The organism is Cutibacterium sp. LaCa_89 (assembly GCF_058177555.1).
Genome location: NZ_CP190889.1, coordinates 516,134 through 572,189 on the forward strand (window position 1 = coordinate 516,134; position 56,056 = coordinate 572,189).

General features: G+C 64.7%; 54 protein-coding genes, 3 tRNA genes and 2 riboswitches (1 of these 59 only partly in view). Of the genes, 35 read left to right on the top strand and 22 right to left on the bottom strand.

Features of this window, described 5'->3' with window-relative positions:
• Window positions 1–231 precede the first annotated feature (231 nt).
• Window positions 232–407: riboswitch (cobalamin riboswitch) on the top strand.
• 88 nt (window positions 408–495) lie between these two features.
• From ACP8LP_RS02300 to ACP8LP_RS02310, 3 genes are read left to right on the top strand one after another with little or no spacing between them, the layout of a single operon-like run.
• Window positions 496–1,515 (top strand): FecCD family ABC transporter permease, encoded by a 1,020-nt coding sequence (locus tag ACP8LP_RS02300; RefSeq protein ID WP_462575187.1) that lies wholly within the window; start codon window positions 496–498, stop codon window positions 1,513–1,515.
• Window positions 1,512–2,303: an ABC transporter ATP-binding protein gene (locus tag ACP8LP_RS02305; RefSeq protein ID WP_069101819.1), complete on the top strand. Its 792-nt coding sequence runs from the start codon at window positions 1,512–1,514 to the stop codon at window positions 2,301–2,303. Before ACP8LP_RS02300 ends, ACP8LP_RS02305 begins: the two co-directional genes overlap by 4 nt.
• A 1-nt stretch (window position 2,304) precedes the next feature.
• A complete protein-coding gene (locus ACP8LP_RS02310; RefSeq protein WP_462575179.1) occupies window positions 2,305–3,378 on the top strand; it encodes an ABC transporter substrate-binding protein in 1,074 nt (357 codons plus the stop codon).
• 204 nt (window positions 3,379–3,582) lie between these two features.
• Here ACP8LP_RS02310 and ACP8LP_RS02315 read toward each other — a convergent pair whose 3' ends face one another.
• Entirely contained in the window at window positions 3,583–4,236 is a 654-nt protein-coding gene (locus ACP8LP_RS02315; protein ID WP_334355084.1) for a precorrin-8X methylmutase, read from the bottom strand.
• A 301-nt stretch (window positions 4,237–4,537) separates the two neighbouring features.
• Here ACP8LP_RS02315 and ACP8LP_RS02320 point away from each other — a divergent pair, with 301 nt between their 5' ends.
• The 4 genes from ACP8LP_RS02320 to ACP8LP_RS02335 are packed head-to-tail and all read left to right on the top strand — an operon-like array spanning window position 4,538 to window position 7,323.
• Window positions 4,538–5,221, top strand: coding sequence for an energy-coupling factor ABC transporter permease (locus ACP8LP_RS02320; RefSeq protein WP_334355083.1), 684 nt, complete (start codon window positions 4,538–4,540; stop codon window positions 5,219–5,221).
• Window positions 5,214–5,651, top strand: a complete 438-nt coding sequence (locus ACP8LP_RS02325) for an energy-coupling factor ABC transporter substrate-binding protein (RefSeq protein ID WP_069101815.1) — start codon at window positions 5,214–5,216, stop codon at window positions 5,649–5,651. The genes ACP8LP_RS02320 and ACP8LP_RS02325 overlap by 8 nt, the downstream gene beginning before the upstream one ends.
• The gene (cbiQ, locus tag ACP8LP_RS02330) at window positions 5,648–6,493 is read left to right on the top strand and encodes a cobalt ECF transporter T component CbiQ (RefSeq protein WP_279186945.1); all 846 of its coding nucleotides are present in this window, start codon (window positions 5,648–5,650) and stop codon (window positions 6,491–6,493) included. Before ACP8LP_RS02325 ends, cbiQ begins: the two co-directional genes overlap by 4 nt.
• A complete protein-coding gene (locus ACP8LP_RS02335) occupies window positions 6,490–7,323 on the top strand; it encodes an energy-coupling factor ABC transporter ATP-binding protein (RefSeq protein WP_065674341.1) in 834 nt (277 codons plus the stop codon). Before cbiQ ends, ACP8LP_RS02335 begins: the two co-directional genes overlap by 4 nt.
• 216 nt (window positions 7,324–7,539) lie before the next feature.
• Here ACP8LP_RS02335 and cbiT read toward each other — a convergent pair whose 3' ends face one another.
• Window positions 7,540–8,136 carry a precorrin-6Y C5,15-methyltransferase (decarboxylating) subunit CbiT gene (gene cbiT / locus ACP8LP_RS02340; protein WP_202724899.1) on the bottom strand — a complete coding sequence of 199 codons (597 nt, stop codon included), beginning with the start codon at window positions 8,134–8,136 and terminating at the stop codon, window positions 7,540–7,542.
• Window positions 8,137–8,159: 23 nt separating this feature from the next.
• A riboswitch (cobalamin riboswitch) is annotated at window positions 8,160–8,296 on the top strand.
• Window positions 8,297–8,336: 40 nt separating this feature from the next.
• On the opposite strand from cbiT, the gene cobO reads away from it, so the two are divergent.
• The 3 genes from cobO to cobA are packed head-to-tail and all read left to right on the top strand — an operon-like array spanning window position 8,337 to window position 12,159.
• Window positions 8,337–8,951 (top strand): cob(I)yrinic acid a,c-diamide adenosyltransferase, encoded by a 615-nt coding sequence (cobO, locus tag ACP8LP_RS02345; RefSeq protein ID WP_036979703.1) that lies wholly within the window; start codon window positions 8,337–8,339, stop codon window positions 8,949–8,951.
• Complete coding sequence (gene cobBC, locus ACP8LP_RS02350) at window positions 8,951–11,383, top strand: bifunctional hydrogenobyrinic acid a,c-diamide synthase/histidinol phosphate aminotransferase CobBC (RefSeq protein ID WP_484483262.1); 2,433 nt, start codon at window positions 8,951–8,953, stop codon at window positions 11,381–11,383. Before cobO ends, cobBC begins: the two co-directional genes overlap by 1 nt.
• Window positions 11,383–12,159 carry a uroporphyrinogen-III C-methyltransferase gene (gene cobA / locus ACP8LP_RS02355; RefSeq protein ID WP_004810745.1) on the top strand — a complete coding sequence of 259 codons (777 nt, stop codon included), beginning with the start codon at window positions 11,383–11,385 and terminating at the stop codon, window positions 12,157–12,159. The genes cobBC and cobA overlap by 1 nt, the downstream gene beginning before the upstream one ends.
• On the opposite strand, the gene ACP8LP_RS02360 is transcribed toward cobA, so the two are convergent.
• Complete coding sequence (locus ACP8LP_RS02360) at window positions 12,153–12,905, bottom strand: cobalt-precorrin-6A reductase (protein ID WP_004810746.1); 753 nt, start codon at window positions 12,903–12,905, stop codon at window positions 12,153–12,155. The two genes, cobA and ACP8LP_RS02360, sit on opposite strands and share 7 nt — an antisense overlap.
• Before the next feature lie 225 nt (window positions 12,906–13,130).
• Between ACP8LP_RS02360 and cobT the strand changes: the two genes are divergently transcribed.
• The 4 genes from cobT to ACP8LP_RS02380 all read left to right on the top strand — a co-directional run bounded on the left by cobT (window position 13,131) and on the right by ACP8LP_RS02380 (window position 16,553).
• Window positions 13,131–14,801: a nicotinate-nucleotide--dimethylbenzimidazole phosphoribosyltransferase gene (gene cobT / locus ACP8LP_RS02365; protein WP_279186940.1), complete on the top strand. Its 1,671-nt coding sequence runs from the start codon at window positions 13,131–13,133 to the stop codon at window positions 14,799–14,801.
• Window positions 14,798–15,637: an adenosylcobinamide-GDP ribazoletransferase gene (locus ACP8LP_RS02370; protein WP_279186939.1), complete on the top strand. Its 840-nt coding sequence runs from the start codon at window positions 14,798–14,800 to the stop codon at window positions 15,635–15,637. Before cobT ends, ACP8LP_RS02370 begins: the two co-directional genes overlap by 4 nt.
• A complete protein-coding gene (locus ACP8LP_RS02375; RefSeq protein ID WP_016667039.1) occupies window positions 15,634–16,398 on the top strand; it encodes a helical backbone metal receptor in 765 nt (254 codons plus the stop codon). Before ACP8LP_RS02370 ends, ACP8LP_RS02375 begins: the two co-directional genes overlap by 4 nt.
• Window positions 16,399–16,477: 79 nt before the next feature.
• Window positions 16,478–16,553 (top strand) — tRNA-Thr (locus ACP8LP_RS02380).
• An 858-nt stretch (window positions 16,554–17,411) separates the two neighbouring features.
• Here ACP8LP_RS02380 and ACP8LP_RS02385 read toward each other — a convergent pair.
• The 3 genes from ACP8LP_RS02385 to ACP8LP_RS02395 are packed head-to-tail and all read right to left on the bottom strand — an operon-like array spanning window position 17,412 to window position 19,435.
• Window positions 17,412–17,894 (bottom strand): S-ribosylhomocysteine lyase, encoded by a 483-nt coding sequence (locus ACP8LP_RS02385; protein WP_179856551.1) that lies wholly within the window; start codon window positions 17,892–17,894, stop codon window positions 17,412–17,414.
• Between the two features lie 26 nt (window positions 17,895–17,920).
• Window positions 17,921–19,102 (bottom strand): mannose-6-phosphate isomerase, class I, encoded by a 1,182-nt coding sequence (gene manA, locus ACP8LP_RS02390; RefSeq protein WP_462575178.1) that lies wholly within the window; start codon window positions 19,100–19,102, stop codon window positions 17,921–17,923.
• Between the two features lie 48 nt (window positions 19,103–19,150).
• Window positions 19,151–19,435 (bottom strand): DUF3263 domain-containing protein, encoded by a 285-nt coding sequence (locus ACP8LP_RS02395; protein ID WP_016667042.1) that lies wholly within the window; start codon window positions 19,433–19,435, stop codon window positions 19,151–19,153.
• Between the two features lie 335 nt (window positions 19,436–19,770).
• On the opposite strand from ACP8LP_RS02395, the gene groL reads away from it, so the two are divergent.
• The 3 genes from groL (at window position 19,771) to ACP8LP_RS02410 (ending at window position 23,076) form a co-directional block, all read left to right on the top strand.
• Window positions 19,771–21,402 carry a chaperonin GroEL gene (gene groL, locus ACP8LP_RS02400; protein ID WP_016667043.1) on the top strand — a complete coding sequence of 544 codons (1,632 nt, stop codon included), beginning with the start codon at window positions 19,771–19,773 and terminating at the stop codon, window positions 21,400–21,402.
• A gap of 192 nt (window positions 21,403–21,594) precedes the next feature.
• On the top strand, window positions 21,595–22,386 hold the full coding sequence (locus tag ACP8LP_RS02405; protein WP_036976468.1) for a CPBP family intramembrane glutamic endopeptidase: 792 nt from the start codon (window positions 21,595–21,597) through the stop codon (window positions 22,384–22,386).
• A 3-nt stretch (window positions 22,387–22,389) separates the two neighbouring features.
• Window positions 22,390–23,076, top strand: a complete 687-nt coding sequence (locus tag ACP8LP_RS02410; RefSeq protein WP_016667045.1) for a copper homeostasis protein CutC — start codon at window positions 22,390–22,392, stop codon at window positions 23,074–23,076.
• A 26-nt stretch (window positions 23,077–23,102) separates the two neighbouring features.
• Here ACP8LP_RS02410 and ACP8LP_RS02415 read toward each other — a convergent pair whose 3' ends face one another.
• From ACP8LP_RS02415 to ACP8LP_RS02430, 4 genes are all read right to left on the bottom strand, one after another.
• A complete protein-coding gene (locus ACP8LP_RS02415) occupies window positions 23,103–24,113 on the bottom strand; it encodes a serine hydrolase (protein ID WP_016667046.1) in 1,011 nt (336 codons plus the stop codon).
• Window positions 24,114–24,157: 44 nt separating this feature from the next.
• Window positions 24,158–25,816: a DNA repair helicase XPB gene (locus ACP8LP_RS02420; protein ID WP_462575177.1), complete on the bottom strand. Its 1,659-nt coding sequence runs from the start codon at window positions 25,814–25,816 to the stop codon at window positions 24,158–24,160.
• Window positions 25,817–25,878: 62 nt separating this feature from the next.
• On the bottom strand, window positions 25,879–28,008 hold the full coding sequence (locus ACP8LP_RS02425; RefSeq protein WP_016667048.1) for a helicase-associated domain-containing protein: 2,130 nt from the start codon (window positions 28,006–28,008) through the stop codon (window positions 25,879–25,881).
• Window positions 28,005–28,766, bottom strand: a complete 762-nt coding sequence (locus ACP8LP_RS02430) for a hypothetical protein (protein WP_016667049.1) — start codon at window positions 28,764–28,766, stop codon at window positions 28,005–28,007. The genes ACP8LP_RS02425 and ACP8LP_RS02430 overlap by 4 nt, the downstream gene beginning before the upstream one ends.
• Window positions 28,767–28,931: 165 nt before the next feature.
• On the opposite strand from ACP8LP_RS02430, the gene nagB reads away from it, so the two are divergent.
• The 3 genes from nagB (at window position 28,932) to ACP8LP_RS02445 (ending at window position 31,042) form a co-directional block, all read left to right on the top strand.
• Window positions 28,932–29,717: a glucosamine-6-phosphate deaminase gene (gene nagB / locus ACP8LP_RS02435; protein WP_462575174.1), complete on the top strand. Its 786-nt coding sequence runs from the start codon at window positions 28,932–28,934 to the stop codon at window positions 29,715–29,717.
• A 141-nt stretch (window positions 29,718–29,858) separates the two neighbouring features.
• Window positions 29,859–30,242 (top strand): cold-shock protein, encoded by a 384-nt coding sequence (locus ACP8LP_RS02440; RefSeq protein ID WP_015583202.1) that lies wholly within the window; start codon window positions 29,859–29,861, stop codon window positions 30,240–30,242.
• Window positions 30,242–31,042, top strand: a complete 801-nt coding sequence (locus ACP8LP_RS02445) for a DUF3027 domain-containing protein (protein ID WP_016667051.1) — start codon at window positions 30,242–30,244, stop codon at window positions 31,040–31,042. The genes ACP8LP_RS02440 and ACP8LP_RS02445 overlap by 1 nt, the downstream gene beginning before the upstream one ends.
• A 22-nt stretch (window positions 31,043–31,064) precedes the next feature.
• On the opposite strand, the gene ACP8LP_RS02450 is transcribed toward ACP8LP_RS02445, so the two are convergent.
• On the bottom strand, window positions 31,065–31,343 hold the full coding sequence (locus ACP8LP_RS02450) for a DUF2530 domain-containing protein (protein WP_065673243.1): 279 nt from the start codon (window positions 31,341–31,343) through the stop codon (window positions 31,065–31,067).
• A gap of 93 nt (window positions 31,344–31,436) precedes the next feature.
• Between ACP8LP_RS02450 and ACP8LP_RS02455 the strand changes: the two genes are divergently transcribed.
• Window positions 31,437–32,870, top strand: a complete 1,434-nt coding sequence (locus ACP8LP_RS02455) for an NCS2 family permease (protein WP_334338606.1) — start codon at window positions 31,437–31,439, stop codon at window positions 32,868–32,870.
• Here ACP8LP_RS02455 and ACP8LP_RS02460 read toward each other — a convergent pair.
• Window positions 32,845–33,555, bottom strand: a complete 711-nt coding sequence (locus tag ACP8LP_RS02460; protein WP_016667054.1) for a hypothetical protein — start codon at window positions 33,553–33,555, stop codon at window positions 32,845–32,847. The two genes, ACP8LP_RS02455 and ACP8LP_RS02460, sit on opposite strands and share 26 nt — an antisense overlap.
• Before the next feature lie 303 nt (window positions 33,556–33,858).
• Between ACP8LP_RS02460 and ACP8LP_RS02465 the strand changes: the two genes are divergently transcribed.
• Complete coding sequence (locus tag ACP8LP_RS02465; protein WP_065673280.1) at window positions 33,859–34,698, top strand: hypothetical protein; 840 nt, start codon at window positions 33,859–33,861, stop codon at window positions 34,696–34,698.
• On the opposite strand, the gene serC is transcribed toward ACP8LP_RS02465, so the two are convergent.
• A complete protein-coding gene (gene serC, locus ACP8LP_RS02470) occupies window positions 34,695–35,879 on the bottom strand; it encodes a phosphoserine transaminase (protein ID WP_016667056.1) in 1,185 nt (394 codons plus the stop codon). The genes ACP8LP_RS02465 and serC overlap by 4 nt on opposite strands.
• Window positions 35,880–35,909: 30 nt before the next feature.
• Here serC and ACP8LP_RS02475 point away from each other — a divergent pair, with 30 nt between their 5' ends.
• From ACP8LP_RS02475 to ACP8LP_RS02495, 5 genes are all read left to right on the top strand, one after another.
• Window positions 35,910–37,040 (top strand): N-acetylglucosamine-6-phosphate deacetylase, encoded by a 1,131-nt coding sequence (locus tag ACP8LP_RS02475; protein ID WP_016667057.1) that lies wholly within the window; start codon window positions 35,910–35,912, stop codon window positions 37,038–37,040.
• A gap of 127 nt (window positions 37,041–37,167) precedes the next feature.
• Window positions 37,168–37,890: a metal-dependent transcriptional regulator gene (locus ACP8LP_RS02480; protein ID WP_051128968.1), complete on the top strand. Its 723-nt coding sequence runs from the start codon at window positions 37,168–37,170 to the stop codon at window positions 37,888–37,890.
• 20 nt (window positions 37,891–37,910) lie between these two features.
• A complete protein-coding gene (locus ACP8LP_RS02485; RefSeq protein ID WP_016667059.1) occupies window positions 37,911–38,990 on the top strand; it encodes a hypothetical protein in 1,080 nt (359 codons plus the stop codon).
• Between the two features lie 141 nt (window positions 38,991–39,131).
• Window positions 39,132–39,515 (top strand): thioredoxin, encoded by a 384-nt coding sequence (gene trxA / locus ACP8LP_RS02490; RefSeq protein WP_171048615.1) that lies wholly within the window; start codon window positions 39,132–39,134, stop codon window positions 39,513–39,515.
• A 175-nt stretch (window positions 39,516–39,690) separates the two neighbouring features.
• Complete coding sequence (locus tag ACP8LP_RS02495; protein WP_202711742.1) at window positions 39,691–41,307, top strand: MFS transporter; 1,617 nt, start codon at window positions 39,691–39,693, stop codon at window positions 41,305–41,307.
• Window positions 41,308–41,310: 3 nt separating this feature from the next.
• Here the strand turns inward: ACP8LP_RS02495 and ACP8LP_RS02500 are convergent.
• A tRNA-Arg gene (locus ACP8LP_RS02500) sits at window positions 41,311–41,383 on the bottom strand.
• A gap of 164 nt (window positions 41,384–41,547) precedes the next feature.
• On the opposite strand from ACP8LP_RS02500, the gene ACP8LP_RS02505 reads away from it, so the two are divergent.
• From ACP8LP_RS02505 to ACP8LP_RS02515, 3 genes are read left to right on the top strand one after another with little or no spacing between them, the layout of a single operon-like run.
• Entirely contained in the window at window positions 41,548–44,139 is a 2,592-nt protein-coding gene (locus ACP8LP_RS02505) for a sugar-binding protein (protein WP_284959303.1), read from the top strand.
• Between the two features lie 35 nt (window positions 44,140–44,174).
• On the top strand, window positions 44,175–45,569 hold the full coding sequence (locus ACP8LP_RS02510; RefSeq protein WP_063279547.1) for a UTP--glucose-1-phosphate uridylyltransferase: 1,395 nt from the start codon (window positions 44,175–44,177) through the stop codon (window positions 45,567–45,569).
• Entirely contained in the window at window positions 45,566–45,937 is a 372-nt protein-coding gene (locus ACP8LP_RS02515) for a hypothetical protein (RefSeq protein ID WP_063279546.1), read from the top strand. Before ACP8LP_RS02510 ends, ACP8LP_RS02515 begins: the two co-directional genes overlap by 4 nt.
• 6 nt (window positions 45,938–45,943) lie before the next feature.
• Here the strand turns inward: ACP8LP_RS02515 and mscL are convergent, their stop codons facing one another.
• From mscL to ACP8LP_RS02535, 4 genes are all read right to left on the bottom strand, one after another.
• Window positions 45,944–46,312 (bottom strand): large conductance mechanosensitive channel protein MscL, encoded by a 369-nt coding sequence (mscL, locus tag ACP8LP_RS02520; protein ID WP_016667066.1) that lies wholly within the window; start codon window positions 46,310–46,312, stop codon window positions 45,944–45,946.
• 113 nt (window positions 46,313–46,425) lie between these two features.
• A complete protein-coding gene (locus tag ACP8LP_RS02525) occupies window positions 46,426–47,010 on the bottom strand; it encodes an SAF domain-containing protein (RefSeq protein WP_315968722.1) in 585 nt (194 codons plus the stop codon).
• A 175-nt stretch (window positions 47,011–47,185) separates the two neighbouring features.
• Window positions 47,186–47,482 (bottom strand): FmdB family zinc ribbon protein, encoded by a 297-nt coding sequence (locus tag ACP8LP_RS02530; RefSeq protein ID WP_016667068.1) that lies wholly within the window; start codon window positions 47,480–47,482, stop codon window positions 47,186–47,188.
• A gap of 83 nt (window positions 47,483–47,565) precedes the next feature.
• Window positions 47,566–48,186 carry a 5-formyltetrahydrofolate cyclo-ligase gene (locus ACP8LP_RS02535; protein WP_081302627.1) on the bottom strand — a complete coding sequence of 207 codons (621 nt, stop codon included), beginning with the start codon at window positions 48,184–48,186 and terminating at the stop codon, window positions 47,566–47,568.
• A gap of 70 nt (window positions 48,187–48,256) precedes the next feature.
• Here ACP8LP_RS02535 and ACP8LP_RS02540 point away from each other — a divergent pair, with 70 nt between their 5' ends.
• From ACP8LP_RS02540 to ACP8LP_RS02560, 5 genes are all read left to right on the top strand, one after another.
• The gene (locus tag ACP8LP_RS02540; RefSeq protein ID WP_016667070.1) at window positions 48,257–49,564 is read left to right on the top strand and encodes a molybdopterin molybdotransferase MoeA; all 1,308 of its coding nucleotides are present in this window, start codon (window positions 48,257–48,259) and stop codon (window positions 49,562–49,564) included.
• A gap of 67 nt (window positions 49,565–49,631) precedes the next feature.
• A complete protein-coding gene (locus ACP8LP_RS02545; RefSeq protein WP_187117063.1) occupies window positions 49,632–50,276 on the top strand; it encodes a GNAT family N-acetyltransferase in 645 nt (214 codons plus the stop codon).
• A gap of 81 nt (window positions 50,277–50,357) precedes the next feature.
• Window positions 50,358–51,155, top strand: coding sequence for a hypothetical protein (locus ACP8LP_RS02550; protein WP_187117025.1), 798 nt, complete (start codon window positions 50,358–50,360; stop codon window positions 51,153–51,155).
• Window positions 51,156–51,190: 35 nt separating this feature from the next.
• The gene (locus ACP8LP_RS02555; protein WP_334355034.1) at window positions 51,191–52,222 is read left to right on the top strand and encodes a TlpA family protein disulfide reductase; all 1,032 of its coding nucleotides are present in this window, start codon (window positions 51,191–51,193) and stop codon (window positions 52,220–52,222) included.
• Window positions 52,223–52,273: 51 nt separating this feature from the next.
• Window positions 52,274–52,349 (top strand) — tRNA-Ala (locus tag ACP8LP_RS02560).
• Window positions 52,350–52,412: 63 nt separating this feature from the next.
• On the opposite strand, the gene ACP8LP_RS02565 is transcribed toward ACP8LP_RS02560, so the two are convergent.
• The 4 genes in view from ACP8LP_RS02565 to ACP8LP_RS02580 are tightly spaced (at most 4 nt apart) and all read right to left on the bottom strand, a layout consistent with a single transcriptional unit that may run on beyond the window.
• Entirely contained in the window at window positions 52,413–53,501 is a 1,089-nt protein-coding gene (locus tag ACP8LP_RS02565; protein ID WP_016667074.1) for a tyrosine-type recombinase/integrase, read from the bottom strand.
• The gene (locus ACP8LP_RS02570; protein ID WP_016667075.1) at window positions 53,498–53,725 is read right to left on the bottom strand and encodes a helix-turn-helix transcriptional regulator; all 228 of its coding nucleotides are present in this window, start codon (window positions 53,723–53,725) and stop codon (window positions 53,498–53,500) included. Before ACP8LP_RS02570 ends, ACP8LP_RS02565 begins: the two co-directional genes overlap by 4 nt.
• A 4-nt stretch (window positions 53,726–53,729) precedes the next feature.
• A complete protein-coding gene (locus tag ACP8LP_RS02575; RefSeq protein WP_016667076.1) occupies window positions 53,730–55,268 on the bottom strand; it encodes a replication initiator in 1,539 nt (512 codons plus the stop codon).
• Window positions 55,265–56,056, bottom strand: the 3' portion of a protein-coding gene (locus ACP8LP_RS02580; RefSeq protein ID WP_016667077.1) for an FtsK/SpoIIIE domain-containing protein. Its footprint extends 912 nt past the window's final position; 792 of the gene's 1,704 nt are visible here — the last part of the coding sequence; the start codon falls outside the window, past its right edge; it ends in the stop codon at window positions 55,265–55,267. Before ACP8LP_RS02580 ends, ACP8LP_RS02575 begins: the two co-directional genes overlap by 4 nt.

Genomic DNA, 56,056 nt, shown 5'->3' on the forward strand with positions numbered 1-56,056 from the left:
GTCGGTGGCGGTGTTGTGGTCCGTTCGTCTCTGTGGCAGATGTGTCAGGAGTCGTGGTGTCTGTCACCTGGTGTGGCACGAGGTACCTTGCCGAACTGAATTACCACGTGGGTGCGAAGTACCCCGTCGATTGCGCTCGGTGGGTTCCGAGGCGTGTGCCGCACGCGATCCGGCATGTCTGTGACAAGGGGCTGGCGGACGGCACGTCGCGAAGTGCGTGTCACAGGTGCTAGCCTGTCTCGCATACATGGTGCGGCCCCGATGAGGCCGCAGTGAATCCGGTGAGAATCCTGGACTGTTGCGCAGCGGTGACGGTGACGACGTCGGCAAGACCACTGGGAGTGATCCTGGGAAGGGCCGACCGAGAGTGATCCGAAGTCCGAAGACCCCATGTATGACTTGTGTCGTTCGGGCCTCGCATCAAGGTCCTCGCACCCAGAAGGAACAGCTATGCCTTCCTCGAGACGGTCGGCCGAGCGTGACCGTCGGTTGCCGGTGGCACCCCTGGTGATCATCCTCGTCGTGCTCATCGTCGTCAGCGCCGTCGTCTCGCTGACCATTGGTTCGGAACCATTGCCAATGCGTGGCGTTCTTGACACGGTTGGTGCCAGGATCACTGGTGAGCCGGGCCCCGACCCGACGATCGATGTCATCGTCTGGGACCTGCGTGCCCCCAGGGCACTGCTGGCGATCATCGTCGGAGCCGGACTCGCCCTGGCCGGAAGCGGTATGCAGACCCTGGTGCGCAACCCGCTTGCCGACCCCTACCTGCTGGGTGTCTCGGCCGGTGCGAGTGTGGGGGCCACCGCGGTCATCGCCCTGGGGATGTTTGCCTCCTGGGGCCCTCACCGGCTCACCATCGGAGCCTTGGTGGGGGCATTGGGCGCCGCCGTTCTGGTGTACCTCATCTCCATGGCCCAGGGCGGCATGACGCCGCTGCGGCTGGTGCTCTCGGGCGTCGTGCTCTCTGCGGCATTCTCGGCACTGGCGAGTTTCCTCGTCTTCCGCAGCTCGGACCCGCGCGCGGCGCAGTCGGTGCTGTACTGGATGCTGGGATCGGTGTCCGGTGCCACTTGGGACAGTTTGTGGGTGGCAGCCATCGTCACCGCTCTGTCCGTGGTGCTCATGATCGCCTTCTCGGGTTGGCTCGATGCCCTGGCGGCTGGCACCGACGTCGCTCGATCCCTCGGCATCCCCGACACCAGGGTGCGTAAGGCGTTGTTCGTCGGCAACTCGGTACTCGTCGGGGTGCTCGTGGCGGTCTCGGGCGGCATCGGATTCGTCGGACTCGTCATTCCCCACATGTCACGGCTGCTCGTGGGAGCCAGTCACCGGTCGATGCTGCCCGTCGCCGCCGCCATCGGCAGTCTCTTCCTGCTGTGGGTGGACGTCGGCGCCCGCGTCATCGCGGCACCACAGGAGGTGCCTCTCGGCGTCGTCACCGGGTTCATCGGCGCTCCCATCTTCCTGTACCTCATGGGGCGCAGCCAGTACCGATTCTCGAGTGAGTCATGACACGTCTCGAAGTTTGCAACGTCCAGTGCCGCATCAACGACCGCATCATCGTCGACGACGTCAGTTTCACCGCCGAGCCGGGGGAGCTCACCGCCATCGTCGGCGTCAACGGAGTCGGCAAGTCGACTCTGCTGCGATCCATCGCCGGGGTGCGTCAGTTCAATTCCGGAGACGTCCTGCTCGACGGCACCTCCGTCACCGACTACACCCCCATGAAACGTGCTCGGCTCATGGCCTTCGTCGGGCAGGAGGAGTCGCCATCGCCAGACCTCCTGCTGGGTGAGATGGTTGCGCTGGGACGTACTCCGCATCGCAAGCCGTGGCAGGTGGGGCAGCGTTCCGAGCGAAGGATCATCCGGGATTCCCTGGCCTTGGTCGGACTTGACCACCTCATCGATCGTCGCTGCGACCACCTGTCCGGCGGTGAACGGCGTCGCGCCGTCATCGCCCGTGGCCTGGCCCAGGGTGCAGACCTCATCATGCTCGACGAGCCGACCAATCACCTCGACGTGCGCCACCAACTCATGCTGCTGGACACGCTGCGCGCCAGCGGTCGGACGGTGGTCGCCACCATCCACGATCTGGGCATGGCCGCAGCCCACTTCGACCACGTCGTCGTCCTGGCGGATGGCGGAGTGCTCTCTGCAGGTCCGGCCCGTGAGGCGCTCAGCCCATCGAACGTCGCGACGGCATTCCACGTCGTCGCACACCATGTCACCACCCCCGATGGCAGCCAGGAGCTCGTGTGCACTGCGCCGCTGCCTGAACTCATCAGAGAGGAAAACTGAAATGTCCACCAAATTCCTACCCGTCGTCATGGCCGCCTGTCTGGCCGTGGGACTCACCGCCTGCGGCAGTGGGTCCACTCCCAAGAGCGGCGACTCCGCCAAGGACTCCGGCGAAGTCACCGTGACCAACTGCGGTAAGAAGGTCACCTACCCCAGGAATGCCGAACGCCTCTACGTCAATGACGGCAGCATCATCGCCATGACGCTGAGCGCCGGGGCACGCAAACAGATCGCCGCAGTGAGCTCGATGGGCCGGGACAAGGAGATCCTCACTGCCAAGTACGGAACCGACACCATCAACAGTCTGCACGAGGGCGTCAAGGGTTACATGACGCTCGAGTCGATCATCGCCAACAAGCCCGACGTCGTCGTCGCCGGCTGGGACTACGGATTCTCCGAGGCGAACAATCTCACCCCCGACAATCTGCACGGCAAGGGCATCAACAGCTATCTGCTCACCGAGTCCTGTCGACAGAAGGACGGCCAGAGCGCCCGCGGCGTCATGGATCCTTGGAATGCGGTGCGTACCGACATCACCAATCTCGCCATCCTCACTGGGCACGAGGACACCGGCAAGAAGGCCGTGAAGGACATGGATGATCGTCTTGGTGCCCTTCAGAAGGCTCCGAAGGCCAAGAAGACCCCGACGGTGCTGCTCTTCGACTCCGCCAAGGACACCGTCTTCACCAGCGGAAGGAAGGGCGGCCCACAAGCCATCATCAACGCGGCGGGTGCGCAGAACGGCGCCCATGACGTCAATGACACCTGGGTGCGCATCGGCTGGGAGAAGGTGGCGAAGATGAACCCGGACGCCATCGCCTTCGTCGACTACGACGCTCAGCCTTACAGCGAGAAGATCAAGATCTTGGAATCGAATCCGGCGACCAAGAACCTGGATGCGGTGAAGAAGAAGCGCTACCTCAACCTTCCCTACGCCATGTGGACCTCTGGTCCGCTCAACATCGATGCCGCCGAGCACCTGAGGGTCAGCCTGGAGAAGTGGGGGTTGGAACCCCAGTCGTCGATCAAACCCCAGCTGAAGATTCCGGCCTCCGTGCCCGGGCACGAGGGCTGAGAGGTAGCTGCGCCGCTTCGGTACCCCTTGGCTTCACAGGTGCGGTGTCTGTGACGTTGACGTGGTTGTCGTTGACCATGACGACGGCGAGCAGGGGTGCAGATCTCCGGACAGGCGAGCTACGGAGCCTGGCTGGGATGGTGAGATGCGGCTGCTGGGCGACGCCGGTTTCAGCCCCACTGCGATGCTCTGGTGAGGGGCTTCTCAGCGATGGTTGTTGGTCAGCTCGTCGGTCGATGCAATGGCGTTGACGGCGGCCACTGCGATCGCTGAGCCGCCACGTCGTCCCAACAAGGTGAGGTATTCCAAGTCCAGGGGCGAGTCGACAAGGGCTTGCTTGGACTCGGCTGCACCGACGAACCCGACAGGGATGCCGACGACGGCTGCCGGGCAGGCACCCGTCTCCTCGCACACCTCGAGCACCCGGTACAAGGCGGTGGGGGCGTTGCCGATGGCGACGATGGCCCCGTCGAGCTTGCCCTCCTCGGCCCACAGGTCCACCGCGGCGCAGGTTTTCGTCATGTTCTTGGCCTTGGCGATGTCGGCCAAGCGGGGATCCTTGATGTAACAGATCGTCTCGTTGTCACGGGGCAGACGGGACCGGATGATTCCGGTGGCCGTCATGGAGGAGTCGCACAGGATCGGGGCACCGTTACCCAAGGCCTTGCGGGCGGCCTTGACCACACCTGGTGTGAAAGCGATGTCGTCAGCGATGGCGGGATCCGCAGCAGCGTGAATCATCCGGACGACGACTCCCTCGACGTCGGTGGGGAAGCGATCCAAATTCGCCTCGGAACGAATGATGCGGAAGGACTCGCGGTAGATGTCGGATCCGTTGTTGACGTACTCGTGGGTCACGGCTGTGCTCCTATCGATGACAAGGGGTGATGACGACTTATCGGGATGTTCCCACACTACGCAATCAGCCACACGGGCATGCTACCTTGGTTAGGCAACCCTTTGATGCAACCCTGCAGTGGCTGTGTTTGACTGGCCATTGAACAACTCAAGAATGTCCTGATGACGTGATTGAAGCCGGGAAACGCCGGCACGGACGCGCCACTGTGGACGATCCCATGTGGATCGGAAGTCAGATCTGTCGCGCACATCAGGCCTTTCCAGGACGGGACGCGAATCCCGAGAAAGGAGATGACACCTCATGCATATCGCTGAGGGGGTTCTCTCACCAGCTGAGTGTGCAGTCTGGTATGCAGCTGCTGCTCCGTTCGTTATTCACGGCGGCTACCGAGTCGTCAAGGAGGTCAAGGAGCACCCCGAGAACAAGCTCCTGCTTGCCACTGCCGGCGCCTTCACCTTCGTCCTCTCCGCCATCAAGCTCCCCAGCGTCACGGGCTCGTCCTCCCACCCCACGGGAACCGGCGTCGGGGCAGCCCTCTTCAGACCACCGGTCATGGCGTTCCTGGGGATGATCGTGTTGATCTTCCAGGCCTTGCTGCTGGCTCACGGTGGCATGTCCACACTGGGGGCCAATACCTTCTCGATGGGCATTGCCGGACCGTGGGCCGGTTACGCCTTCTACAAGCTCACCAAGAAACTCCACGGGCCCGACGCGTTGGCAGTCTTCCTCTGTATGGTCTTCGCCGACTTCGTCACCTACGTCGTGACCAGCTTCCAGCTCGCCTTTGCCTTCCCGGATCCCACCGGTGGCTTCTGGGGGGCTGTTGGCAAGTTCCTCGGCATCTTCGCCGTGACCCAGATTCCGCTGGCCATCGCTGAGGGCTTCATCGGAATCCTGCTGTTCCGTTTCCTTGCCAAGGTCGCCGCCCCGCAGCTTCAGCAGCTCGGCGTCCTCGCTCGTACCCCGGAGGTGGCAAATGCCTGAGAACACTGCAGTCCCGACCCGTGCCGATCGTTCCCTGACCGGCAACAGCAAGTGGGTGACTCCGGTTATCGTCGTCCTGTTGATCGCCCTGTTCGTGCTGAGCATGGTCCTCGGCGCCAAGAAGGTGTCCGGAGACGAGGAGGAGGGCTTCGGCGGAACTGACGACGCAGCTGCCACCGCGGCTGAGGAGGCTGGCGCCAAGGAGTGGATCAAGCCGATCTTCGAGCCGAACTCGGGTGAGGTCGAGTCCGGTCTGTTCGCCATGCAGGCTGCCCTGGGTGCCGGCATTGCCGGGTACGCGTTGGGCCGCATGTCCGGCAAGAAGAAGGGTCGTGAGGAGGCCGAGCACGCCTCTGACCTGCACAGTGTCGACGACGTGCCCGAGGCCGCCGTCACCTCGTCGGAAGCCACTGCGACTGCCAAGTCATGACAATCACCTCTCTCGACGACGCCGCCTGGGATTCCCCCTGGCGGCGTCGTCCGGTTGGTGAGAAGGTCGCCCTATCAGCATCCTTGCTCCTGACCGCTCTGTGTACCCCGTCGATGGAGTCATCGTCGTGGGTGAGCCCGGTGGTCGGCTCCGGCATCTGGCCCGGGGCGCTACTCGCCGGGATCATCAGCGTCATCGTCATCCTCGGCCCGGCGCGCATCCGGGGGCGAGTGCTGTGGCAAGCCATGGCCGCCCCGATCGTCTTCCTGGTGGTCGGCGGGATCTCGGTCCTCATCAGCCTTGGGTCGTCCCCCATCGGGACAGTCTGGTGGCATGCCGGGGTGTTCAGCATCGGGCCGGTCACCACCGCCCAGGCGATGTCACTGATTGAACATGGCGTCTGCGGCACCCTCACCCTCATGGTGCTGGCCGTCACCACCCCCATGGTCGATCTGCTCACGTGGTTGCGGAAGTTCCACATCCCTGACCCGTTGCTCGAGATCGCCTCCCTGACCTACCGGCTCATCTTCGTGCTGCTCGACACCGTCGTGACGGCCGGTGAAGCTCAGCACGCCCGCCTCGGCGACGCCCCGGAAGGGAAATTTGGCGGGCTTAACCGGCGCATGAGCAACACCGCAGCGCTGCTCGGATCGGTCGGAATTCGAGCCTGGACGAGGGCCAACCGCCTCAACGACGGCCTGGTCAACCGCGGATTCGAGTCCGCACTGGTGACCCTGCCCGTCAAACGCGTCGGATCAGCGCGGTTCAAGATCATCGTCGTCATCGTCATCGCCGCAGTCTGGGCGATCAGCTGGTCGACGACCGGAAGGATTTTCAGATGAGTGACGAAGCCCTGTTGTCGACCGAGCACCTGTACGCCACTCACCCTGGCCGGCCCATGGTGCTCACCGACGTCAACGTGTCCTTCCGCGCTGGAGTTCGGGTGGCGATTCTGGGAGCAAACGGATCGGGCAAGACGACGCTGATGCGTTGCTTGTCGGGCTCCCTCAAGCCCGTCAAGGGCAAGGTCAAGAGAGGTGACACCGTGCTCGGTCACGGGCGCACCCAGCTTCGTGAGCACCGTCGGGCGGTTCAGCTCGTCCTTCAGGACCCCGACGACCAACTCTTCAGCGCTGACGTGAGCCAGGACGTCTCCTTCGGCCCGATGAACATGGGGCTGGACGTGGCGGAGGTGCGCGACCGCGTCGCCGAGGCCCTGCAGCTACTCGGGGCCAGCCATCTTGCCGAGCGTGCCACGCACCAGCTGTCCTACGGCGAACGCAAGAGGATTGCTGTCGCCGGTGCCGTCGCCATGCGCCCGGATCTGCTTCTCCTTGACGAGCCCACCGCCGGACTCGACCCGGTCGGCGTCACCAAGATGCTGGAGGCTTTGGACCGTCTGCGCGACCACGGTACGACCGTGGCGATGGCTACCCATGACGTCGACCTGGCCCTGGCCTGGGCTGACGAGGCGCTCATCGTTGTCGACGGGGGAGTGCAGCAGGGGCCGATCGACGAGTTACTCGCAAATGTGACCATGGTGGAGAGGGCCCATCTACACCTGCCTTGGCCCCTCGAACTGGTCCGGCGTCTTGGGATGGATGAGCGTCCCCGAACGATGAGCGAGGTCGTCGCGATCCTGTCACACCTGGCGCCGAGCAGTCCGTGTTGACGTCATCGTTGTGACATCAGCGGCACAAGGCACTCTTGATGGGGCGGCCACAGTGCGGCGGTTCGATGGTCATCATGAACAGGTCAGCGCTGTCGGTTTCGGCAGTGCCACACCATGTGCGTTTCGCTGCCGAGCAGACCTGGGCTGCCTGCCTGCTGGCCTCCCAGATCAGCTGAGTCCAGGATCAGACAACTGTGCACACTGGGTGGCTCGTCGTCACTCAGTGTGCTGCCAGGTCCACGCCACGACGGTGCGGGCCGGTTTCCAGCCCCGCAGCCGGCCGATGCTGTCGGCGGTCTCGACGCCGAACCTCATGAGGTCACCGCCCAGATCCCGGTGCAAGGACTCCACGAGCATCTCGGCCTCCATCGTCACCCCATGGACGACGAGCCGTCCCCCGATGGGCAGACGTGGTCGACACTGGGTGACGAGGGTTTCCGTCGCACCGCCGCCGATGAAGATGGCATCCGGGTCGGGCAGTCCCTCCGGCAGCCCCTTGGCGAGGTCGGCGTCGATGACCTCGAACTGGCCGGGCAGAGTGAGTTCTGCGGCATTCGTGCGGGCATTGGCGGCCCGTTCTGCCTTGCGCTCCACCCCGATGGCTCGGCAGGTCGGATCGGTGCGACACCACTCGACACCGATCGACCCGGCGCCGGTGCCGAGGTCCCACAGCAGCTGGCCCGGCATGGGTCGCAACGCTGCCAGAGCGACGGCCCTCACCGGATGTTTGGTGATGAGGCCGTCATGGGCGAAGTGCGTCTCGTCGAGGCCAGGCGTGCGTCCGAGGAGGGTGGCGTCAGGATCATGGGTCATGAGGGAAGCTTAGGGCAGTGCCGGGTGAGGACAACCCGACCCGTGTGACACAATCGACGATGGCCCTCGGGGAGGAATCCGGTGTGAATCCGGAGCGGTCCCGCCACTGTGAGCGCCTCAGCGCGAGCCAGGTCGATCCTGCGGGTCAGGTCACGGAAATCCCGTGACCCGACGGGCGCGGACCCGCAAGGAGGTCGTTCATGCCGCACGCGCGCAGTGGCGCCACACCAGACGACGGGCTGTCCACCAGACAGCGACGATTACGGCCAGTTCTTGCTGTGAACACCGGCGAGGGCAAGGGCAAGACGACAGCGGCGATGGGTACCGCCCTGCGCGCCTGGAACCAAGGGTGGAAAGTCGGCGTCTTCCAGTTCGTGAAGTCCGGACGATGGCATGTCGGCGAGCAGGACGCCCTGCAAGCTCTCGGGAAACTCCACGAGGAGACCGGTGCCGGCGGTCCCGTCACATGGGAGGTCATGGGGACTGGATGGTCCTGGGCACGCTCCTTCGATGCCGCCGATGACCCCGAGGCCGCTGCCCGCGAGGGGTGGCGACACGTGTCGGAACTCCTGGCCAGCGAGGCGCTTGATTTCTACCTTCTTGACGAGTTCACCTACCCGCTGGACTGGGGATGGCTCGATGTCGACGAGGTCGTCGACACACTGGTCAACCGCCCCGGCACCCAGCACGTCGTCATCACTGGCCGTCGCGCCCCGGCAGCCCTCGTCGAGGCCGCAGACCTCGTCACCGAGATGACCAAGGTCAAGCACCCCTTCGACGCCGGTCAGCGTGGTCAGGCGGGAATCGAATGGTGATGCGCATTCCACGAATCCTCATCGCCGCCCCGGCGTCGGGAGGCGGTAAGACGACCGTCGCGACAGGTCTCATGGCAGCCCTGCGTGCCACCGGCCGGACGGTGGCGCCGTTCAAGGTCGGGCCGGATTACATCGATCCCGGTTACCACTCGATGGCCAGTGGTCGTCCGGGCCGCAACCTGGACTCCGTCATGTGTGGTGACGAGCTCATGGCCCCGCTGCTGGCCCATGGTTTCGTCACCCCCGATGCGGCGGACATTGCGGTCATCGAGGGAGTGATGGGCCTCTTCGACGGCCAGCTCGGGACCGGACGCGGGTCCAGCGCCGAGATCGCCACCTCGACCCAGACCCCGGTGGTCGTGGTCGTCGACACCGCTCATGCGTCCCTCACCCACGCCGCAGTGGTGGCAGGTCTGGCGACGTTTGATCCGAATGTCACGATCGCCGGTGTGATCCTCAACCGGGTCGCCTCTCCTCGTCATGGTGCCGAGGTCGTGCGCGGACTCGACCGACTCGGCATCCCGGTGCTGGGGCGGATTCCGCGCACCGAGTCGATCTTCGTGCCGTCTCGCCACCTGGGCCTGGTCCCGGCGGGGGAGTGGGAGCACTCCGCCTCCAAGGTCGCCGGCCTGGGTGACCTCATCGCCGAACACGTCGATCTCGACGCCGTTATGGACCTGGCCGATTCCGCACCCGACCTCGACGTCGAGCCTTGGGATCCGCGAGCCGCTCTGCAATCAGCTGGCTGGCAAGGCCATTCCTTCGACGAGCCGCCGGTGGTCGGAATCTTCGCGGGGCGAGCCTTCACCTTCCGTTACCCCGAGACCACCGAGATGTTGCGGGCGGCCGGGTTCCCGGTCGTCGACGTCGATCCCCTCACCGATCGACGTCTTCCGGACGGCATCCAGGGCCTGTACCTGGGCGGTGGATTCCCGGAGATGCACGCCACGGATTTGGAGGACAACACCGAGCTCGCGGCAGATGTCCGCGCCCATGCCGAGGCCGGGATGCCGATCGTCGCGGAGTGCGCCGGGCTTCTCTACCTCTGCCGTCACCTCGACGGGCGCGACATGGCCGGCGTCCTTCCGATGGACGCGGCGATGGCGACGAGGCTGACGATGGGGTACCGGGTCGCCACCCGCAACTCTATCAGCGTCGTCGGCCACGAATTCCACCGCACCACGACGACGCCATTGGCTGACGTCGACCCGGCTTGGCACATCGCCATGCCCGACGGCACCGATCGTGCCGAGGGAGCTCTGGGAGACCCTGCTTCTCTGGGGCGTCCCACCGTTCAGGCCTCCTACCTGCACCTGCACTGGGCCGGTCACCCCTCCCAGGCGGCGTGGTTTGCCCGTGAGGTGGCGAGGTTCCACGAGGGGAGAGGGGCCCAGGAGGGCGAGCCTGACCTCAATCACCACGGGGACAGCGACATTGCCGACGGTCTAGTCGACCTGGCCGTCAACGTCCGCGTCCTCGAGCCACCGCAGTGGCTTCGCGACGCAATCACCTCCACCGAGCACGACTGGGCGCGTTACCCTGACGCCGCCCCGGCCCGGGACGCCCTGGCCACCATGCACGGTGTGGGAACCGACATGGTTCTGCCCACCTCCGGAGCAGCCGAGGCCTTCCCCCTCATTGCGACCACGCAGCCGCACCACGCTGCGGTCATCCATCCTCAGTTCACCGAGCCGGAGGCAGCTCTGAGATCAGCCGGGATTGACGTCGACCGAGTCATCCTCAATGCCTCCGACGGGTTCGCACTGGATCTGGCCCTCGTCCCGGAGGATGCCGACCTCGTCATCGTCGGTAACCCCACGAACCCCACCGGTCGGCTGCACCCGGCGTCCGACCTGCTGACCCTGCGCCGCCCTGGTCGGATCCTCGTCGTCGACGAAGCCTTCATGGACGCCACTGACGAGTCCCAGTCCCTCATCGGCAACGACATGGACGACCTGCTGGTGCTGCGTTCCCTGACGAAGACCTACGGCCTGGCCGGAATCCGTGCCGGATACGTCGTCGGGGATCCGCGACTCCTCTCACGTCTGGCGGCTCACCAGACCCCATGGTCGGTGTCCACCCCGGCCGTCGCGGCCATGGTCTCCTGCACCTCCGAGGAAGCGTCTCGGTTCCGCAACCAGCTGCGTGACGAGATTCCCGCGGCCCGCGCCGACCTCGTCGGACGCCTTCGAGAACTCGGTCTGACCATCGTCGATTCCGAGGCTCCCTTCGTGCTCGTCGACACCTCGTCAATCAGCGGCGAATCGGTGCGTCTTCCTCTGGCTGATCGCGGGTTTGCCGTGAGGCGCGGGGAGACCTTCCCCGGTCTCGGTCCCAGCTGGATCAGACTCGCCGTCCGTGACACGAAGACACATGCTGAGCTCGCCCGAGCTATCTCCGATCTGACAGCACACCAACCCAAGGAAAACTGATGTCCTACTCCCCAGAACTCGTTCCCGGCACTGTCACCCTCGTCGGAGGTGGCCCCGGTGATCCCGGGCTGCTGACCGTTGCAGGGCTGGAGGCAGTGCGTCAGGCCGACGTCATCCTCCACGACCGTCTCGCTCCGGTCGTCGTCATGGACGAGAATCCGGACGCCGAGAAGATCCCGGTCGGCAAGGTGCCGCGCGGGCCCTACGTCCCGCAGGAGCGAACCAACGAGCTGCTCATCGAGCATGCCAGGGCCGGGCGCAAGGTGGTGCGCCTCAAGGGTGGCGACTCCTTCGTCTTCGGACGTGGTGGCGAGGAGTGGCAGGCCTGCGCCGCAGCCGGCGTCCCGGTGCGCGTCATTCCCGGAGTCACCTCCTGCGTGGCCGGCCCCGAGCTCATGGGAGTCCCACTGACCCACCGTCACCTGGTCCAGGGATTCACCGTCGTCTCGGGGCACGTCGCCCCCGGCGACACCCGGTCCGAACTCGACTGGGCACAGATCGCCAAGACTGGCACCACTCTCGTCATCCTCATGGGCGTGGCGCACATCGGTGACATCGCTGCACGCCTCATGGAAGGTGGACTTGCCGGTGACACCCCCGTCGCCGTCGTCGCGGACGCCTCACTGTTCACCCAGCGATCCCTGACGACGACCCTGGAGAAGGCTGCCGAGGACATGGTCGAAGCGGGCATCAAGCCGCCGGCCATCACCGTTGTCGGAGACGTCGCGGGCCTGGACCTCGACGAGACCCAGGTCCACGAACCGTCTGATCACTGAGATTTCACCGTCGCGAGGTGGGCGTTGATCCACTGCACCGCCTCGTCGACCTCGCTGAGCTCGTCCCCCCAACCAGGGGCCGGGCCGCGTGACACCATGACGATCTGGACGCCGGTCTCGGCTGCCAGACGGAGTTTGGGGTCCAGCTCGGTGCCCCCGGAGTCCTTCGAGACGACGGTCGCCACACCCCCGGAGAAGATCTCGCGCTCCCGGGCCATGGTGAAAGGGCCACGCTCCTGCAGCACCGTCCAGCCCTCGGGAAGCTCCTCCTCGGGGGCGTCAACGCAGCGCACGATGACCCGACGCGGGCCAAGGCGCAGGTAATGGCTGATGGGTTGGCGTCCCACCGTCAGCAGGACGACGTCAGGCAGGTCCGCAAGGGCTCGTGCGGCGGCGTCGTGATCGTCCACCCAGTGCCAGGTTGCGGCTTCGGGTTGGGTGCGCCAGCTCGGCGGTGCGAGCCGGGCCAGCGGCAGGTTGAGATCGAGACACGCCTGTGCGGCGTGGCCGTGCATGGTCGCGGCGAAGGGGTGTGAGGCGTCCACCATGACCTTGACCTCGTTGGCGGTGAGGAAGTCCTTGAGACCGTCGACACCGCCGAACCCGCCCAGTCTCGTCGGTCCTGGGACGGGTCGTGGGGACTTCGTGCGTCCCGCCAGGGATGTGCACAGGTCGATCCCGTCATCGACCAGTCGAGTGGCCAGCTGCCGGGCCTTTGTCGTGCCGCCAAGAATGAGGACGTCCATGACTCCATCAAAGCAGGCTGTGGGACAATGATCCTCGACCGCGGTGGAACACCGGTGTGAATCCGGGACGGTCCCGCCACTGTGACGCCATCGAGGCGAAGTCAGACCAGAACCGCGCACACCTGCCCCGACCGGGGTGGGACCACATTGCGACGCACGTGCGTGGCGTCCGGGACTGCGAGGACACAGGCCCGGGGGATGCGGCGGCGTCCCCGACGATGGAGCATGATGGCCCGACTGTCTGAATCCGTGTCCGCTGAGAGCCTGCTTGCCCGTACAATGCGCGGCATTCGAGGAGCTGACGCCAAGGCCCTGGAGGCTGCCCGAGCCCGTCAGCAGGTGCTCACCAAGCCCGAGGGTTCGCTCGGGCTGTTGGAGGATCTCTCGATCCGGCTGGCGGGAATGTACGGACAGGTACCGGTCCCTGTCCCGAGCCACCCGGTCGTCGGGCTGTTCGCAGGCGACCACGGGGTGTGGGCCCAGGGAGTCTCCCCGGATCCTCAGGAGATCACCACCCAGCAGATGGCCAACATGGCGGCCGGCGGGGCAGCGATCAGCGTGTTGTCGCGGCAGATGGGTGCGCAGCTGTGGATCACCGACGTCGGTGCCCTCCACGAGGTCGACGCGCCCATTCGCCAGCGTTGCGTGCGACGAGGCACCGATGACATCTCCCAGGGCCCGGCCATGAGTGCTGACGAGGCCGTCCAGGCCCTTGAAGTCGGTATCGAGACCGGCCTGGAGGCTGTCGAGGGGGGAGCAGACATCCTCGTCACTGGCGAGATGGGCATCGCGAATACGACGCCGGCCTCGGCACTCATCAGCGTCTTCACCGGGTGCTCTCCTGCTGAGGTGACGGGTAAGGGCGCTGGGTCGGACGACCGTCGTCACCAGCACAAGATCGGTGTCGTGTCCCGCGCACTCCAGGTCAACCGGCCCGACGCCGACCACCCGGTTGAGGCATTGGCGAAGGTGGGAGGTTTCGAGCACGCCGCCATGGCGGGGTACATCCTGGCCGCGGCCTCCCGGCGTGTCCCGGTGCTCATCGACGGGGTTATCGCCTGCTCGGCAGCTCTGACGGCCACCGCGATCTGCCCGGAGGTACGCGACTTCGTCATCACCAGCCATGCCGGCGCCGAGCCGGGAATCACCGCGTCCACCAGCGCACTCGGTCTTCCGGCCCTGCTGGATCTGGGGATGCGGCTGGGGGAGGGGTCGGGGGCCATCCTCACCCTGCCAATCGTTCAGGCCAGCGCCCACATCCTCAACGAGATGGCCACCTTCGAGGACGCCGACGTCACCGACATCAAGGTGACTGGGGAGACCGATCTTCCCGATGCTCTCGATACGAGCGCTCCCCCTTGTCGAGTCCTGGTTCTGGGGGGTGCGCGATCCGGGAAGTCGACCTTCGCTGAGTCGAGGTTGCCCCGTGACTCCAAGGTCACCTACGTCGCCACCTCCGAGCGGAATCCCGACGATGCCGAGTGGGAGGAACGAGTCCGACTACACCAGGCCCGGCGCCCGGCGACCTGGAAGACCGTCGAGACCAAGGACATCGCGTCCGTGCTGCTGGCTGACGACGACTCCCCGGTACTCGTGGACTGCCTCGGGGTGTGGATCACGCGGGTCCTCGACGAGGTCGGAGCATGGGTTGCTGATCCCGGGGACGAGTCGTGGCAGAGGTCCTTGAGAAATCGCGTCGATGAACTGACCGACGCCATCCGTCGTACTCGGCGCGACGTCACCTTCGTCTCGAATGAGGTGGGGATGGGCGTCGTGCCTGACACCCCGGCGGGACGGCTTTTCCGCGACGAGCTGGGGCGCCTCAATGCGGCTGTCGGGGATGCCTGTGACGAGGTGTGGATGTGCGTGGCTGGAATCCCGAAGAGGTGGGCATGAGCGACGAACAACATGCAGATCTTGGGAAGCTGGGACCCCTGCGTGGAGTGGCCGAGGCCCTGTCCCTCTTCACGATCCTGCCTGGGCCATACCTGAACGACATCGATCGTTCGCTGGCTCGGCGGGCCATCACGGCTTTCCCCTGGCTGGGACTGTGCCTGGGAGTGGTGGCCGGCGGAATCGTTGCCCTGGTGCTCGGGTTGGGGGCTGGGTCGTGGTTGGCCGGGGTGCTCGCCGTGTGTTGGCTGGCGGGAGCGACCGGAGGCTTCCACCTCGACGGAGTCGCCGATACTGCTGACGGTCTGGGCTCGCGAGCAGCGCCTGACAAGGCCCTCGAGATCATGAAGAAGTCCGACATCGGTCCGATGGGTGTCATCAGCATCGTCCTGGTACTGATCGTGGACGCGGCTGCCGTGGTGAGCCTGGCCGGAACGACCGTTTCGGGGGCATGGTGGCGTGTGGCGATGGTGGTTGCGCTCGGGCCGGCCATCGGTCGAGCTGCCATTCTCTTCGCCACGATGACCGGCGTGCCCTGCGCTCGTCCGGGTGGATTCGGGTCCCTCGTCGCCGGGGTGACGACTCCTGAATCAGCCTCGATCAACCTGACGGTTCTGGGAGCTGTCATGGCCTTGGCGGGTTTTGTCGCCGGAGGCTGGCGGTGGTGCCTGGTCGCCCTGTTTTGCGCCGCATTGGCCCTGCTCATAGCGTGGGCCTGGATTCATCACCTGGTGAGGCGTCTGTCCGGGATGACGGGGGACACCTTTGGAAGCATCAATGAGGTGACGCAGATGAGTTTCTGGGTGCTGTCCGCCCTGGCCGTGGCGGTGGTGTCATGATCGACGATCTTGGTGCCGACGTGCCGGTGAGCGGACGAGTGCAGCGGGTGGTGAGCCTGGTGCCGTCAATCACCGAGGCGATTGCGGCGACGTGTCCGCAGACTCTGGTGGGATGCACGGATTACTGCATTCGGCCTGCCAACCTGGACGAGGCTGTCGGCCACGAGGTGGCGCGAATCAGGGGGACGAAGAATCCTGATCGGGCAGCTATCACCGATCTGGAACCAGATCTGGTCGTCGCCAATCAGGAGGAGAACCGCGAGCACGACGTCACCTTGTTGCGGGACGCCGGTGTGCCGGTGTGGGTAACACGGATCGACACGGTATCCGAGGCGATCTCCAGCCTGACGAGGCTTCTCGTGGAGGGGTTCGGCGTCGAGAGACCGCAGTGGCTGTGCGATGCCGATGAGGAGTGGAACCAGCCCTGGACTGACGAGGTGCGCAGTGCCGTCGTCGCGGTGTGGCGGGATCCGTGGATCTGCGTCGGACAGGACACCTACATTGCCGACGTGTTGAGGCACGTCGGCGTGGAGTTGATCGATGTGCCGGGGGAGTCCCGTTATCCCCACGCCGAACTGGCCGACCTCATCTCGGCCCGTCCAGACCGCGTCATCTTGCCCGACGAGCCCTACCATTTCGGCCCTGACGATGTATCGGCTTTCCCTGACCTCGACGTCCGTCTCGTCGACGGCCAGAAGCTGGCCTGGTACGGCCCGTCCATGGTCGGTGCCCGTCGATACCTCTGCGAGATGCTGTCCTGACGACACAGCCGGTGTGCTAGCTGGTCACACCATGCTGGCAACATGTGCCACAATGTCCCACGTCGCCGTGAGGCGGCATGCCTCTGTAGCTCAGTTGGTAGAGCGCCGCTCTTGTAAAGCGATGGTCGCGGGTTCGAATCCTGTCAGAGGCTCCACTGGCCCCTAGCCAGCTCTTAAGGAAAACTGTCATCGCTGAGATCCAGAGCTGTTCGCAAAACGCCCGCACGAGGGAAAGTCTGGGTTCACGCCTCGTAGCCGCCTTGCTTGCTGCAGGTGGTAAGTGTGCCAGTACTTTTGCGTAGTTCAGCTGCCGCACCGCTTCCTCCCGGGTATCCCTCGGGAAAAGTGATTCGGGGACCTATATCCCGGAGTGCCGTACCTCTCCGTTGCGAAGAGGTTTCTACGGTACTGATGTAGATCGGTGTTCCGAATGGGGAACTACATGGAATAAGTATGAGATTGATAACTCGTGGGAAATAGTGACATCGTCTGGATCGACAGCAATGAAACAAGAGGGTTCATCGAGAGTCTTCCTTGCACAGGCGAGCAAGTGTGGCTGTCAACGATTGAGCTGCCATCTGGATAGATAGTAAAGGGTATGTCAAGTGATCTAAAAAATAACCATCTCCTTTGTGGAAAGCAGGAGTGCAGGCGTCGGAAACATGTTTTTAGATGTACGTCAGTGATGGGCTCACCAAAGCTATCAATGGTCGCTTCGAACATGATCCATAGCTTGGCTCTTGGGTTTTGGTAATGCTGCCAACTACAATACCCGCACGCAGATGGATTCAGACCCCCAACTACGCCTTCGATTGTGAAGAGTCCGTATCTTGATCATTGGGGAGGGGTTGTTGAAGCCCCATTCTCTAAGGGATTTTCTCCATTCCCAGTGCCGACACCATTCACCCTGTGGGGTGCTCCGATGCCGATCGGAGCACCCCCTTGTCCGGGCGTATGACGGCATGTTCCCTGTGATTTGCACTCTGGACGATGAATCGACATCGCAGGAGCGCTCAGGCCATCACCTGTTCCCATTCGTCACGGTGGTCCAGCATCCGTCGGACGGCGTCTTGAGCCGCCTCGAGCGAGTGGCTGGCTCCCCATCCGCACTGAACTTCATTGGCGGCTGGAGTGGCATCGAGTGTGAGAATGTCACGCAACGTTGTTTCGACCAGCTCGCAGGTGGCCGGTACGTCCGGTTCGCCGACCATGATGAGGTAGAACCCGGTCTGGCATCCCATCGGTCCGAAGTCGATGACGGACTCTGAATGGTTACGCACGCACTCGGCGAAGGAGTGCTCGATCGAGTGGATCGCAGGCATCTCCAGATGATCCTTGTTGGGCTGGCAGAACCTCACGTCGTACTTGGTGAGGGTGTCGCCGGCGGGCAGGTGTTTGACGTCCGCCACGCGGACAAACGGTGCCGCTACCTTGGTGTGGTCCAGGTTGAAACTTTCGACGTTCATCTTGTGTGCCATGAGTCCATCCTCTCGCAAGCTCTTGAATTCCACACGGGGCAGCGTCACACCCCGGCAGCAGCGAGGAACCCGTCGCAGTTCCCGTCCACCTGTACCTGTTCGCCAGCAGGAATCCAGACGGCCTGTCCACGCACGATCTCGTCAGTGCCCTGGGGGCTTGAGCACACCGCATAGCCACCGGTGATGAGCAGGATTCGGGCTAAGTCGTTGGCCGGCAGGATGGCTGGACGGGTGGTGTCGAGGTCGAGTTCCCATAGTCGGAACTGTTCATCGGTGCCCGGGAAGACCCGCATACCTGGATCTACCTCTTCGGCCGTCATGACCCATGGTTCCTGCGTCTGGAAGTCCACGATCTCTATCAGGGAATCGACGTCGATGTGTTTGTCGGTGAGTCCACCACGCACGACGTTGTTGGAATCAGCCATGATCTCGATTCCCGTTCCTGACAAGTAGGAATGCATGAGACCGGGCGGAACGGCTAATGCCTCTCCGGGCCTGAGATGAATGCGGTTGAGCATCAGTGCTGCCAGGATCGATGGGTCTCCGGGGAAGTACTCGTCGAGCTCGACAGCGGTGCGCGCGAACTCACCCAGCGGGGTGTCCTCGCCAACATGGTTGACGGCCCCGGACACCACCTCGGTGACGATCTGCCGGCGCAGGTCATCTCCGGCGAGGCAGTCGAGGAAGGTCTCGGCCAGTGCCGCCGGGCCGGAACGCTCGGTCAACGATCCCAACACCGGATCCACCGGAATACGAATGTCCAGCCCGTCGAAGAGTTGACGGGTCTCATGCGGATCCCGGAACCCGCACAGTCCCTCGAAGTCGCTCATGGCGACGAGGATTTCTGGCTTGGGCCAGTCATCGACGAAGGTGCGCTGGGAATCGGTGACGTCAACGCCAGCCTGGTTCTCGCGTACGAATCCATTTCGCGCCATACGGGCGTCAGGGTGGGCCTGGAGGCTCAGTGGGCGGCGAGCCGAGAGGATCTTGAGCAGGAAAGGAAGCCTGGATCCGAAGGCATCACGGCTGCGCTCACCCAGCTCCTCGGGGTGAGCGTCGAGGTATTCGGTGAGGGGAGCACCGTCAAGGGTCGATGGCGAGGTTTCGTGGGCCCCGAGCCAGTACTCGGCCCAGGGCTGGCCGTCGGCTTCCCTTCCCAAGATGTCAGGGATCGCGTCATAGGAGCCCCAGGAGTACGTCCGGACCGTACCGGTCAGGCGTTTCATAGTGTACCTCTCGTCAATGGCGTCGCATCGTTGACAACGCCGCGTGTGTCATCCGAGCAGCTGCGCGCTGCGGGCCTTGCGCTTTTGACTGCGGACTCGTTGCAGCCTCCCGACGAGGGCGGGCGCATATCGCGCGGCCGACTCATCGTCGATCAGCTCGTTGAGTCGTAAGTGATAGCGGGGGGACGACATGTTGAGCCTCTCGCGGATGACGGTCTCCTTGTCAACACCCGGGTTCCCGGTCTGCCAGGACTCCTCGAGATCCAGAATCGCGCGGTCCGATGCACTGAGATCGCTGGACGTCGCGGTTTCGGGGGCGGGAGAATCTGACACAAGGCCAGTCTAGGGCGCGCATCACAATCACCACCCGGTGACGCGACGCAATCTGCCTGACGCCATCGTCGGCAGCACAATCAGTCACTTTCCGCTCATCAACTCTTTGCACTCACTGGGTGCGAGTGCTAAACATGTCACTGGCACTCGACAAGCGAGAGTGCTACTGCCCGAATCGGTGTTGCGAGTGCCGACGAGGGTGGTCATCCCGGTGATGAGATCACCAGATCGTCCGTCGCGGGCATCACGGGGAAATACAACGCGGGGTCGCTCCCGCCACACCATCTGACGTCCACGGGCTGCCAGGCCCACCGGAGCGGAGGAATTCCCCAAACATGGCAAAGCTCATCGAATTCAACATCGAGGCCCGCCGCGGGCTCGAGGCGGGTATGAACACCCTCGCCGACGCGGTCAAGGTCACCCTCGGCCCCAAGGGTCGCAACGTCGTTCTCGAGAAGTCGTGGGGCGCCCCCACCATCACCAACGACGGTGTCTCCATCGCCAAGGAGATCGAGCTCGACGATCCGTACGAGAAGATCGGCGCTGAGCTCGTCAAGGAGGTCGCCAAGAAGACCGACGACGTCGCTGGCGACGGCACCACCACCGCCACCGTTCTCGCCCAGGCCATGGTCCGTGAGGGCCTGCGCAATGTTACCGCCGGCGCCAACCCGATGGGCCTGAAGAAGGGCATCGAGACCGCCGTCGAGGCCATCAGTGCTCGTCTGTCCGAGATGGCCATCGACATCGAGACCAAGGACCAGATCGCCTCCACCGCCTCCATCTCGGCTGCCGACACCACTGTCGGTGAGATCATCGCCGAGGCCATGGACAAGGTCGGCAAGGAAGGCGTCATCACCGTCGAGGAGTCCAACACCTTCGGCCTGGAGCTCGAGCTCACCGAGGGCATGCGCTTCGACAAGGGCTACATCTCGCCCTACTTCGTCACCGACACCGAGCGCATGGAGGCTGTCCTCGAGGACCCCTACATCCTCATCGTCAACTCCAAGATCTCCTCGCTGAAGGATCTCCTGCCGATCCTCGAGAAGGTCATGCAGTCCGGCAAGCCGCTCTTTGTCATCGCCGAGGATGTTGAGGGAGAGGCCTTGGCTGGCCTCATCGTCAACAAGATCCGCGGCACCTTCAAGTCTGTCGCCGTCAAGGCCCCGGGCTTCGGCGACCGTCGCAAGGCCATGCTCAACGACATCGCCATCCTCACCGGTGGTCAGGTCATCTCCGAGGAGGTCGGCCTGTCCCTCGACGCCGTCACCCTCGACCTGCTGGGCCACGCCCGCCAGGTTGTCGTCACCAAGGACGAGGCCACCATCGTTGACGGTGCCGGCGACTCCGAGCAGATCGCTGGACGCGTTGCCCAGATCCGCAAGGAGATCGAGAACTCCGACTCCGACTACGACCGCGAGAAGTTGCAGGAGCGTCTCGCCAAGCTCGCCGGCGGTGTCGCCGTCATCAAGGTGGGTGCTGCCACCGAGGTCGAGCTCAAGGAGCGCAAGCACCGTATCGAGGACGCCGTGCGTAACGCCAAGGCTGCCGTCGAGGAGGGCATCATCCCTGGTGGTGGTGTCGCCCTCATCCAGGCTTCCAAGGCCGCCACGATCGAGGGGCTGGAGGGTGATGAGCTCACCGGCGCCCAGATCGTCCGGACCGCCTGCTCCGCCCCCCTCAAGCAGATCGCCATCAACGCTGGTCTCGAGGGTGGAGTTGTGGCTGAGAAGGTCGCCGGTCTGCCCGCCGGAGAGGGCCTCAACGCTGCCACTGGCGAGTACGTCGACATGGTCAAGACCGGCATCATCGATCCGGCCAAGGTGACCCGTTCGGCCCTGCAGAACGCCGCTTCCATCGCGGCTCTGTTCCTCACCACCGAGGCCGTCATTGCTGACAAGCCTGAGCCTGTGAAGGCCCCGGCTGGCGGCGATATGGATGGCATGGGTGGCATGGGCGGAATGATGTGATCTAGCTCATTCGATCCACAATGGGGCGTCCCCGCGGGGACGCCCCATTGTTGTGTCTGATGGCACTACTGACGAGTGTCGGTAATCGACTAGTCTCGGATGGTGCCCCCGACACCCACATACTGTCGTCCCGTCGATCGTTTCCTGGCCGGAGCCGGCACCTTCCATCCGCTGTTGTCATTGTTGGCAGCAATGACCATCCTCGGGGTGGGACAGGGGGGTTTCGCGCTTGTGCTCACGGCCTTGGCAGGTGGTCATCCAGACGCTCAGACTTCGACGATCCTGCTTCTGGCGTCATTCTCAGGGGTCTGGTTGCTGCTGTGGTTGTGGATGAGGTTCGTCGAGCAGCGGCCGATGGTGTGCCTGGGTTTGCGCGGGCTCGCCCGGGACATCTGGATCGGCGTGGCAATCGCAGTGGTGGTTCTGGCAGTTGACGTCGCTGGCATGACAGCCAGCGGCCAGGTCCGGATGGCGTGGGCCCGTCCTGATGCCATGACGGCGGTGCTCGTAGCCGCCTTGCTCCTGTTGTTCGTGGTTCAGGGGTGTGCCGAGGAAGTTGTGCTGCGTGGCTACCTCATGCAGTCGGTCGCAGCGAAGTGGGGGGTTCCTGCTGGCCTTGCCATCCAAGCTGTGGTCTTCGCTGTCCTCCACGGAGCGAACCCGGGGATGACGTGGATTGCACTGGTCAACGTTGCGGGATACGGCCTCATGCTGGGTCTATTGGTGGTGTGGCGAGGAAATCTGCTCGCCGCTATGGGATTTCACAGCGTGTGGAACTGGTTGCAGGGAGTGGTATTGGGATTCGACGTCTCCGGACTGGGCTTCAGAAACACCCTGATGACGGCTGACAAGACGGTCGGATCCCATTTCTGGCTCACCGGAGGAACCTTCGGGGCGGAAGGATCCATTATCAGTACCGGCGTCCTCGTCATCCTCATCACTGGACTTGTCGTGACGATTCGGCGCGACTGGCGCAAGAATTAGGCCATGGCATTGCTCGAGGTCATCTGTCTGCACGAGAACGACGCCAAGCGGGCAGCACAGGGAGGTGCCGATCGCATCGAATTGGTCGGCACGATGGACGACGACGGTCTTGCGCCCAGCCCAGAAGTGCTGGCACGCACCCTCAGCGCCGTTGACATCCCGGTGCGTCCCATGCTGCGCCTTGACGGTGGATTTCGCGCTGACCCGCACAGACGTGACGAGATGCTCCACCTGGTCAGCACCTATCGTGACCTCGGTGCTGACGGGCCGGTGCTGGGATTCCTCGACGAGGCTACCGGGGTTGACGTCGGGACCGTCACCGAGCTGACGGCGGGCTGGCCGGGCTGGACCTTCCACCGAGCCATCGACAACAGCCTGGAACCCGACAAGGCATGGGTACAGCTGCTGGGTCTGCCGGGGCTCGATCAGGTTCTCACTGCGGGATCACCGCGGGGGATCGATCACGGTCTCGACGACCTCATCGCCCGAGCCGAGGCCACCCCGCGTGTGGCCGAGCTCATCATGGCTGGTGGCGGTCTTCGGCCCGAGCACGTCCCGTGGCTGTATCGGGCCGGTGTCAAGGCCTTCCACATCGGCGGCCCGGCTCGGCCTCAGGGGTCGTGGAAGGCGTGGGTGGACGTCGATCTGGTGAGGTCATGGCGCGATCTCCTCGATCGTCTCGACGGATGACCGCGACTCGATGAGTCGGGGAGAACTCAGAACGCCTGAATCCACACGTCCCGGGTTCCGGGTGCGCGGAAGGGGATGTGACCGTGGTCGTCCCCGACAGCCTGAGGCGCCGGGGCGGCGGTCTGAGTCGGCCGAGCTGACGGTGGCGGCGGAGGAGTCGTCACGCTGCGAGGCTGGTGACGGGCAATGATCCGAGCCATCCCCTCGATGGTCTCGACGAGGTCCTCCATGGGAGCCGTGGTTGAATGGGTCAGTCCAACTGCGGTGTAACCCTTGGTTCCGGTGGAAGCCACGGAATTGACGTGCCAACCGTCATCACGTGGCAGCCATCCGTTCTTGACGTAGGGCGATCGCATCCCCGCCGTCATACCCCAGTCTTGGTCCTCAGCAACGCTGGACATGAGCTCCCTGGCATAGGCCCGCATGGACTCGGGAATGATCTTGTTGGGGCAGAAGATGTGGTCAGCGAGCACGACCTGGTCGGCGGCCGTCGTCGAGGTCAATCCCCAGTGGTCATCGGGGTCGAAGGTGGTGTGAGTGGCACCCATGCGGTGCATCGCCCTGCGAACCCCGTCAGCCCTACCAACCCTGTTCCACAGGGCAGTCGCGGCGTCGTTGCTGGAGTTCTCGATCATGGGGACCAGAAGGTTCTTCTCGGCTCCGGAAAGCTGACGTTTCTCACCCGCAGCCTGAATCATGACCGTCTCCATGATTGCCAGCTTGATGATAGATGCCGTGATGTAGTGCGTGGCCCCGTGATTGAGAACGTGGATGTTGCGTTGTCCATGCACCCTCATGGCGACCGACTGCTCGCCATCGCGGGTGTTGAGGTATTTCTTGAGCTCGTTCTGGTACGGGAACGTGACGTAGGGTCCGGGAGCAGCCGGATTGGCGACCCTCGTCGGAGCGGGCCTGCGCGGCTCGGGGTGATCTGGTCGGTTCGCGGCCTGGACTGCCGGTAAGCCGATGGCCGTCCCAGTAGCTATGAGCAAACCGCCTAACGCAGTGCGCCTGGAGAATAGCGCCTTCCCAGACAATTACGTCCCCCTTCTTCCACGGCCCATTTCGTTCACATCCATTTTCACGCTGTCCGGTCCAGGGCGTCCAAATCGTCCGCATCGACGATGCGATACGAGTACCCCTGTTCGGCGAGGAAACGTTGACGGTGACTGGCGAAATCGGCATCGACGGTGTCTCGGGAGACGACCGCGTAGAACCTGGCCACGAGCCCGTCCTTGGGTCGCAGCAGACGGCCCAGACGCTGGGCTTCCTCCTGTCGGGACCCGAATGCCCCCGACACTTGAATGGCGACCTCGGCACTCGGCAGGTCGATGGAGAAGTTCGCAACCTTGGAGACCACGAGTAGGTCGGTAAGCCCTCCGCGGAAATCCTGGTAAATCTTCTGACGCTTGGTTGGAGTGGTGGATCCGGTGATGATCGGACACCTCAATTCCGCGGCCAGCTCCTCCAGCTGGTCGACGTACTGGCCGATGACCAGGGTGGGCTGGCCACGATGGCGGGCTACCAGGTCCGCAACCACCCGGTTCTTGATCGGCAGGGTCGCGGCCATCCGGTAACGGACGTCCGGTTCTGCCATGGCGCAGGTCATCCGGTCGGACTCGGGCAGGCTCACCCGCACCTCGACACAGTCGGCAGGAGCGATCCAGCCCTGGGCCTCGATCTCCTTCCAGGGAGCGTCGTAGCGCTTGGGCCCGATGAGGGTGAAGACGTCGTCCTCGTGGCCGTCCTCGCGCACCAGAGTGGCCGTCAACCCCAACCGACGGCGTGCCTGTAGGTCGGCCGTCATGCGGAAGACCGGAGCCGGAAGCAGGTGAACCTCGTCATAGATGACAAGCCCCCAGTCACGGGCCTCGAAAAGCTCCAAGTTGGGGTGCACACCCTTACGCTTGGTCGTGATGACCTGATAGGTGGCGATGGTGACGGGCCGCACCTGCTTGCGTGAACCGGAGTACTCACCGATCTCGTCGGGGGTCAAGGTGGTGCGACGGACGAGCTCCTCCTTCCACTGCCGAGCCGAGACGGTGTTGGTGACGAGGATGAGTGTCGTGCAGCGGGCCAGGCTCATGGCAGTCGCCCCGACAACGGTCTTGCCGGCGCCGCAAGGCAACACGACAACTCCGGATCCACCGTCCCAGAAGTTTTGGGCAGCCATCCGCTGATACGGACGAAGACTCCAGCCGTCCTCGGTCAGATCGATGTCATGGCGCTCGCCGTCGACGTATCCCGCAAGGTCCTCTGCGGGCCATCCCAACTTGAGCAGAGCCTGCTTGAGGGTGCCGCGCTGGGAAGGGTGGACCACTGCCGTCTCATCATCGATCTGGTCGCCGACGAGGCCACGGACCGATTTGGATCGCAGTACCTCGGTGAGCACGGCCTTGTCCGTCGACACCAGGACGAGTCCGAGGGTGGGGTGCTTCTCGATGCGCAGACGACCGTAACGAGACATCGTCTCGGTGACGTCGATGAGGAGTTCGGATGCCACCGGATAACGGGAGTACCTCATGAGGGTGTCGACGACCTGTTCGGCGTCGTGACCAGCGGCCATCGCATTCCACAGACCCAGTGGGGTCAGTCGGTAGGTGTGGATGTGTTCGGGAGCCCGTTCCAGCTCCGCAAACGGGGAGATGGCATGACGGCACTCGTCCGCCAGAGGGTGATCCACCTCCAGCAACAGGGTGCGATCGGACTGGACAATGAGGGGGCCGGGTAGAGAAGTCATCACTTCCAGTATCGTCCCTGATCCCGGATTTGTTCCTACTTCGAGGGGTCGATGGGACGTCGTCAGGCCGGTTGGCAGGCGGTGATCCGGGACACCGGGACGACCGCCGCCCCGCCACCACCACGGATGACGCATCGCACCGCCCCCGTCGCGACCGCCATGATCCGCACCGTCTGGCGCACCGCAGTGCCATCGTCGATGACTCGCTCGATCCGCATCCACGCACCCTCCTGCTGGGCTTGGTGCAGCTGGGCGAGAAGCTGACGGCGATCCGAGAACCCACGGCCCTTGTTGTTGAGCAGTGCCGTGGCAAGGGCCTCCGGATCGGCCTGCGGAGCCGAAGACGTGAGGGCGTCGACCTTGGCGCGTGGGGGAGGAGGAGTCGAGAAGACGTCGCCGTGGGAATCGCGGGCTACGGGGGACATTCCCAACTGGCGCAGGCCTGCCAGCACCTGATCAGGTTCTGCCTGGGCCACCAGCACCTGCGGTCCAACTCGACGCAGTCCTAGATCAGTCGCCAGGGAACTGCGCAGAATGGCCTCGACGGCAGCCGGGTCGTCGACCTCCAGCAGGGCACCAGCTGCGGCCACCGACACCCGACCATGATCACGAACGACGTCGTCGAGGAGGACCAGCAGACCTTGGGGAACATCGCTGAGGGAGTGATCCGTCCACCACTGACGCACACGGTCCCCAGTCCACCCGGCGTCCAGGGCACGACGCAGACTGGTCCGGGTGAATCGCCGTACACCGGCAATCCCGGTGGACTCCCGATCGGCCAGCAGGGCCAGGTCGGCGGCGGTGTCGGGGGTCAGCGGGCCGGGGGCGATGGCGGTGAGATCGGACTGCAGGATCACCTCGTCAGTGCGTTCCGGCATGTCAGCGCAGGTGAGGGAATCGACGAGATCGGTGCGTGCTCCCAGAGCGATCAGCCCCAGCACCCGGCACTCGTCGAGGACAGCCTCGACCAAGGAGTCATCGACTGTGGTGCCCGGCTGACGCCACCGGATGCGGTCGGCGACGAGGCCGGCCTCAACGGGAGTGCCGGGTTCAGCTGTGCTCAGTTCCTCGTGGACGAGGCGTCGCCACGCGCGGGCAGTTGCCGGCGACGAGGCATCCAAGGTGTTGCCCAGGCTTCCGGGAAGCTGCGGGATGCGTCTCCAGGCATCGCGCAAGCTCACCCACTGGCCCCACAACGAATCAGTGCGCCAGCGATCCGCGAGCGAGGTGGGCAGCCAGCCGCGCCCGTCGGCACCGATGAACCCGCCAGCCGCCGCGACGGCGAGGTGCACCCAGCCATCGTCCCCCGTGGCCACCCGCGACAGCACGGTGCGGGCGTCCCGCTTGGCCATGCCGCCACTGGCCAGCAGGGCACAGTCATGACGCTCCACCCCCTCCAGCAGGGCGGACATCGCGCTGACGGCTTCCAGCGCCGTCCCGAGGCCGGCACGATTGACCAGGGTGGTCTGACGCGGCTCGGGCCATGCCGGTGGGGTGGGGCTGGGCTGTTCGGCAAGGAGACGATTCCCGCGCAGGGGCAGGGCCACCTCACGGGGCAGGACGACGGTGTCGTCGCCGAGGGGACGCAACAGGCGGTGGGCCAGCGCCATCTCGACGGGAGTCGTCGCAGTCTCGGGCGTCACCGTGCGTCGAGCATTGGGGAGGTGTCCGGTGGGGGACCACACCAGACGCTCCAGCACGGCGTGCGCCTTGGGGCCCGCGGCAGCCAGTCTCTCGGCCACTTCCTCAGAACTCATGGGCATGACGGACACCGGTGCCAACCCGGCCGGGTATCCGGGCAGGTGAGTGGTGACGACCTGAATGACGTGCAGGTGGCCGGAATCTTCCAGGACGAGAACCATGTCGAGCAGATCGGAGACGCCGTCCGCGACATCGGCACGAATCGTGTCGGGCTTGGGCGGCCATCCCTGGCAGATGGCGTCAGTCAGTTCATCCAGCGTGAGGTCTCCCAGTGCCGCCAGGGCGGTCAGCAGGCTCAGTCGCCACCGATCAAGGCTGGAAATGGCGGCATTGATGGAGGCGTGGGTGCCAGCCCGCGAAGAGACCTCAGCGAGGTCGCGTGGGGTGGGATTCGCCAGGTCGGGACGCAGGGTCAGAAGCCGAGAGAGCCTCTGGGCGTCCAGACCCCGAATCGTGGAGGCAAGGGTCGTCGGTTCATCAACCGCACTCATCGACGTGGCCTCGGATCCCGAGGCGTCAGCTGACGATCAATGAGGAGGAGCCCGAGTGCGAGCATCACGACGCATCCCAGGCGAGACATCCATGCGAACTGGGCCGGCACGGTTCGTACCGGCGACTCGATCGCGCCACCGATGATGATGACGACCGTCACAGCGGTGAGAGCCTTGCTGAGGCGTCCAGCGGCGAATGGGTGACGCCATGCCAACCACCATGCGAGGAGCAGTGCCGGTATCGACAGTGGGGACCACACGCATCCCAGTGCGAGCACGACGATCCACGGCCATCCCAACGCTCGACACAGGTCCATGATGGACCGGCTGCCGGCGGTGGCGGGCATGCGCGGATCAAGTCGCCGGGGCATCCGGACGGTCTTGAGACGCGGCGGGGGAACCGTCGAGACGGGGTCTCCCGCCGGAGCTGCCCAGGTCGAGGAGCCACTGGCCAACCGGCTTGTGCGGATGGGTTCATGCGGATCTCGATGCTCAACACGGGGGCCGGTCAGTCCTGCCTGGGTGGAGAACGGGTCATGGGGTTCGCGGTGGCCTCGACGACGCGGTATCAACTCGGCCAGCGGGCGGTAGTCCCCACCCTGGTAACCACGGGGAGCGACTGATGGCTTCCCGGCAGCCGGGTTGGCAGGAAGGCTCGGGGTCTCGAGAGGAGTGACCCGAGGAGCTTGGAAGGCACTCGGAGCAGGACGGGAGCCGACGACGTCTACGGGCGCTCTCCTGACGGTGTTCTGTGCCATGTCTCCATGGTAGGGGGTAGATCTGACCAAGCGGTGCGCTCAGTGTGTGCGGGTCAACGCTCACAGGAGATGATTGTGATCGCTCAGAAACGCTCACTTGGCCATAATCTCAACCTAGACACGAAGCGACGCGCGGCGTGGCCGCGCATGTGAGGGAGGGCCCACATGGAGGTCATCATCTGCCCCGACGAGCAGGCCGTCGGACGGATTGCCGCCGAGCGCATTGCCAGGGTTCTGGCCCAGGCGAAGACACCGGTGCTGGGAGTGGCCACCGGGTCGACCCCGCTGACGACCTACTCCTCGTTGGCTGTTCTCGCTCAGGAGGGCAAGGCTGATTTCACCGGTCTGCGTGCCTTCGCCCTGGACGAGTACGTCGGTCTTCCCGCCGACGACGATCGCTCCTACGCCGCCACCATTCGACACACCGTCACCGAGCAGCTCGGTCTGGACCCGGCCGAGGTGCACACTCCGGACGGCATGGCGGACGACCTCGAAGCGGCATGCGCGGATTATGAGAAGGCGATCCAGGAGGCCGACGGCGTCGACGTCCAGATCCTCGGTATCGGGGCCAACGGTCACATCGGATTTAACGAGCCAACCAGCTCGCTGTCCTCGCGGACTCGTGTCAAGACCCTCGCTGAGCGGACCAAGGCCGACAATGCTCGCTTCTTCGAGGAGGGCGAGAAGGTTCCCAGTCACTGCGTTACCCAGGGGCTCGGGACGATCATGGACGCCCGCAATGTCGTGCTGCTGGCCGTCGGGGCCAACAAGGCCGATGCCCTCGCCGGAGCCGTCGAGGGCCCGGTCTCGGCGATGTGCCCGGCCTCGGTGCTGCAGTTCCACCCCCATGTTCTCGTGATCGCCGACGAGGCCGCGGCCTCCAAGCTGGCGATGGCCGACTACTTCCGATGGACTGACGGCCAGCGGGGTGATCTCCCCGGCGTCATGTGAGACCCGTCGGTGTGACGCTCCCGGCCCGTCGGAAACCTTCCCGTCGGGCTGTGGAAAGATCGCGGGTGGTGGACCGTCGACAAGGCTGTAGCCTTGTATGGCGGTCCATTGACCGTCATGACCAGAAGGAGTGAGCCAGAGATGCCAACCGGAAAGGTGCGTTTCTACGACGCCACCAAGGGGTTCGGTTTCCTGACGAAGGACGGTGGCGGCGACGTGTACGTCAACGCTTCCGCCTTGCCCGCAGGGGTGAATACCCTGAAACCCGGTCAGAAGGTTGACTTCGGGGTTGTTGAGGGACGTCGAGGAGAGCAGGCCCTGTCCCTGCAGATCGTCGAGACCCCGGCCTCGCTGTCCAAGGCGAGCCGCAAGAAGCCGCAGGAGATGGCGGTGATCTGCGAGGACCTCATCAAGATGCTCGACAAGATGGGCAATGGCTACCGGCACGGACGTCATCCCGATCCGCGCACCGCCGGCGCGGTGGCCAAGATGCTTCGTGCTGTTGCCGACGAGTTGGAGCTGTGATGACACAGGTGACGTCGAGATCGCGCGCTGCGGCCCGGGCCGTCAGGGTTGACGCGACGATCGCGAAGGCTGTTGACCAGGCCCGGGAAGCGGCCGAGCGTCGCGCGGGTGACTTCGGGGTCGGTGAGCACGTCGGGACGATCGTCGAGGACGAGCGCGTCCTGACCCATCTCTTCGAATGCCCGCATCCGGGATACCGGGGATGGCGGTGGGCCGTCACGATGTCGCGTGCCCTGCGCGGACGCAACGTCACCGTCAATGAGGTCGTTCTCATTCCGGGCGACGACTCCCTGCTGGCCCCCGAGTGGGTGCCTTGGCGCGACCGAGTGCGTGCCGGGGACATCACCGCCGGCACCCTCATGCCCACCGCTGACAATGATCCGCGCCTGGAGCCTGGTTATACCGGTGGTGAGCTTGCCGCCGACGAGGATCCGGCTGAGTGGGCTACCACCCGAGCTGTGGCGTCTGAGCTGGGGCTGGGCCGTGAGCGTTTGCTGTCGCGGGAGGGCCGCGACTCCACCGCTGAGCGTTGGCTCGCCGGTGAGGGTGGCCCTGACAACGCCATGAGTCGTCATGCTCCTGCCAGCTGCGTCACCTGTGGCTACTTCGTGCGCTTGCAGCACTCCCTGGGACGGGTCTTCGGGGTGTGTTCCAACGAGTTCTCGCCCTCTGACGGCTCAGTGGTCCACGTCGATCATGGCTGTGGCGGTCACTCCGACGTCGTCGAGAAGCATCGCGGTATCGAGCTGCCCGAGCCGGTCTTCGACACCATCTCGATTGACGACTCGTTGTTCGACTGAGTTGTGAGCCCCAGAGAGGGGCTCAGTGGCGGGATCGTCGCCAGCAGTATGCCGTGCCGACGATCCCCAGGGCAGTACCCGTCAGGCAGATCCAGAGCCAGTCGCGGTAGCCGTTCACGGTGAGGCGGTCGAGCATGATCCAGCAGACGATGGACGCCACCGCGAAGGCAATGGTTCCCACGATGCCGACCGTCACCCCGTTCTCATCGACAGGGGCGACATTGGCCTGGGTTAGCAGGTGTTCACGCTGGTTGGCCACGGTTCCATCGTAATGCCCTGCAACATGGCCGTGACATGTCATCCCTAGAATGCCCCCGTGCCCAGCAACACCTCATCAGCAAGATTCGACAATTGGTTTCATCTCACGGAACGAGGATCGACGAGATCGCGCGAGATCCGCGGCGGCCTCGTCACCTTCTTCACGATGGCCTACATCCTGGCCCTGAACCCTCTCATCATCGGTACCGCGGCGGACAAGAACGGCAAGCTCCTCAACGGGGCTCCGAAGTTCCTCGACGCCGCCGGCACCACCCTCAACACGGCTGCCATTGACGACAACAAGATGATGGTCATGGCCGTCACCGCTTTCGTGGCTGCGATCATGACGATTGCCATGGGTATCTGGGGACGATTCCCGATGGGTATCGCGACCGGCCTTGGCATCAACTCCCTGCTTGCCTACGTCGTTGCCCCGACGATGACCTGGTCCCAGGCGATGGGCCTGGTGGTGTGGGAAGGCGTCCTCATCCTCGTCTTCGTCCTCACCGGCGTCCGAGAAATGATCTTCCGGGCCGTCCCGAACTCTCTACGCTCGGCGATCAGCGTCGGAATTGGCCTGTTCATCGCCTTCGTTGGTTTCGTGGACTCGGGCGTCATCCGTCGCGGCTCCGGCACCCCCGTCACCTTGGGCGTCGGCGGCAGCCTGGAGGGTTGGCCGATCTTCCTGTGCCTGTTCGGATTCCTCCTTCTCGTCGTGCTGCACCAGCGTCACGTCAAGGGATCCATGCTCATCGCGATCATTGGTACCTCCCTGCTCGGAGTCGTCATTGAGGCCATCGCTCACCTGGGACCGCAGGGCGAGAAGAATCCCACCGGCTGGGCCCTCAACGTCCCACGGCTGCCCGGGGCGGATGACTTCCGCCTGCCAGACCTAAGCCTGCTGGGTCACGTCGACCTGTTCGGTGGCTTCCTGGTTGACGGTCACTTCCACGTCGGAGTGTTCCTGGGGACCCTTTTGGTCGTCTTCTCCCTCATGCTCGCCGACTTCTTCGACACCATGGGAACGGTTGTCGCCATCGGTGACCATGCCGGCATCCTCGACGAGACCGGCAACCCCGAGCACCTCAAGGGGATCCTCGTCGTCGATGCCCTGGCTGCCGTCGCTGGTGGTCTCGGGTCGGCCTCCTCGGCCACCGGTTACGTCGAATCGGCCGCTGGCGTGGGGGAGGGGGCGCGAACGGGTATCGCCTCCATCGTCACCGGTATCGGATTCCTGCTGGCGATGTTCCTGTCCCCGATTGTGTCGATCATTCCCTCGGAGGCAGCCGCGCCGGTGTTGGTCTTCGTTGGATTCCTCATGATGGCCCAGGTCACCCACATCGACTGGAAAGACGTCGAGGAAGGTCTTCCGGCCTTCCTGGGCATGGTGCTCATGCCGTTCGCCTACTCGATCACGACGGGCATCGGCGCTGGCCTCATCATGTTCTGTATCACCAAGACCATCGCTGGCAAGGCACGCAAGATCCATCCGCTGTTGTGGGTGGTTGCGGCCCTTTTCGTGGTCTACTTCGTCCAGTCCCTGCTCATGAGACTGTTTGGCCAGATGTGAGGCTGGTGGGTTGAATCCCACCGACGGTGTCCGGTTGCCAGACCACCAAGAGGTCTGGTGCCGGGCGCCCCAGGTCGCCGGCGAGGTCCATCCATCCCGGATATGAGTTGAGGAATTCCAGGATGGCGTCACCCTCGCCTCGCCGCTCGGCCGGTATCTTGTCGACGACATCAGCCAACCCAAGCCGAGTCGTCAGTACCTGCCCGGTGCGCGCATAACCGATCCTCATGCCAGGTGCCGGTCGCAGCGGAATCTGCGGTTCCCCTACCATGAGCCGCTTGATGGCACAGGTACTGGACAAGCCGACAGCCGCGAGGTCGAAATCAAGCTCATCGAGCCGCGCCACCGGCATCGGGATCTCGGTCCATCCCCACGACAGGTGGGTCAACCACTCATTGACGAGTCGCCAGCACCGTCCCAGGCGATCAGGCTCGATGAATCGGCCACGAACCAAGTCCTCGACATCATTGGGAGTTGGCCATCCCACAGGCAGCATCGGTCCCTCGACATTGGGCTTGTGGAGCGGGTGGAACGGGCTGCGCCGACCTGATCGACGATGGTGGTGGACGGGTACGCTGAATGTGGCCTCGGTCCACTTGCGCAGTTTCGCCGAGAGGCCCTCGTCAGCCCCAAACATGTCGCGAACTTCGTCGATCGCGATGGCGTTGAGCCTCAACCCACCCATGGCTACAGATTATTGGCCATGAGGTCGACATAAGGTGTAATCCATGAATCCACGCTCTAGGCAACACATCATCCGCGGGGTTCTCATCATCCTCGTACTGATCGTCGTGGTGGGATCCCTGCTGTGACAGGTCGATCCGACATGGCAGGATGTTTTTTCGTGACCCGACGATCCTGGCCCCGACGTTCCCGCAGCGCGAGTGCGCTGGTGGCCCTGGGATGCGCCTGGGGATTGTCGGCTGGCCCTGCTGCCGCCGTCGATCTCACCATCACGACGGACAAGAAGCTTGGCACCCCGGTTGGCATGGCTGCCGACCTCGACAATGACTGCTACTGGGTCACCGATGGTTCTCCGTCGACGGTCCACTCCCTGCTTGCCCTCGACAAGACGGGCAAGGAAGTCCATCGGGTGAGGTGGGAGCCGGCCTTCCACGACGTGGAGGCGATGGCGTGGGCCAATGGCGTGCTCTACGTCGCCGACATCGGTGACGAGAAAACCAGGCGCCGCGGCATCCGCGTGATGTCTCCCACCTCGACGGCAGCCAGTCAATCCACCTACTACGAGTGGATGTTCACGTACCCCGACGGCGCTCACGACGCCAAGGCCATGGCAGTCAGCCCCAAGGGGAGCTTCTACATCGTCACTGACGGTCCCCACCCAGCGATCTACCGTAGTGGCCCGCAGGTCAGTCGCACGGAGTCCAACCCGCTCGAAAAGGTGGCGGACGCCCCCGCCGGAGTCAAAGACGCCACCTTCCTGCCAGACGGGTCACGGCTGGCCGTGCTGACCGACCATGAGGTTCGGGTCGTTGACGCCTACTCCTGGAAGACGGTCGCCAATGCGGCGTTCTCGGGCGGGCAGACCATCACCACAGACACCACTCAGAAGACCCTGGAGATCGCGACCTCCGGCAACAAGGTGCGGGGAATCGACTTCCCGACGACGCTGACCTCGATCTCGCCGACCCCCTCGTCGACTCCGAGTGCCAAGGCAGGGGCCACCCAGGCCAGTGGCAAGCCCACCTCCAAGGCGCGCTCGGGCACCTTTATCGCGGTGTTGGGAGCGGTCGCGGTGGCGCTGTGTGCCGGCGTTGTGACCTTCGTGTACGACCGCTCCCAGGACATCACCTGGCGACACCGTTAGTCGTGGTGCTCCAGTAGCCAATCCAGGCAGGCCGTCAACGCCTCGATGTCGCCGGGTTCGATCGAGCTGAAGGTGGCCACTCTGATCTGATTGCGGCCCAGCTTGCGATACGGCTCGATGTCGAGGATCCCGTTCTCGCGGGCGCGGGCACACAGCTGGGTGGCGTCGACGGACTCGTCGATGTCGATCGTCACCACCACCGGGCTGCGTAGCGCCGGATCGGTGACGAAGGGGGTTGTCAACGGGTTGTCCTCAGCCCAGCGGTAGAGGATCCCTGAGGTCGACGCGGTGCGGGATGCCGCCCACGTCATGCCGCCGTTGTCCAGCAGCCAGCGGCACTGCGCCTCCAACATGACGAGGGTGGCCAGCGCGGGAGTGTTGAGGGTCTGATCTGCCCGGCAATTCTTCACTGCGACGCTCAGATCGAGCATCTGAGGTACCCAGCGAGCCGAGGTAGTCAATCGTTCCGAGCGTTCGATCGCTGCTGGTGACAGAATTGCGAGCCACAACCCGCCGTCCGAGGACAGGTTCTTCTGCGGTGAGAAGTAGTAGGCGTCAGTCTGCGCCACGTCTGCAGTAACTCCGCCAGCAGCTGACGTGGCATCGACGAGGACCAGGGAATTCTCGTCAATCTCATCCGGTCGACGGATCGGGGCGACGACCCCGGTGGAGGTCTCGTTGTGAGCCCACGCATATGCGTCGATCTCTCCCAGAGCTTGTGGCAGGGCGAGCTCGCCGGGCGGGGCCTGGAAAACTGCCGGATCTGCGAGAAAGGGAGCCCCCTGCAGGACCGAGGAGAATTTCTTCGTGAACTCGCCATAAACGCCTGTCGCGGCGCGCTTCTCCACCAGGGAGACGGTCGCCATGTCCCAGAAGAGGGTGGCTCCGCCGTTGCCAAGGGCAACCTCATATCCGGCGGGAAGGTCGTAGAGGGTGGAGAGTTCCTCGCGGATCGCGGCGACCACATGGCGGACAGGTGGTTGGCGATGGGAGGTACCCATCACTGATCCCGGTTCGGACAAACTGGCCACCACCTCCCGTCGGATCCGGGACGGGCCACACCCGAAACGGGGGTCGGAGGGCAGGAGGTCATTGGGAATCCTTGGCTCAGCCATGGTCCGATCCTCGCAGATCTTGGTGCTGACGAAGCTCGTGTTCACGCTGTGACCATGTGGCAGCATGTGGGAAAACCCGCTGTCAAGGAGGCATCGATGATCTGCCGTATTGCTTCGCACCACGTCGTCGCCCGTGACGGAAGTGATTCACCGGCAACGATCACCGTCGAGGCCGGACGCATCACCAAGGTCGGGGAGGGGATCGATCCGCAGGCTGAGCTCGTCGACGAGTGGATCCTGCCTGGCTACGTCGACACCCATTGCCATGGTGGCGCCGGTGTCGACTTCACCGATCCCGACCATGACGCCGCCGTGCGAGCCGTTACCTACCACCGCAGCCAGGGTTCGACGACCCTCTTCGCCTCCACGGTGACCGCCGCCATTGACGACGTCGTCGACCAGATCGGACGACTCCGTCAACTCATTGACGAGGACGAGATCGCCGGCATCCACCTCGAGGGCCCCTTCCTTGCAGAGTCACGCAAGGGTGCCCACGCTGTCGAGCTGTTGTGCGATCCCGACCCGGTCTCGGTGGATCGACTCATCGAGGCAGGAGGGCCTGCTCTCAGGATGGTGACGATTGCTCCGGAGCGCGAGCACGGTCTGGAGGCCGTCGCGACCTTCAGCAAGGCGGGGGTGCATGCCGCTATCGGTCATACCGAGTGCGACAACACCACTGCCAGCGCTGCCGTCGATGCCGGATCCGATGTCATCACCCACCTGTTCAACGCGATGCCGTCCATCCATCACCGCAAGCCCGGTCCGGTCCCGCCGATGCTCACTGACCCGCGCGTGGTCTGCGAACTCATCTGTGACGGCGTGCACCTGGCACCAGACGTCATTCGGATGGCCGTTTCGGCTGCCGGACCGCAGCGCATCGCCCTGGTCACCGACGCCATGAGCGCCACCGGTCAACCTGACGGCGACTACATCCTGGGCAGCCTGCCGGTGAAGGTTGTCGACGGCCGCGCCCGACTGCTGGACGCTGACGGTTCGCTGGGAGCGATTGCAGGATCCACTCTGACGATGGGTCGCGCAGTCGAGTTCGTCACCTCGGTCGTGGGACTGCCGCTGGGGCAAGTTGCCGTCATGGCGGCCACCACACCGGCCGAACTCCACGGTCTGAGCGACGTTGGCATCCTGGAGGAGGGGCGCTGGGCCGACATGTGCCTCACCGACGAGAAGGGTCGTCTGGTCCGCGTCATCCGTCGCGGTGAGTCCGTCTGACGACCACGACAGGTATTTGAGCACTAAACTTCCTGACGGGGGGTCGCTCGGGCATGAGCAATGACGCCCCGACCGTTTTGTCAGACAATCTGTCCGATGGGCAGGTGGACAGCGACGCCCCTCGGCTGTGAGGGCGGGGAAGAGGTGCACCGTGAGCAGTGAGCTCGTCGATACAACGGAGATGTATCTCAGGACTCTCTACGAGCTGCTCGAGGAGGGTGTCGAGCTGCGCCGTGCCCGTATCGTCGAGCGACTGCATCAGTCCGGCCCTACCGTCTCCCAGACCGTGGCTCGTATGGAGCGTGACGGACTCCTGGTCGTCGAGTCTGACCGTTCGATTTCGCTGACGCAGGAAGGCCACGACGCGGCCGAGGCGGTGATGCGTAAGCATCGTCTGGCCGAGTGCCTGCTCACCGAGGTCATCGGTCTTCGCCCCGACCTGGTCCATGACGAGGCGTGCCGTTGGGAGCACGTCATTTCCGGTGAGGTTGAGAAGCGCCTCACCGAGATCCTCGACAGCCCTGATGTCTCCCCGTACGGTTGCCCCCTTCCTCCCGAGCAGATCGGTCGTCGTCCGGACGACTCCGCCCGTTTCCACGACGACTCCAAGCCTCTCGACGAGATCATTGCCGAGGCCGGCTGCCCGGTCAGTGTGACCATCACCCGGTTGTCGGAGTTCTTCCAGGCCACCGAGGGCAATCTCACCGACGTCTACGCCGCTGGACTGTTGCCGGGCATGAGCATCGAGGTCAAGGATGATGCCGACGGCATCCGTCTGACGGGTCCCGACGGTTCGGTTGTCGTCGATCCGGAGGTCCTTTCCGGTCTGTTCGTCGTCCAGAACTCCTGAATCGCGGTGACGATGCCGCAATGAGTGTGTCCCAAACCCTGCGGCCCCGTCAGCTGCCAGATCTGAACCAGATCGCGACGCTCTGTGAGGCGGGTTGGTATGACACCGCCGATTCCATGTTACGGATGACGCGGTCGTCCGAATCCGACGATCCCCACTTGGTGCAGGCCGCTGCTGTGACGGCCGTGGCTCGCAGAGTCCTGGCCCTCGACGCCGAGGATTTCGAGGAGATCGGGGACCCCCTGCCTGCTGATCTGCGATCCCGTCTCACCGCCGCGGGTTTTCCGCACCACCCGCGGGCAACCGAGAGGGGAGCACTGGGAGACCTGGTGCCCCTCTACGAGCTCATGCTCGAGGTCCTCGACATTCGGATGCACCGCGAGGAGCCACAGCAGGTCGTCGTGACCTGCCACATCCTGGGAGAGTACCTGGGCCAGCTGGCCTGGCAGTCGGTGCTGGGAGACGGCGGGGACCCACTCACGCTGCCCGGCAAGGTGGGGGAGAAGTGGGGAGTCGACGGCCAGGACTGCGCCCACACCTCGGCCATGAACGCGACGGCTCGGCGCAGCCTTCATGCTGCTCAGGGTGATGAGGAGGGCTACACCTCGTATCTGGACAAGTTCCATTCCAGGTTGGGTGAGGCCCTGGGGGTGTGCGCGATGAACCATGCCACCATTGATGCCGGTGAGCGTCCTGACGTCGGTATCACTTGTCCGCACCCGTGTCAGTGGGTGCTCGCCGGTACGTGGGAGGAACGCCGGGCCCTGGACGCTCGGGTGCGTCTGGCCCGTATCTTCCAGGAATCTGGCCTGGTGGCCCTGCGCCATCATGCCCCAGTGGGGCATTTCTTCGGGGTGCCGTCGGGCAGCGAGATCGGCAACGCCTGGGTGACGACCTGGAACAAGCTCAACGAGCAGTGGGCGGACGGGTCCAACCCGATGCTGGACTCCTCGACTCCCGGCTACGACGTCGACGTCTCCGACGAGGCACTGCCCGGCCTGTCCCGTGTGGTGTCGGTCATCGCCGCGCGACCTATTCGCGCCGGTCATCTGCTACGTGATCTGGGAGCGACGGCGATTGCCGAGTTGAAGGCCGTGTGACATTTAAGTCGGCATGGCACCGAGCGCTGCGACATCCAGGTGAATCACGGATCGGCACATCGGGAATACACCAGCTCCTGACGCTGTTGCACCAGACATGGGCCGAGGCGCCACGGCGTTGCGGTCGACCGAACCCAAACGATTACCGGGAGGTACAACGTGGCTACCGTCGCATTGACCAAGGACAATTTCTCCTCGACCATCGATTCGAACGATGTCGTCCTCATCGACTTCTGGGCATCCTGGTGCGGGCCGTGCCAGCGCTTCGCGCCCATTTACGAGGACGCCAGTGAGCGTCACACTGACGTGACCTTCGCCAAGGTCGACACCGAGGACCAGCAGGAGCTGTCCGCCGGTCTGGAGATCACCTCCATCCCGACGATCATGGCCTTCCGCAACGGTTACCTCGTCTTCCGTCAGTCCGGCCTGCTGCAGGGCCGTCAGCTCGACGAGCTCATCGAGAAGGTCAAGGAGATTGACGTCGAGGATCTCAAGAAGCAGGCCGAGGCCCAGAAGCAGGGCTGACACCAGGTTTTCTCATTCCCGCCAATGTGTGAGGACACGGGGCCGGCGACAGGGTGGTAACGTCCTGCCGTCGACCCTGCTTACGTCATACGTGATTGAGCCATGGATGCCGGGCGGGTCGCGGTGCCGAGCGCAGTGGTGCGTCGGTGCGACATCCCGTCCATAGGAGTTGTCCGTGACATCGAGAACCGCGGTCGCCAAGCTCGTCGAGACGACGCGACCGGCAGGCCCGAAACGCCGTATTGGTGTGGTGGCGGCGGTCGCCACCCTGGGCTCACTGCTCTTCGGCTATGACACCGGGGTCATCTCCGGCGCCCTACCCTTCATGTACCTGCCACATGGTGCTGGTGGTTTGGCCCTGACGGTGGGCCATGAAGGTGCCATCGGAGGAACGCTCACCCTTGGTGCGGCCTTCGGTGGGCTCATCGGCGGCATGATGAGCGATCGCTGGGGACGCCGTCACAACCTGCTGACCCTCGCTGTCTTGTTCATCATTGGTGCTCTCGGCACGGCCGTGGCTCCCAGCATCTGGGTGATGTACCCCTTCCGGGTGGTGCTCGGCTTTGCCGTTGGCGCGGCCTCGGCAACGGTGCCGGTCTATCTGTCGGAGACCTCTCCGAAGCGGATGCGTGGTCGCATCGTCGCTCTTGACCAGTTCATGATCGTCTTCGGTCAACTGTTGGCCTTCTCCGTCAATGCCGCCATTTCTGCGGCACATGGCGGTCCGATCCTGACGGTGACGGCGGATCCGTCCGGCCGACTCGCTCCCGGAACCTATTCCTGGGACAAGCTGCAGGCCATGGCAACGTCCCATGGCGGAACGATGAGTGACGAAGCTTTCCACACTTTCGTCATGCAGCTGTCGGTGTCTGCCGGATCTGGTGGAGCTTGGCGGTGGATGCTCGTGGTGTGCACCCTGCCGGCTGTTGCCTTGTGGATCGGCATGCGGAGGATGCCTGAGTCGGCGCGCTGGCACTTGAGCCACGGTCGGCTGCAGGAGGCGATTGCATGTCTGAAACAGGTGCGCGTCGAAGGGGTTGACGAGCCGATCGTCGACGAGGTCACCGAGATGGTCGAGCTCAACGGTGAGGGCGGCAGACTTACTCATCGGCAGCAGTGGGCCGTCGTCATCGAGTCGCGGTGGACGCAGCGTCTTCTGCTCGTCGGAATCTTCCTTGCTGCGGTCAACCAGACCACAGGTGTCAACACCGTCATGTACTACGCGCCGAAGGTGCTGGAATTCGCAGGGATGAGCACCCAGGCCTCGATCATTGCCCAGGTGGCCAACGGCGTCATGTCCGTCATCGGCGCCGGTGCTGGACTGTGGCTCATCGAGAGGTTCGATCGTCGGCACCTGCTGATCTTCGACGTCACTGCTGTCGGTGTCTGTCTGCTCGGGATTGCCGCCACCTTCGGATTCGCCATTGCTCCGCATATGGGCAAGGGTGTGCCGACATGGGCGCCCATCCTCGTGCTCGTCCTCATGAGCATCTTCATGCTCATCGTCCAGTCCACCAACGGCACGGTGGTGTGGACCATGCTCGGTGAGATGTTCCCGACCCGGATGCGCGGAGCCATGAATGGTGCCGCGGTGTTCTGCGGATGGCTGGCGAACGCGACGATCACCTGGACGTTCCCGGCCATGCTGGCAGAGCTTGGTGGTGCCGGAACCTACCTCACCTACGGCATTGTCAACCTCGTCATCGCGCTCATCCTGGTCAAGGTGATGCCGGAGACACGGGGACGCTCGCTGGAGGAGATCGAGGTCGAGATGAAGCGGCGGTACGCCTGAGGGCGGCCCCGATAGGATTCGAACCTACGACACATGGTTTAGGAAACCACTGCTCTATCCCCTGAGCTACGGGGCCCTGCCCACGAAGGGCCACACCAGCCTAGTCCGGTGTGGTAGGCAGGGCCAACCCGCCTCTCAGATGGACCGGGATGTCCTGTCAACCTCGTGGGCCACGCAGGCGGGCCTCGCTACACTCGGTCATCAACACCTGACCGCCAAACACCTGCGATGGGAGTGGGGATGACCCAGCCCAGGCCCGAGCGTCTCGACGTCCTCTTCATCGGTGCTCATCCCGACGACGAGTCCGGTTTGCTCGCTGCTTTCGGACGGTGGCGTCACGAGTGCGGAGTGAAGGTGGGCGTCGTGTCCATCACCCGTGGTGAGGGTGGCGGCAATGCGGTTGGCAGCGAGGACGGCCCGCTGTTGGGTCTGCTGCGGGAGAGGGAGGAACGCAGTGCCCTGTCCCTGGTGGGCGTTGAGAGGTTCTTCTACCTCGACAAGGTCGACTTCTACTACACCGTTTCGGCGCCCCTCACGGCTCGGGTGTGGGGACACCTCGACACCCTCTCTCGGCTTGTCAGGGTGGTCAGGGCGACCCAGCCTTCGGTCATCATCACCATGAATCCAGCCCCGATGCCGGGGCAACACGGCAACCATCAGATGGCCGGTCGGCTGGCCGTCGAGGCCTATCTGGCGGCGGCTGATCCCACCTTCGCGCCCGACCAGGTCGAGGTCGAAGGACTCCAGCCGTGGCAGGTGTCACGGCTCCTCCTGGACTCTTTCGGCGGGGAGCGCCCCACTGGTCCGGACGCAGCCCTGGTGCCTGAACAGGCTGATGCCAGCACCGTTTACGCGCTGTGGGAAGGGGCCACTGACGATGCCGGTGTGACCTGGGCCCACCATCAGCGTCAGGCTCAGCGGAGATTCATCTCCCAGGGCTGGGCATGTCTGGGAGATGTTCCCACCCAGCCCCATCTCATCGGTTCAACCTTTCTCAGTCAGGTGGCGTCCCGGGGCCCCCACCCCCAGATGGGGACCCCGGAAGCATCTCGCGTCGACGCCGTGCTCGCCGGTGCAGCAGTGCGGCAGGATGGCGGGTTGCCGCTGGGAACGACGGTTGACCTGGACCTTCCCGCGACGGCCACGGCCGGGCAGGTACTCGATGGTCGTCTCTCACTTTCCGGTGATCTGTCCGGAGTGACCCTCGAGACCGTTGCACCCGAGGGCTGGCAGGTGGAGATCGGAGAGATCGATGAGGTTTCCCCTGAGCCGGCGTTCACCACCGAGGTGAGGGTGACGATCCCGATGAATGCGTTTGAGGGGCCAGCTCGGGTCGGGTTGCGGATTCGTGCCGACCAGGGAGTGGGATACACCGACACGCGAGTCGTCGTCCTGCCATCTGTGAGTGCCCACCAGGATTTCCTGCCCCAGGTCAGCCAATATGAACAGTGGGTTGACTCAGTCGGGATGCCTCAGCTTTCAGGGCTGGTCAGGCCGGTCGTGACGCTGGGATCGGGGCTGACGAGGCGGCTGGGGTTGGTCGTCACCAATCACAGCGACCGAGAGCAGTCCGGCGACCTCATCCTGGACCTTCCCGAAGGGTTCGATGTTGCCTGCAGCCGCATCAGCTACGGTCCGTTGCCGCCGGGAGAGGCCTGCCGGGTCGAGGCGGAGCTGACGAACACCGACCCCACCCTGGAGACCGGCAAGTACGGCGGCGACTACGAGTACACCCTGACGGTGACATCGCAGGACGGTCAGTGGTCCACTCCGCAGTGGATCGAGCTGGTGCCGTCCACCCGTGTTCCCCACGCCCCACGTCCTCCCAAACTCGATGGTGCCTTCGACTCCGAGGTCTTCACCGGCGAGCCCATGGACATCTCCCGGGTCTGGGAAGGTGACGAGTGTGCGGCCATGCGTGACGCCTCCGGAAAGGTCTGGATGGCCTGGTGCGACGACTACCTCTACGTCGATGCGTCCGTTCATGACCCCAAGCGGGGATCGGTGTTGGCCAGCGCCGACTGCAAGGGCCATTGGCGTACGGATTCCCTGGAGATCGACATCGATCCGCAGGGGACCTCGGAGAACACCTCGTCCACCTTCAAGGCGGCCGTCATCCCTTTCACCTCAGACGTCGGGGCGTGGGCTCTGCGTGACGCCGACCAGCGTCAGGGTCCGGCCTGGCAGACCGCTCCCGGCATGAGATGGACGGCTCGACCGATTCCGGACGGCAGCCACATTCAGGTGGCCATTCCGATGTCGATCCTGCCCTCACCCATCGACCCCAACCACATCGGGGTGAACATCCTCTATTACGACACCGATTCCGACCAGACTGCCAAGAGTCGCATTGGTTGGTCGGTGTGGGGAGGGGTGCAGGGAGACCCCTATCGCTGGGGAGTTGCGGTCCTCGACGATCATCCCGGCCAGGGTCGGGACTGGCCGGTCGACGATCCTGTCATGCCACTGGACGCCCTCAATTCGGCGGATTCCCCGCAATCCATTGAGCAGGCCATGACGACAGGGATCGGATTGTCCGGGCTGGCACGTCTGGACTCGCGCCGGGCCGGGGAAGTCACCTCCGCGAGCTGGGTGGGGGACGCGGTCTCCGTCGGCCTACATGGTTGGGTCGGGGGAGTCGTCCACGTCCTACTGGTGGACCGACGCTCCCGCACTGTCACCTCCAGCGTGGCAACGGTGGACGAACCTGGTCAAGTGACCTTGACCCTGTCCCCGGAACGTCGCCCTGGGAGCCGGGTTCGCGTTCTGGCTACGTGGATCACCGGTGACGGGGTGGCATGCTCCACCGCGCCGGTAGACCCTCCTCGATAGACTGGCCAGGTCCGTCTACCAGCAGGGGAGCAAGGATGAGCGAAGAAGGACTTGAAGCTGCACGCCAGAAGATGACCGAGGCAGGTGTCGATCCCGTCGCCATCAATGTCTTCACCTCCTACTACCACCAGCTCGAGACCGGTGTCACCGGACTCATCCGCGAGGACACCATCTCCCCGCTGACCGATCCGCCGATGCTCGACGACGTCGAGCTCAGCGAGGAACAGGCTGCTGATGCCCTCGACAAGACCGTCATCATCAAACTCAACGGCGGGCTCGGAACCTCAATGGGGCTCGATCGCGCCAAGTCGCTGCTGGAGGTGCGTGACGGCAAGTCATTCCTCGACATCATCGCTACCCAGGTGCTGTCGGCCCGCAAAGAGTTCGGCGCCCGTCTGCCGCTGATGTTCATGAACTCCTTCAACACCCGTGCGGACACCCTCAAGGCCCTCGAGAAGTACCCGGACCTAGCCGTCGAGGGATTGGACCTGGACTTCCTGCAGAATCAGGAGCCCAAGCTTGACGCCGAGACTCTCGCCCCGGTTGAGTGGGAGAAGGACCCCTCCTTGGAGTGGTGCCCGCCGGGCCACGGTGACCTCTACACCGCCCTGCTCGGATCCGGTGTGCTCGACAAGCTCCTGGCGGCCGGGTTCAAGTACGCCTCGGTGTCCAACGGCGACAACCTGGGAGCGGTCCCCGACGGTCGTCTGGCTGGCTGGTTCGCTGCCTCGGGTGCCCCGTACGCCGCTGAGCTGTGTCGTCGCACCATCAATGACAAGAAGGGTGGACACCTGGCCGTCCGCAAGTCCGACGGCCAGCTCATCCTGCGCGACACCGCTCAAACCGCCGATGAGGAGATGGAGTACTTCACCGACGAGAACCGTCATCCCTACTTCCACACCAACAACTTGTGGTTCGACCTCGAGGCCCTCAAGAAGGTCCTCGACGAGCGTCACGGCGTGATGGGTCTGCAGATCATCCGTAACGAGAAGACCGTCGACCCGAAGGATTCCTCCTCGACCCCGATCATCCAGATCGAGTCGGCCATGGGCGGTGCCATCGAGATTTTCGAGGGTGCCACTTGCATCTGCGTGGATCGTTCCCGGTTCCTGCCGGTCAAGACGACTAATGAGCTGTTGCTGCTGCGTTCCGACGTCTACGATCTCGACGACTCCGCTCACTTGGTCAAGATGACTGACGACACCTGCGCCATTGACCTTGACAAGGAGTTCTACAAGAAGGTCGGTGACTTCACCGACCGCATCGCGGAGCCACCGTCGCTGCGCAGGGCCACCTCTTTCACGGTCAAGGGAGACTGGACCTTCGGGTCGGGGGTCGTCGTCGAGGGAGATGTCTCTCTCAGCACCGAGAAGCCTCAGACGATCCCTGACGGCACCGTACTCACCGGCGAGATTCCCGGTGAGAAGTGACACCTGATCAGCAGTGTTGGGAAGCGGTGGCCGCAGTCCTCACCGGACAGCGGTTCACCGCCCCTGGCGAGCCCGGTTGGGAGGCAGCCGACCTGGTGAAGTGGCTGGTCGGGTTGGGTTGGCCCGCCGGACGACTCGCGCAGCGGCGTGCTGAATGCCAACAGGCCGGTCGCTCGTGGCCCGATCCGCTTCCCGACGACCTGTCCACCGGACTTGAGTTCGCCCGCTATGGAGCGGTACTCGCCCAGGCGCGTCGGATCGCCGGGCTGGACGGGTTGAGCGCGACAGTGCATCGCGGCGCGGTGGTCATCGGGCCGGACGAGGCTCGTCTGTTGGCCGAACGACCACCGCACAGCGTGTTGCACTGAGGCGGCTCACTGAACCGGACGGGACCGCAGCTCGTCGCGGATCTCGATGAGCAGATCGGCGGTGGTCGGGGCGGCCACCGCCTCCTCCTCGGTGTGCTTGAGCTTCTTCGTGGCGATCTCCACGGGCTTGATGAGCCCGAAGTAGATGACGAGGGACATCACGAAGAAGGAGATGACGTCGGTGATGAAGGCGCCGACATGGACTCCACCGGGTACCCAACCTGAGAAGTTGGGGGTGCCGCCGATCCTGCCGAGCAGATCCATGATCACTGTGGTGAACGACTTGACGACGGTGGAGAACGCGCCGCCAAGGATGAATGCCACGGCGAGCTCGATGAGGTTGCCGCGCATCAGGAAGTCCTTGAATCCCTTCACAGGGCTCCTTTCGGGTTGTGGTGTGTGCCCAATGGCCTCGGGCCCGTCGAGAACCATAATGGGACATCAGAGGTGCGGCTAACACCGTTCACGCTGTTTCGCCGGATGCGAACTCATTCCACAACCAGTCCCAGGGGCTGTCCTTGGCCTGCCACGGCGATCGCCGCGGCATCGGCGGATCCGGTGGACACCACCACTAACTCCGTGGACGGGGAGCCTTGCGCGAGTCCACCTCCGCTGGTGGGCAGGCTACGGATGATCGCGCCATGGGTCAGGACGTGCGGTGTTCCATCCTCGCCGGGGGAGACGACGGACACCCGCTGGCCCACCTGCAGCATCCCGACCATCGACGAGTCGACAAGATGGATTCCCACCAGGGCTTTCCCGGATCCGACGCTGGAGCCGGACAACACGGCGGACGTCGTCAGGATCGTCCCCTCAGTGATGCGAGCCGATGCCTGGCGGCCCTCCACCTGAGCGAGGGTGGCTGTTTCATGGGGAAGGATGGCAGGATCCACTCGGACGGTACGTAGGTCAGAGCGTTGAATAGTGCGTCCACCCTCGATGGGACGGGCGGCAACGATGACCTCTCGTCCGGAGGATGTCATGGCCATTCCGGGGGAGGCCACGAGCAGCACCGCCAGTGCGGCGAGAAGGGCCGCCAGTCCGCGTCGATGGCGCGCGACGAGGACATGCAGACGGCGTCGCGCGGTGGTCTTGTGCTTAAGGGTCGATTGTGGTCGGCGAGGGTCCTGGGAGTTCTTCGATGTCAGTCTCACACCCACAGTTATCGTCGGAGGAGACGAAATCGTTCAGTTGTCCACAGGGCAATTTCTGTCCACAGGCAGTTCACGTCCTGTCCGGACCCTCCACTCAGGACGCGCTGTCAGCAGTCTTCGTCGTCGAGGGGGATGACGAGGACGACTCGGACTTCGTCGAGGAGGAATCGGAGGAGGTCGAGCTCTCGGTGGTAGCCGCCTTGGATGCTCCCTTGGTGTGGTTGTCGGTGGAGTAGAAGCCCGACCCCTTGAAGACCACGCCCACTGCGTTGAAGACCTTGCGCAGCTCACCCTCACAGGTGGGGCATTCGGTCAGCGAGGGGTCGCTGAACTTCTGCACGACCTCGAGGTCATGGCCGCAGTCGTTGCATCGGTATTGGTAGGTGGGCATGGTCTCCTCGTTCCGGCCCGATCGGTGTCAGGCGCCTGTCGAATGATAGGCGTACTGCCGGGTACCAAGAAATTCCGCGTCATTCACTGACCCAGCAGGTGCAGGCCAGTGGGAGTGAGAGCAGCGGTGACCGGCTCGTCCCATGGATCATGGGGAACCTCGTCGACGATCTCGTCGTCATTGACGACTGCCCACACCGGAACCCCAGGGGTTCGCTGGGTGAGGACGCGGTCGTACCAGCCGCCTCCCACGCCAACCCGGTACCCCGCCCGGTCGACCAGCAAGGCTGAACACAGCACGACCTCGGCCACGGTGATGGCTGAGGCCGGCAGCACAGGAGCGATCGGCTCGGGGATCTGCCACAGACCGGTACGTACGTTCTTGCCGTCGTACCACGCCCACGCTGGTTCGTGCAGGGAGTGACCGTGGCCGTCCGTCAGGACCGGAGCAAGAACCTGTTTTCCCATCATGACGAGGGTGTCTGCCAGTCCTACAGTGTCCGGTTCGTCCCCGCGAGACAGGTAGAGGGCGACCTTGTGAGCCCACAGCAGCCGACTCATGGCGTGCTCGGTGCGTCGGTCGTCCCTGCCCATTCGGGTCCGGTGGTCCACGGCTGCCCGGCGGTCACGGCAGCCACGTCGGAGCTCCTCCTTGCCGAGCCGAGGATCAGAGAAGTCCTCATTGGCTGGGCCGTGGTGCGTCATCACCCCCTCATGGTACGCCCTGGCCGAGTCGCTGTCGGGCAGACAGCGTAATGACCTCTAGGGTGATGCCATGGCGTTGTTCCACAGGAAGAAGCAGGTCGATGCCCCGGAGTCCGAGATGGAGCCCCTCGGTTTGCCGGGAGCGCCCGAGACGGACATGTCCGGGCGTCGGTCAGTCGTCGATCATCGCGACTACCTGTGCAGCCTCGTGCAGGCCGTTCCACCAGTCGCCATGGACTTGCCGCGGGCCGTGGGGCTGGCGGTGTGTGAGGACATCCACGCACCTCATGACGTCCCGGTGGTGACGACTGCCGTCATCGACGGGTATGCCCTCGATTCTGCGTCCACCAGAATGGCAGGTCGTTCTGGTGCCGTGGAGATCCAGATCGATCGTCGTCCTCCCACCCCGGTGACCCCGGGCACTGCTGTGCGCGTCATGGCCGGGTCGCTGTTGCCGGAGGGCACCGACTGCGTCCTCCCCCTGGACTTGCTCGACGCCGACGGTGACATCGTGCTGTTCTCTCCGGTCAAGAGGTGGGCTGGGGCTCGCCTCGCGGGTTCGGACTACGGAACAGGTGAGGTTCTGGTCCGCAATGGGACGATCTTGCATCCGGGGATCATCTCGATGCTGGCCTCGGCCGGTATCGACGAGGTGTTCGTACGGCCGCGGCCCAAGGTCGTCATCGTCGCGGTGCGACCTGATGAGGATCAGCGCGAGGAGATCGAGAGGCGAGCTCGGGCCAATGGCGTCGAAGAGGTTGCCTCTCTCGATGCCACCGCTGCAGCCATCGAGTCCGCCACCCGAGCCCTTGACGTCGACGTCACCGTCATCTCCACCGACACCTCGAGCGACAACGAGTTGGCGTGGTTGCTCGCCAATGCCGGACGTGGTGCGGATCTCGTCCTCACCACCAGCGATCACATGGTTGTCGGTCAGCAGGACCCCGTCTCCTCGGTACTGCCACGTATGGGAGGTACTGACTTCGCCAGGGTGGCGATGGAGCCGGGGGCCAATCAGGGATTCGCCCTCATCGACCCGAGCCTGGTCCCCCTGGTCGTCCTGCCGGCAGGCCCTGGACCAGCTCTTATCTCGTTCATGGTGTTCGTGCAGCCTCTGCTGCGCAAGCTGTCAGGCCTGCCGCCGGCCGATGTGCTCAGGGCCGAGACGGATCGGCCGATTGCCCGTCACCCGGACTCCACCACCTTCGTCCCGGTGCGTCTGGCTCGAGTCGGAGGCCGCCCGGTCCTCTTGCGAGCGGGAATGGGTGATGTCACCCACACCATCGACCTGTCGATGGCCGACGCGATCGCCGTCGTCGGGGCGGGCGATGAGCCGGTTCCGACCGGTATGCCGCTGGTGTGCTGGCGGTTGAGGTGACGCCATGGCCTCATCTCGTCTGCCGTGGGGGGTGACGCTGCCACGTCACCACCATTGGCCGGTGACCCTGCAGGCTGGTGGGGTGGTTTTGCGTCCGCTTCGGCGAGCCGATGAGGTGAGATGGACGGCCACGCGCGAACTCGACTGGGAATGGCTCGCCCCTTGGGAGGCGACGAAACCACCGGGGTCCCACGAGCGCGCAGGTGGATATCTCGCGATGGTCTCCAGGAATCGCAAGCGTGCCAAGGAAGGCAGCAGTCTGCCGTGGGCCATCGGTTGGGACGATGGATGGCCCGATCATCGGACCACCAACCGTGCCACGACTCCACTCATCGGTCAGCTGACGGTGTCGTCGATCTCCTTGGGATCGGCGATGTCATGCTCGATGGGCTATTGGGTGGCGTCCGCCCATGCGGGCAAGGGGGTTGCGCCGACAGCAGTGGCTCTGGCGTGCGACTACGTCTTCCAAGTGATGGGGTTGCACCGGGTCGAGATCTGCGTGCGTCCTGAGAACGTCAAGAGCTCGCGTGTGGTGGAGAAACTCGGCATGGCAGAGGAGGGTATGAGGCCTGCTTACCTGCACATTGACGGTGAATGGCGCGATCACCGGGTGTTTCGTCTGCTGGCCGACGACTACCCCGATGGCGTCCTGTGCCACTACCTCGCCAACCACCTTTTGCCGGGGTCGCCGGTGGGTGAGGACGAGGACTGAACCACATCGTTGTGATTCGTTTTCCGACACTCCGCGTGTGGTCCACGCGACACGCCGGAGAGAGACCGTAGCGTGTCAATCGTGCAAGCCGTCCAAGCTGTTCTCATCGCCATCGTCCTCGTGGGATGGATCGCTTATCTCGTCCCCATGGTCGTCAATCGTCGACGTTCCCAAGAGGTGTCTGATGACAGGCATGAAGACTTCCCGGACACCATGAACGTGGTGTCCCGAGGCTTTTGCACAGTTACCCCTGACAAGACCGATGACGGCCCCGAGGTGGAGCTGTCCACCCCGTACACCAGGTCGTACGCTCGTCGTGACTTGAGGCGGTCCTGGGCGGTGGCTGCCAAGCGTCGGATGGCGACGATGCTGGTGCTGTTGAGCTTGACGGTACTCTTCATGGTGCTTGCCATCGCCGACGTCACTCCGTGGTGGCTGGTGGCGGTCTTCGGCCTTCTGCTGGTCGGGTTTTTCGCCCTGGCGCGGTGGTCCGTGGTGGAGATGACGAAGCGTTTTGATCGTCGTTACGCCCTCATCGACAGGGGATGGGACGAGGACACCATTGTCTTGGAGGTGAAGACGGAGCCCTTTCGCACCGACGACGAGCCCACTTCCTGGACCATCGACCTCGACCGCCCGGTGACAGCCCCGGAGGGCTCGCTGTGGGATGACGTCGTCGTCACCGCTCCCACCTATGTCTCGACGCCGTTGAGCGCCCGGACCGTTCGCACCATCGACCTCTCCGCTCCTGGCCCGGTTCCTGGCCAGGTTGACACCCCCGTCGTCGCAGAGAAGCCGGTCGAGGCCTCCGACGACGAGCAGTCTGTCTCGGAGGTCCATGAGGGGCCATCGGGGATTGTCCGAATTGCGTCGGCCTGAGCACGGTTCCGACAGTCGCCAGATGAGGTGGCACAATGGCACCCGTGTTTTCCGGTCTGACGCTGTGCACGGTGCTTGCCGCGGTTGTCCTCCTCGTCTCGGGGGGCAGCAAGGTTCAGTCTCACGACACAGTCAGTGATGCCCTCGACGCACTCGGCCTCCCCGGTTCGCAACTGCCGTCGGGGGTGCTGTCCATGCTGCCCTGGGCAGAGATCGTGCTGGGGGCCCTGCTGCTCATCGTCGGTGGGGTGTTCGGAATCGTCGTCGCCTCCTGCGCTGTCGCGCTGTTCTGCCTCTACCTCGGCATCATCATTCGGGCAGTCGTGACGATCCCGGATCCGGTGGACTGCCATTGTTTCGGTGATCTTGCCCCCGGTGACATCGGAGCTCGAACCATCGTCCGCAACGTCTTGCTCGTCGCTGCGTCGGTGTTGGCCCTCATCGCGGCCATTGACGACCGTCGTCCGGCCGTCGAGAGGATCATCAAGGCTTCGGCCGGTGATCTGTGGTGGTGGCTTGCCGCCGTGCTGACCGCCGCTGTCCTCGCGACGGTGCTCTACCGCCCGGTCGACGAGGTGGCCGAGGAGGATGACGACGAGGAGATTGCCGACTACGAGTCTGTGCCGATCCCGCTGGCATCGGTGACGGATGCCGAGGGACGCACCACGACCCTGCGCGGCCTGGTGGGACAGCGTCCGGCCTTGCTGCTCTTCGTGTCTCCCGGTTGCAGCCCGTGTGAGACACTGATGGCGAAAGTTCCACGATGGATGACGCTGTTGCCCGAGGTTGACGTGCGATGCCTGGTGATGGGCGAGTCTGCTCGCGAGGCACTTCCGGAGTCGCTGCGCCCGCTGTCCTTGGTCGACGAGGGCGGGTCCGCCAACTTGGTCTTCGAGGTTCACGGATACCCGACGGCATGGTTGCTGGGCGTGGACGGTCGTGTTGCAGGTGGACCGCAGAAGGGTCCGTCAAACATCGAGACGATGGTCAAGGACATGCGCACAGCCCTTGATGACGTCGCCAAGGAGCAGGAAGAGTCCGGAGCTGACGAGGTCCTTGTCGACTGAGTCGCGCCCGTGGCGCGGGTTGCCCGGATGTGGTAGCGTAACCGCGTTGTTGGGGCATTGGCGCAGTTGGTAGCGCGTCTCGTTCGCAATGAGAAGGTCAGGGGTTCGAATCCCCTATGCTCCACCAGCAAGAAACCTCGCTGACTAGGAAGAACAGTTCCGGTCATGCGGGGTTCTTTCGATTTCTGGCTCATTGCGCCACCTCTCGCGGGCCCCCGGCGGTCCCCAACCCTTCATCGAGGCTGGCATTGAGCCTTGCCAGACCGGCAATGTCGGCGGCGGTGCCCAGGTGGTGCAGGTAGCGGTTCGTGGTGGCGATCGACTCGTGGCCCATCCATGCCTGCACGGTCCCCGGGTCGACGCCACGGGCCAACCAGAGGCAGGCGGCGGTGTGGCGCAGGTCGTGGATGCGACGGCCCTGGGCGGTGTGCTTCCAGTCGAGGGTGCGCACGACGGCATTGCGGTGCAGCTGGGCGCCCATGTAGGTGGTGAGCAGCAGGTCGTCGGGGCCCTTGCCCAGGGTGAACCGCTTGATGATCGGCAGCACCCGGTTGGCCACCGGCACGCGACGAGAACGGCCGCTCTTGGTGGCCTTCACGCCGACGCCCTCGGGGGCCGAGCGGCGCACCAGCAGTGCCGGGGACGGCACCTCCACGAAGTCACCGACCCGCAGCTCACGGGCCTCGGCCCAGCGAAGGCCGGTCCAGCCGAGGACGAGCATCACGTCGGCCAGCCTAGGGTCGCGCAGCGCCCAGGCGTCGTGGACGGCTTCGAGCTCGTCCTCGGTGAAGGGGTGCAGCTCGACGGGCGGGACAGAACTCTTCGGCACTCGGACTGCGGTGACCGGGTTGGTGGCGATCAGCTTCTCCCGCACCCACCAGGCGAAGAAGACCGACAGACTGGCGCGGTAGCGCACCACGGAGGTGTGCCCGAGCCCACGGGACAGCAGGGCCTCGAAGGAGCGAGCGACCTCGCGCCCCCTGACGGACGACACCTGCAACGCCATCATGCTGGTGGGCACCAGACGCAGCAGCTCGCGGTCGGTCTGCCAGGTCTTCGCCGCGACGGTCGTGCGACGGATCTCGAGCCAGCGGGGGAGCAGGTCACGCACCCGCTCCTTGCCGGCGCGAAGATCAATGCCCCCGTCCAGGGCGGCACGTTCACGGGTGAGCCAGGCGACCGCCTCGCGACGGGTGTCGAAGGTGCGGGTGGCGACCTTCACACGTCCGCTCTTGAGGTGGGCGCGGAAGCGCCCGTTGGGGGTCTTCTCGATGCTCACGCAGCAGCCCGCCTCAACCAGGCCTCCACATCGGCGCGCAGGTAGCGGGGGCAGGTGGACGACAGCCAGGTGCAGCGCGGCCCCTGACCGGTCTTGCGCCACCGGCACAGGGTGGACGGGGAGACGCGCAGCCAGACGGCCAGCTCGTCGCTGGTCAGGTAGTCGAAGGCGGTCTCGAGCCGGGGCGTGGTGTCCAGGCCGGGCAGGGTGTCGGTCTTGCTCATGGGTTCAGTTCTCCTTGGGGTGGGGGTGGGTGTTCTTGCGTGCGGCCTTCCACTGGTCGTACTCGCGGGCGCGGGCGGCGGCTGCGAGGGCGAGTGCTTCGTCGGTGGTGGTGTCCCACCCGGTGCCGTCGTAGGCCCAGTCGCGCAGGATCAGGGTGGTGTCGTCGTCCTGGTCGGTGAGCAGGTCGACGCTGTCCCAGTCGATGTGGCGGCCGTTGTGCTGGTCGGCCATGAGCTTCTGGAAGCGGGCACGGGCCCTGCGGAGTGCGCCGAGGGTGATGGAGTAGCGGCGGCTCTTGGTGGAGAAGTGGCCACGGAAGCCCAACTCGTGGGACCACTTGCCCAGGTGCGTGTAGACGTCGAGGCCGTCCTTGCCGACAGGACCGGACACGTCGTCACCAGCGCGACGGCGGTTGTCGCGGGCGCGGGCATGGCCGCACCAGGTGCGGCACAGCGCGGCGAGGTGGTCGAGGTGTGGGTTGGTGGTGCCGTGCTTCGCGGCGGTGGCGTCCTTGGCGGCGTACTTCGCGAGGTAGCCGGCCACCTGGGCGGGTTGCAGCTCGCGGTCGGGGTCATCGGGCCGGTGGCTGGTGCGGACGGGCTTGGCGTCGATCTGGGTGCCGAAGACGAGCAGCACTGGCTTGATGGACGGGTGCGGGGCGGGGGCGACGTAGGAGACGGCCGCGGCAGCGGTGCGGGCGGCGTCGGCCAGGAGTTCGGCGGTGAGGCCGGTGGGTGCGGGTGCTCCGATGCCCTGGGCGGCGGGGCCGTCGAGGCGGATGAGTGCGTGGAAGTGGATGGCGCCGCGGGTCTGCATCTCGGCGACCTTCGCGAACTGCACGGAGCACACGTCGTTGAGCTTCGACGGGGCAACGCCCACTAGTGCGGCGAGGTGTCGTCGGAGGGTGATGGTGAAGCGTCGCCACAGTTCGGGGGCCCACCACTGCCAGATGAGGTGGTGGTCGTAGCGGTAGCAGTCGGAACAGATCGGCTGCCCGAGCAGCGAGTCGTCTTCGGTATGCCGGGTGTTGCACCACATCGGTCGGCCGTGGGGGCAGAGCTGGCCTTCGCGGCGGGGGTGGCAGGGCCTGCCGCTGCGGGTGCCGTGGACGGGGCCGAAGGAGGGTGCGGTGAGGGTGAGGAAGACCAGGGGATTGTCGGCGACGCTGTCGGGGACGTTCTTGCCGCCGGTGACGCCGCAGCGGACCATTTCGAAGGTGTCTCGGGCGTAGAGGCGGGAACACGACGGGCAGACGGATTCGCGGCGGTTGCCGCAGCGCTGGAAGAGGACGCCGAGGGGCTGGTCGGTGGAGCGGAAGACGGACAGGATCTCGCCGGTGGTGGTGTCGATGCGGGTGGTGGAGCCGGTCAACCGGATGGGGTGCGTGCAGTAGCCGACATGCGCGGCGGCCTGGGCGAACTGGTCGAAGGTGCCGTCCTTGATGCGGGCCAGAAGGTTGGCCTGCCCGCGGGGGCTCAGGTCGACGTCGAGAGGGGCGGCCTCTCCGAATCCGTCGAAGTGGGCCCCCGCGTGGGCGGTCATGCTGCGTCGCCCTCCTGCAGGTCGAGGTGGTCGTCGACGTCGACCGGGGCGGGCATCACCAGAGTGGTCTCGTTCTGGCCGGTGGTGCGGGGCTGGCGGGGCTTGCGCGGAGCCCGGGGCTTACGGACACGCGGCTCGGTGGTGACCTCCTGGACGATGTCGCTCACCGGGGAGGTGGCGGCGGGCAGGGCGGTCTCGGCGGCCTGCTGCGCAGTCGGCAGCACGACGTGGACCGGGGACGGGTAACGGTGGGCGAGGTCCCGAATGGTCTTGTCGGGCCAGTAGTCGGCGCGAACCTTGTCGTAGGTGCCGGTCTCGTCCTTGATCCAGCCGGTGCCCTGCTGCGAGAGCAGGATCCGGTGGGCGGGGGCGAGGGTGGCGGCGTCCTCACCGAGGACCATGCGGGTCTCCGAGGCACTGTTGAGGCGCAGTGCGAGGAACTGGGTGAACTGTCCACGCATGCCGACGGTTTCCTTGCGGGGGTCCTGCACCGCGGCCACGACCACGACGCCGAGGGCGCGGCCCTGGGTGAGGATCTCCGACAGCAGCCGGGAGGCCTCCTTCACGATCTCCGGCGGCCCGTACGAGGTGAGCACGGCGAGCTCGTCGATGATCAGCACGTGCAGCGGATCCCCCGGCCGGGGCTCGTGCAGCCGTGAGGTGCCGAACATGGCAGCACCCCGCACCGCGATCACCGCGAGCAGCTCCTGCAACACGGCCAGGGCCTGAGCGGGGGTGGTGGCCATGCAGCAGAACAGGTCCTTGCCCATGCCCAGTTCGAGGCCGTG

Coding starts and splice junctions, on each gene's coding strand:
- ACP8LP_RS02465 (WP_065673280.1), top strand. CDS start 33,859: ATGGCTGCCGACCTCGACAATGACTGCTACTGGGTCACCGATGGTTCT.
- ACP8LP_RS02445 (WP_016667051.1), top strand. CDS start 30,242: ATGACACAGGTGACGTCGAGATCGCGCGCTGCGGCCCGGGCCGTCAGG.
- ACP8LP_RS02450 (WP_065673243.1), bottom strand. CDS start 31,343: ATGACATGTCACGGCCATGTTGCAGGGCATTACGATGGAACCGTGGCC.
- ACP8LP_RS02505 (WP_284959303.1), top strand. CDS start 41,548: ATGACCCAGCCCAGGCCCGAGCGTCTCGACGTCCTCTTCATCGGTGCT.
- ACP8LP_RS02485 (WP_016667059.1), top strand. CDS start 37,911: ATGAGTGTGTCCCAAACCCTGCGGCCCCGTCAGCTGCCAGATCTGAAC.
- ACP8LP_RS02440 (WP_015583202.1), top strand. CDS start 29,859: ATGCCAACCGGAAAGGTGCGTTTCTACGACGCCACCAAGGGGTTCGGT.
- manA (WP_462575178.1), bottom strand. CDS start 19,102: ATGAAACGCCTGACCGGTACGGTCCGGACGTACTCCTGGGGCTCCTAT.
- ACP8LP_RS02405 (WP_036976468.1), top strand. CDS start 21,595: ATGACCATCCTCGGGGTGGGACAGGGGGGTTTCGCGCTTGTGCTCACG.
- ACP8LP_RS02335 (WP_065674341.1), top strand. CDS start 6,490: ATGAGTGACGAAGCCCTGTTGTCGACCGAGCACCTGTACGCCACTCAC.
- cbiQ (WP_279186945.1), top strand. CDS start 5,648: ATGACAATCACCTCTCTCGACGACGCCGCCTGGGATTCCCCCTGGCGG.
- ACP8LP_RS02460 (WP_016667054.1), bottom strand. CDS start 33,555: ATGGGTGGGTTGAGGCTCAACGCCATCGCGATCGACGAAGTTCGCGAC.
- ACP8LP_RS02540 (WP_016667070.1), top strand. CDS start 48,257: ATGGCGTTGTTCCACAGGAAGAAGCAGGTCGATGCCCCGGAGTCCGAG.
- cobBC (WP_484483262.1), top strand. CDS start 8,951: ATGCGCATTCCACGAATCCTCATCGCCGCCCCGGCGTCGGGAGGCGGT.
- nagB (WP_462575174.1), top strand. CDS start 28,932: ATGGAGGTCATCATCTGCCCCGACGAGCAGGCCGTCGGACGGATTGCC.
- cbiT (WP_202724899.1), bottom strand. CDS start 8,136: ATGACCCATGATCCTGACGCCACCCTCCTCGGACGCACGCCTGGCCTC.
- ACP8LP_RS02430 (WP_016667049.1), bottom strand. CDS start 28,766: ATGGCACAGAACACCGTCAGGAGAGCGCCCGTAGACGTCGTCGGCTCC.
- ACP8LP_RS02570 (WP_016667075.1), bottom strand. CDS start 53,725: ATGAGCAAGACCGACACCCTGCCCGGCCTGGACACCACGCCCCGGCTC.
- ACP8LP_RS02420 (WP_462575177.1), bottom strand. CDS start 25,816: ATGACTTCTCTACCCGGCCCCCTCATTGTCCAGTCCGATCGCACCCTG.
- ACP8LP_RS02370 (WP_279186939.1), top strand. CDS start 14,798: ATGAGCGACGAACAACATGCAGATCTTGGGAAGCTGGGACCCCTGCGT.
- cobO (WP_036979703.1), top strand. CDS start 8,337: ATGCCGCACGCGCGCAGTGGCGCCACACCAGACGACGGGCTGTCCACC.
- ACP8LP_RS02325 (WP_069101815.1), top strand. CDS start 5,214: ATGCCTGAGAACACTGCAGTCCCGACCCGTGCCGATCGTTCCCTGACC.
- serC (WP_016667056.1), bottom strand. CDS start 35,879: ATGCTGCCACATGGTCACAGCGTGAACACGAGCTTCGTCAGCACCAAG.
- ACP8LP_RS02475 (WP_016667057.1), top strand. CDS start 35,910: ATGATCTGCCGTATTGCTTCGCACCACGTCGTCGCCCGTGACGGAAGT.
- ACP8LP_RS02310 (WP_462575179.1), top strand. CDS start 2,305: ATGTCCACCAAATTCCTACCCGTCGTCATGGCCGCCTGTCTGGCCGTG.
- ACP8LP_RS02535 (WP_081302627.1), bottom strand. CDS start 48,186: ATGACGCACCACGGCCCAGCCAATGAGGACTTCTCTGATCCTCGGCTC.
- ACP8LP_RS02410 (WP_016667045.1), top strand. CDS start 22,390: ATGGCATTGCTCGAGGTCATCTGTCTGCACGAGAACGACGCCAAGCGG.
- ACP8LP_RS02360 (WP_004810746.1), bottom strand. CDS start 12,905: ATGGACGTCCTCATTCTTGGCGGCACGACAAAGGCCCGGCAGCTGGCC.
- ACP8LP_RS02510 (WP_063279547.1), top strand. CDS start 44,175: ATGAGCGAAGAAGGACTTGAAGCTGCACGCCAGAAGATGACCGAGGCA.
- ACP8LP_RS02320 (WP_334355083.1), top strand. CDS start 4,538: ATGCATATCGCTGAGGGGGTTCTCTCACCAGCTGAGTGTGCAGTCTGG.
- groL (WP_016667043.1), top strand. CDS start 19,771: ATGGCAAAGCTCATCGAATTCAACATCGAGGCCCGCCGCGGGCTCGAG.
- ACP8LP_RS02555 (WP_334355034.1), top strand. CDS start 51,191: ATGGCACCCGTGTTTTCCGGTCTGACGCTGTGCACGGTGCTTGCCGCG.
- cobT (WP_279186940.1), top strand. CDS start 13,131: ATGATGGCCCGACTGTCTGAATCCGTGTCCGCTGAGAGCCTGCTTGCC.
- ACP8LP_RS02305 (WP_069101819.1), top strand. CDS start 1,512: ATGACACGTCTCGAAGTTTGCAACGTCCAGTGCCGCATCAACGACCGC.
- ACP8LP_RS02425 (WP_016667048.1), bottom strand. CDS start 28,008: ATGAGTGCGGTTGATGAACCGACGACCCTTGCCTCCACGATTCGGGGT.
- ACP8LP_RS02375 (WP_016667039.1), top strand. CDS start 15,634: ATGATCGACGATCTTGGTGCCGACGTGCCGGTGAGCGGACGAGTGCAG.
- cobA (WP_004810745.1), top strand. CDS start 11,383: ATGTCCTACTCCCCAGAACTCGTTCCCGGCACTGTCACCCTCGTCGGA.
- ACP8LP_RS02575 (WP_016667076.1), bottom strand. CDS start 55,268: ATGACCGCCCACGCGGGGGCCCACTTCGACGGATTCGGAGAGGCCGCC.
- ACP8LP_RS02530 (WP_016667068.1), bottom strand. CDS start 47,482: ATGCCCACCTACCAATACCGATGCAACGACTGCGGCCATGACCTCGAG.